This window comes from Shewanella sp. SW1 (assembly GCF_025653545.1).
Taxonomy (GTDB): Bacteria; Pseudomonadota; Gammaproteobacteria; order Enterobacterales; family Shewanellaceae; genus Shewanella; species Shewanella oncorhynchi.
Genome location: NZ_JAKKSG010000023.1, coordinates 57,672 through 112,093, shown reverse-complemented (window position 1 = coordinate 112,093; position 54,422 = coordinate 57,672). Strand labels below are relative to the sequence as shown.

The window sequence follows — 54,422 nt, the reverse complement described above, 5'->3', positions numbered from 1 at the left end:
GCCGCTCGACTTGCATGTGTTAGGCCTGCCGCCAGCGTTCAATCTGAGCCATGATCAAACTCTTCAATTAAAGTTTTTTGCTTCCGTCTTGCGACTTCAGCGGCTCAATGAATTCTGATTTTTTTGTTCCCACTTAAAAGCAGAAACAAACTGTACATATTACTATGAACACTCATCACTTTCGTGATACAGAAAATATTGATTTAAATTTTTGACTGCCAACCCGAAGGCTAAGCAGTTTCGATTAACYCAACACCTGTGAGTGTCCACACAGATTTCTTGTTTTATCTTGTTAAAGAGCAACTCAATATTCATAAGAGAACTTGAGTACCACACTGAGCGTCGAACGCTTCCAGTTGGCTAGGGCTGCGTATTCTACGCATTTCCCGTTTCGCGTCAAGGAGTTTTTACAAACTTTCTTAACACTCATCAATCACTAAACTCATCGATGAACTGTCACACCAGCCTGCTTAACGCTGTCTGCCGTGTCAGTGGATGCGCATTATAGGGAGATTAAGAAAGTCCGCAACCCCTATTTTAAGGAAATTTGCAGTTAATTCTAATTATCTAATCTAGTCACATCATACCCACCACTTACCCCCAAAGTTATCCACAACTCAGTCAAGGCTGCGCCTCTGTTTCGCATTATGTATAGCCAAAAGCCATCAGATGATTTGTTGATAGTTATGAAAATAGAAGACTTTCGTCATTTAAAAAGAAGATTAAACGGGGCTAAGCGTGAGATTGACCTACGGATCGGCTTAATTGGATTTTTAATGACGACAACGCATGACCATTAGTAAGTAGCGAGTTTGTGATGTAAGGCCTAAAGCATGACTATGATAGGGTTCATTGGTGCATATAGATGTAGAAATAAAACAAACCCACAAAAAAGCCAGCTTACGCTGGCTTTTTACATCAAGTTACCTTAACGGCAATCGATTACACGGCAGTCTGGAAGATCACTTCCGATGCTTTTTTTGTGTAAGACTCGATTTGGTCGAAGTTCAAATAACGGTAAGTGTCAGCCGCAGTTGCGTCTAACTCTTTAGCGTATTCTTGATATTCTTCAGGTGACGGCAGACGACCTAACAGTGCAGCAACCGCAGCCAGCTCAGCAGAGGCTAAGTAAACGTTAGCACCTGTACCTAAACGGTTAGGGAAGTTACGGGTAGAAGTCGATACCACAGTTGAACCTTCAGCTACACGTGCTTGGTTACCCATACACAGTGAACAACCTGGGATCTCGATGCGCGCGCCTACACGACCAAAAATCGCGTAATAGCCTTCTTCAGTCAGCTGATCTCTATCCATTTTAGTCGGTGGTGCAATCCACAGACGTGTTGGCAGGGTTTTAGCAAACTTGTCTAGCATCTTACCGGTTGCGCGGAAGTGACCGATGTTGGTCATACAAGAACCTACGAACACTTCGTCAATCTTAGTTTGTGCAACAGATGACAGTAAAACGGCATCATCAGGATCGTTTGGCGCACACAGGATTGGCTCTTTGATGTCATTTAAGTCGATTTCGATTACTGCAGCGTACTCAGCATCTTTATCAGCACTCATCAGTTCAGGATTGGCTAACCACTCTTGCATGCCTTTGATGCGACGTTCAATCGTACGACGATCGCCATAACCTTCAGCGATCATCCACTTGAGCATGATGATGTTTGAGTTCAGGTATTCAATGATAGGTTCTTTGTCTAACTTGATGGTACAACCGGCAGCAGAGCGCTCAGCTGAAGCATCTGACAGTTCGAAAGCTTGTTCAACTTTCAAGGTTTCAAGACCTTCGATTTCCAGTACGCGACCAGAGAAGATGTTTACTTTACCTTTCTTCTCAACGGTCAGCATGCCCAGTTCAATGGCTTTTAATGGGATAGCATGAACCAGATCACGCAGTGTGATACCCGGTTGCATTTTGCCCTTGAAGCGCACTAATACTGATTCAGGCATGTCGAGTGGCATAACGCCAGTCGCAGCAGCAAACGCTACTAAGCCTGAACCCGCTGGGAATGAAATACCGATTGGGAAACGCGTATGTGAGTCACCACCCGTACCAACGGTATCTGGTAGCAGCATACGGTTTAACCACGAGTGGATAACACCGTCACCTGGACGCAGTGATACACCGCCGCGGTTCATGATGAAATCAGGCAGAGTATGATGTGTGTTCACATCCACTGGCTTTGGATAAGCCGCAGTGTGACAGAATGACTGCATAGTCAAATCAGCACTGAAACCTAAACAAGCTAAATCTTTCAGCTCATCACGGGTCATAGGACCTGTCGTGTCTTGTGAACCGACAGACGTCATCTTAGGTTCGCAGTATTGACCAGGACGCACACCCGCTACGCCACAAGCTTTGCCGACCATCTTCTGCGCAAGTGTATAACCTTTGCCAGTATCAGCGACATCTTGAGAACGTACAAAGACGTCAGATAACCCTAAGCCTAATACGTCACGGGCTTTGTCAGTTAAACCACGACCGATGATCAATGGAATACGACCACCAGCACGAACTTCGTCTAACAAGACTTCCGTTTTTAAGCTAAATTCTGAAATTACTTCGTCGCTATCGTGACGCTTAACCACACCGGCGTATGGGTAGATGTCAATCACATCGCCCATTTCCATCTTGTTCACATCAAGCTCGATTGGCAGTGCGCCCGCATCTTCCATAGTGTTGAAGAAAATCGGTGCAATTTTACCGCCAAGGCAGAAACCGCCAGCGCGCTTGTTAGGTACGAATGGAATATCATCGCCCATAAACCACAGTACTGAGTTAGTCGCAGATTTACGTGATGAACCCGTACCCACAACGTCACCCACATATACTAATGGATGACCTTGTGCTTTTAATGCTTCAATTTTTTTCACTGGGCCAACGGCACCAGCAACATCAGGCTCGATACCATCACGGGCGTTTTTCAGCATAGCTAACGCATGCAATGGGATATCAGGACGTGACCATGCATCTGGTGCAGGTGACAAGTCATCGGTGTTGGTTTCACCAGAAACTTTAAATACTGTCAGAGTGACTTTGTCGGCCAGTTTTGGACGGCTTAAATACCAATCTGCATTCGCCCACGCTTCAACCACTTGCTTCGCAAACTCATTGCCCGCTTCCATCTTCTCAACCACATCGTGGAAAGAATCAAACATCAGCAGAGTGTGAGATAGCGCTTTAACGGCTAAAGGTGCTAACGCTGGGTTATCCAGCTGCGCGATCAGAGGTTCGATGTTGTAGCCGCCTTGCATTGTGCCTAATAACTCAGTAGCACGCTCAGCAGACAGAATCGGTGATTTTTCAGTGCCTTTGGCAACCGCATCTAAAAAAGCAGCCTTAACATAAGCGGCTTCATCAACACCTGGGGGAATTCGATTTTCAAGCAGGTCGAGAACGAAAGCCTCTTCACCTGCGGGTGGATTTTGAACTAACTTAACCAGTTCAGCCACTTGATGTGCATCTAATGGCTTAGGGACTACGCCCTCTGCAGCACGTTCTGCGACGTGTTTACGATATGCTTCTAGCACGGCAACATTCCTCTTTGTTTGGCGCTCTAACAACGAAACTGCACGTCTTCTTAATTGAAGCTGACAGTCCGACATGATCGACCCGTATTTCCGGCCTGCAGTATACTACAGCTTTGCAAAAGTATGAATCAGGTCACACTCGGCAAAAAGCGAAATAAGGACTAAATCCGGCGGCGAATGCCAACTTACGGGAAGATTAAAACAAGTGAAATTAGACAATAGTTTGAAAACAGACAAAAAACCATACACTACAAATAGTTAACAATGTTTCATTAATTTTAAATCGAACAAGCAATTTTCCGTGTCAGAGAGCAAATAGGTATAAATTTTTCTCATCTTGCTGCATTTTGGCTTTTAAGATGCAGTGCGAGAACTTACACTCAGGCTTAATTTACTGCATATCTCAGTTATTTCCTTAGTCCATCGGAGTACCAATGACATCCCTTAGCATTCAAGCCGTTATTTTTGATATGGATGGCGTTTTAATCGATTCAGAACCCCTATGGCAGCGAGTCGAGTATGAAGTGTTATCCGCACTCGGCGTGCCAGTGACGATAGAGACGATTCAACAAACCACGGGCTTACGCATCGATCAATGCGTCGATTATTGGTACCACAAGGCACCTTGGCCACACTATGATAATGCCAAGGTCAGCCAAACGATTGTTGATAAAGTTGCAAATGAAATTCTGGTTAGCGGCGAAGCTATGCTGGGCGTCCACGAAGCGATTGCTCACTGCCAAGCGCTTGGCCTTAAAATCGGCTTAGCGACCTCGTCGTTCTACACTATTATTGAGGCAGTTCTTTCTAAGCTAGGACTCAGTGATAAATTTATGGCAGTACAATCGGCCGAGGGACTCACCTATGGCAAACCCCACCCAGAAGTTTATTTGAATTGCGCTAAGGTGTTAGATGTTGATCCCCGTTGTTGTCTTGCCATCGAAGATTCCTTTAACGGCTTAATTGCCGCCAGAGCAGCCAACATGCAAACGGTCGCGATCCCTGCACCAGAACAAAGAGGCGATGCTAAGTGGATTATCGCCCACCATCAGGCCGAGAGTTTGTTGGCATTAACAACAATTTTGGCAAAATAACATCACAACACACCGAGTTTCTGCAGGGCGGATAAGCTTAGTCTTTGCCCTACGGATAAATGACAGAATGGTGTATGCACCAGAAGGAATTCAATGTGAAGTACCTATCCTTAATACTGCCCATGGGTTTAATACTCATGTCCACCTGTTTACCCGCTAGCGCAGGTGAGACCATGCACTGTAAACAACAAGTGATCAATACGGGCGATACTTTAACGACTGTGCAGGATAAATGCGGCTCGCCCAGTGATATTCGAGAATACAGTCTGCCCGCGACTTATCTCAACGCTAACGGAGACAGGGTGATCGATCCCAGCAAGTTGCCGACTGAGTATCAAGAATGGACCTATGACTTTGGACCAACACGCTTAATGCGCCGCCTGTATGCCACTGATAATAAAGTCACAAAAATTGAATCCTTAGGTTACGGACATTAATCGGCAGCATCATTGATTATTGTCATCAATAAAAAAGCCAGACATTGTCTGGCTTTCTTGTTTCAATCAACTGAATGTATTACCAAATTTTTACACGTTCATCTGGTGTTAAATACATTTTATCGCCTTCTTTCATATCGAAGGCCTTATAAAAGGCTTCCACGTTACGTGGCGTACCCATGGCACGATAATGGCTCGGTGAATGCGGATCTGTCAGCAAACGACGGCTCAGCTCTTCATCACGGTAATTACGGCGCCATACTTGCGACCAACCCACAAAGAAGCGTTGCTCGCCCGTTAAACCATCAAGCACAGGCGCTGGTTTGCCGTTAAGGCTCATCAAATACGAACGTGCCGCTACGGTTAAACCACCTAAGTCGCCGATGTTTTCCCCTAAGGTCAAATCACCGTTAACAAACTTGCCGGGCATTGCCTCATAACCTGAGTATTGGGCAGACAACTGCTTACCACGTTTTTGGAACTCTTCTCTGTCTTTATCTGACCACCAATCACGCAGGTTGCCATCACCATCGTATTTAGCGCCTTGGTCATCAAAACCATGGCTAATTTCATGGCCGATCACTGCACCTATACCACCGTAGTTAACGGCATCATCGGCATCCATATTAAAGAATGGCGGTTGCAGAATCGCAGCAGGGAACACAATTTCGTTTTTCACTGGACTGTAATAAGCATTCACCGTTTGTGGTGTCATGCCCCATTCCGTACGATCAATTGGCTTGCCTAGCTTGTTAATCATGTCTTGATATTCAAACTGAGCGTAACGCATGTAGTTACCGACTAACTCGTCAGCCTTGATATCTAAACCTGAGTAATCTTTCCATTTATCTGGATAGCCAATTTTGTAGGTAAATTTAGCCAGTTTTTCTTGGGCGGCGATTTTGGTTTCTGGCGTCATCCACTCAAGTTCATTAATGCTGACTTCAAAACCTTTGATCAAGTTTTTGATCATGGTTTCCATGCGTGCTTTAGCTTCTGGCTTGAAGTATTGCTTAACGTACTCTTCACCCACTAACTCACCAATCACTTGGTCGGCGCCATCAACTGCTTTTTTCCAGCGTGGCTGCTGCTCTTCGATACCCATTAAGGTTTTGCTCTTAAAGGCAAAGTTCAAATCAACAAAGTTTCTACTCAGTAACTCGGCGTAGCTATCCACTAAGTGGAACGCAAGATAATCCTGCCAAGCCGATACTGGGAATGTCTCGAAACTGGCGCCGAGTTTTTCAAAATAAGAGGGCTGACGCACGATCACTTCAGTCACTTTATCGCCTAAGCCCGCACTCGCAGCAAAGGCATTAAAATCGAATTGACCGGTTAACTTTTGCAGTTCAGCACGATCTAACTTGTTGTATGCCTTGTTGGCATCGCGGGATTCGACTCGGCTCCACTGACTTTTAGCGATCATCATTTCGATATCAGCGACGTTTTTAGCCGCACGTTTAGCGTCCTTGTAACCCGCTTCGGTCAGTATGTCTGTCACATACTTGGCCATGGCTTGGCGATTAGCGGCAAACTTAGGATCATCTTTTAGGTAATAATCGCGGTCAGGCAACGTAAGGCCCGACTGGCTTAAATACACCGCATACTGAGTTGAGTTTTTAGCGTCATTATTGACGTAAAAACCAAAAGGAATACCAGAACCCGTCGTCAGTAATTTGCCCATAACAGCGGGTAAGTCAGCGTGCGTTTTTGCGCCAGCGATATCGGCCAGCAATGGCTTAAGCGGAGTAACACCTAATGTTTCAAGTAAATCGGTATTCATGAAACTGGCATTGAAATCCCCGATTTTCTGCTCATTCGAGCCTGCAGCAGGATTCTTTTTAGCGGCCGCTTCGTCGATAATTTTCTTTAATGCATCTTGGCTTTGGTCGTACAACACAGAAAACGCGCCATAGTTAGATTTGTCAGCTGGAATAGGCGTATTTGCCAACCATTTTCCATTAACGCTGTAATAGAAATCATCTTGATGGCGAACTGAGGCATCAAAGTTTTGCAATTCAATGCCAGACACCGCGACGGCTTCAGTTTTAGGCTCAGTACTACAAGCCGCTAAACCTAAACTCAAGGCGATACTCAGTGCCAGTGTGCTTATCTTCTTCATTGTTTTCCCCAGCTTCCGTTGAGAGTTATTATTTTTCCCGCAAAACCTTAGCATCTTGACACGCCTCACAGTAGTAAGATTTTGTAAAAGGATATGACACTTTAGCGACACTCTTAGCTATTTCGGCAAGATAATTTCCATAGGGATGACGCTTATAGTTTTTCCATCGACCAAAAAGTAAGGGCACAACCTCAGTCATGCCCTTAAGTTCTTTACACAAATCTCAAACTAGAAGTTTTTACCCACAAATAAATAGAAAGACTTATCGCCAAGATCTGTGATCCCAAAACCAAGTGCTGCGGGTCCCATGGAAGTATCTGTACCGATATAAAGACTCGATGCATAAATCAGATCGGTCAGGGTGACGTCAGTGCGCTCGTCCCAGACATTTCCCGCCTCTAAGCTCCAACCTAGGTATAGAGGATAATCTGTCATACCTAGCGCATCACGCCCGAGATCATATTGATAAATAAAGGCCCCAAACACTTTATGTGCGCCCATAATTGAGTCTTTATGGTAACCAGATAGGTTTAAGAATCCTCCCAATTCGGATAAATGCAGCGTATTGACACCATCATTATTGTTGGTAGCAATCGATGCCTTACCAACAAAAGCGTGGTTACCGACACTCAAGGCACCTTTCCAGTCGGCCTCTATTTGCACGCTAAATTGGTTTTGATTATCGTCGAGACTGTCATTGAAATCTTCATTGCGCACGTAGACGTTTAAGGTTACACGATTACCCGATGTCGGGAAGCTAATACTATCCAAGCTATCGTAACCGAACCTAAAGTAAGCACCATAGGAACTAAAATCTAAGTCCTGCGTTAGCCAAACATCATTGACTATCGACCCCTTCTCTGCGACTAAGCCTAACTCAATCATCCCTTGTAAGGTGTAGTTATAACCTATGCCTAATTCAATAGTATGGGTTTTCTTGTCGAAGGTTAAGATACGACTGTTATTATCGTATAAGTCCCAATCACGGGTATCGTATTGATAGCGGGCACGGCTAAAGAACTGTTGGTCCCTGTCTAAAGGCTGATAAAACTCAGTTGCAAACAACTTTTCAATGCCGAGTTTGACCTCATTGCGCCACTCTCCACCATTAAAGGTCAAATCGGTCATGGTATAAGCCATGTCAAAACTGATGGCAGATTCTGAATTAAAGTCATCCTCCCAATTAAAGCCCAGTTGGAAATAATTCGGCCCCCAAGACTTAGCCTTAGTAGTGACAGTGAGTATGCGGCCATCCTCACCTTCTACAAATTCAGCATCGACACGTTCAAATTTATTGAGGGAGTAAATACGCTTTAACGCCTCATTAAGCTCGTCTTTAGATACAGCTTGCCCAGGTTTAATATCCAAGGTTTCCGTCAAGAGATTCAAACTCACCTTAGATTGGTTATCAAATACGATTTCATTAATGGGATGACGTACATCCGCCATTAATAATTTACCTTTGGCTTTTTTAGCCTCGACGTAAGCGGCATATTCCTCAGGGCTCACGCTCATACTGCTCAACTTATAAAGCTGACCATTAGCGGCTTCTTTTCCAAGGGTTAATGCCAGCGGCATAATAGTGAAATCAGTGGTGCTTAAAGCATCAATCGCGGGGCGGATCAATACATCTTTATCTGTCAGTAATTGTTTTTGTTTTTCAGTGCTGGCATTGGTCAAAAAATTAGAGAGCTGATCGAGCACTGCGATAGTACTGTCTAATTTATCTTTTTTAACCAGAGGCGAGCCAATATCGACGGCGATAATAATATCGGCTCCCATGGCCTTAACCACATCGACGGGCATGTTATTGGCAATACCACCATCGACCAATAACTTGCCTTCAATTTGTGCGGGCTGAAGTGCACCAGGTACAGTTGCAGACGCTTGCATAGCTTTAACCATACTGCCGTGACTAATCACCACAGGTAAGCTAGTTTCTAAGTCGGTTGCAACCGCTCGGTAGGGAATGGCTAAATCATCAAAATGACCAAATTGCTGTACCAGATCTGTCGACTGACGTAAAAGTTGCGACATAGTCTGTCCACGTAGCAGACCACTTGGCGCCCTCACTTGGCCTTCGTTATAGCCAATGTTTAACGGAATATTGTAACGGTCGCGTAACTGTTTATCCCTGTAACTCAAAATATTGCGCGGTATGGTGTCCGAGTAGCCACTGTCCCAGTTGACCCCCATCATGATAGCTTCCACTTCACTCGCACTGTAACCCAGTGAATACATGCCAGCGACATAGGCACCTATGCTGGTGCCCGCGATATAATCGACTGGGATGTTATGTTCTTCTAATATTTTGAGCACGCCCACGTGAGCAGCGCCTTTAGCACCACCACCACTGAGTACGACACCAATTTTAAGGCGCTCTGCAGCCAAAGACGGGGTAACACACAAACACAAAATAATAGAAGCGAGTAGTTGACGCATCATGTGAGGCTACTTTTTATGGGATAAAAATCCGAGTTATATTAACAAACTTATCGATTTAACCGTCAGTCATATTTTATCTGGACCGACTAGTGATAAGTTTGTGTACTCTTTATACAAACAGATGAAGTTTAATTGAATAAACTGCTAAACAAAATATCCATCATCACTGAAGACGATAACGTTTACATATCAAGCTCACTGGCTTATATCGTGCAGACGATTGCCCATCAGCTGTACAAATATTAAGTATTCGCGAGCCAATAATAGACTATGTTTCTAGCTTAATGATCAATAGAGACGATTTTGTTATCTGTCTCTAAATAGCGCTCAAAATCATCAACGCACATAGGTTTAGCAAAATAATACCCTTGAATAATATAACAGCCACGGCTAAAGACTTGCTCTAACTGCTCAACCGTCTCAATCCCTTCAGCAACCACATTTAATTTAAGGTTACGGGCTAATTCAATAATACTGCTCACAATCGCCTGATCTGCGGTATTAGTGGCGATATCAATCAAAAATGAGCGATCAATTTTTAGAGTATTGACCTCAAAATTACGCAAATAAGCCAGTGAAGAATACCCAGTACCAAAGTCATCGATGGCAACCTCGATCCCCAAAGATTTCAATCGAGTCAGATGGTCTTTAGCGACATGCAACTCCTTCATCAATACGCCTTCGGTGATTTCTAATCCTAAAGATGCTGTTGGCATTTGGGTTTCTTGCAAAATTCTTTGGATATCTTCAATAAAATCTGGCTGCCTAAAATGCACCGCCGAAATATTAACCGACAACTTAAAGCCCGAGCCATAGCGCTTAGTCCAATTGGCCCCCTGCACACAGGCTTGTCTTAATACCCAGCGGTCAATATCAACAATTAAACCGCAAGCCTCAGCAACTTTAATGAAAATATCGGGGCGAATAAAGCCGTCTTGCGGATGTTTCCAGCGAATTAATGCCTCCATTCCTATGAGCTTATCATTACGCAAAATATCAATTTGCGGCTGGTAATAAAGCTCGAACTCTTGCCGCTCTATAGCTTTGCGTAAATCGGCTTCAAGCCGTAAATGATAGAGGGCTTGAGCATTACGCTCCGAGGAATAATATTGAAAATTGCCTCGCCCTTCTTCTTTGGCATGGTACATAGCAAGATCGGCATTCTTGATAAAAGCCTCAGGCTGCACCGCATCGTCGGGCCAAATACTGATGCCTATACTGGTAGAAATATAAAATTCCCGACCATACAACTTAAAAGGCGCGACAATTTGCTCCAACAGGCGCTCGGCGACATGGTTAATATCGTCAATGCTGTTTGCATTGCGGAGTAAAATCACAAATTCATCGCCACCAAAACGACAGAGTAAATGCTCACTGGAAATACAAGATTGCAGTCGGCTTGATGCTTCGACCAGCAGAGCATCGCCCATGCTATGACCATAGGAATCATTAACATGCTTAAATCTATCGAGATCTAAAAACAGTAGCGCCAGTTTCTCACCTGTTTGCTGCGCAGCTTGAATCGACTGTAATAGACGGCTAGAAAATAAGGAGCGATTTGGCAAACCAGTAAGCACATCGTAATTAGCCAAACGGCGTAAATCGGCTTCAGTACGTTTACGCTCCGTGATATCAGAAAATACCACCACATAGTGGGTTACTTTCCCGTTAATGCTTTGCATCACCGACACGTTTAGCCACACAGGACAGAGTTGCTGATTGGCACGGATTAACTCCCGCTCTCCGGTCCAAGACTGACTATCACGGAGAAGTTGCTTAATCTCCGATGCTAATCCGTCATTCATCTGTACGAATTGTGCAAATGGTTGCCCAACTAAGTCGTCAGAATCTATACCAATAATTTGTTGCGCAGCGTAATTCGCAACGCGAATACCGCCTTCGACATCTAAAATCAACACACCTTCAGAGGTATTGCCAAACGCTTTCGCCAATAAATTAATTTCATCTTCTAGCTGGCGTTGCACAGTAATATCGCTATAAATACCCGCGACCCGTTCAATTTCATTTGAGTGCTTATTGCGAGCAACTGGCCGCCCTCTAACCCTCAGCCATCCCCAATTACCGTCCTTACGCTGATAGCGATATTCGGCCTCGAATCGGTCAATCTCACCCGCCATCATGTTATCCCACTGAGCGAGAGCTTTCTCCCTATCCTGCGGATGCACAGGCAAATCCTCTAAGCTCACCACAATCTCATTGGCATGCGTACCCAGCACCGAACCGCGATTATCAAGGTGAAATGCCTGAGTATTTTTATGCCACTCCCAGAGATCTGAGTCACTGCCGCGCAAAGACTGCCTTAACCTGTCCTCACTCTCCGTTAATGCCAGATTCATCTGCTTAAAGGTATTGATCTGTCGTTGTCGATACCAAGCAAGACTTAAAGCAATAATTGAAAATAACAGCAGCAAAATACCTTTAAAACCTTGGGATAACCACCAATGCTGCTCAACATAAAAAGGATAAGAGAACGGCTTATCTGACCATATCCCATTAACTTGACTCAAAATATCTAACACATAGCCACCCGCCGCTAATCCTGCGAGGTTGATCTGAGATTCCCCCTGCAACAAGACGTAATGGCTATCTTCATCCTGATAACGTAATCGGTATTTAAATTGAATTGGCGAATCATCGAGATAATCTAAGTTAGTGATTTGAAAACTCACCATATTCGCATCGGGTTTGATGGTCATCAGGTTACGCGGCAACAAAGATACTTCTGTCGTGTTGTTATAGTACACAGAGACAGATTCAAGCATCACATGGTCATCGGTTATACGGTTGACCAGTCTATTGACATCGAGTCGCATCACACCTTCAGGTGTTCCTAAGTAAAAGCCTGTTTTTGGTGAATAAAAATAAGCGCCCTCGTTCATTTCATCGGAAATCAAACCATCGAGTTGATTAAACATAGCGATATTGCCTGTTTGAATATCCTGACGAATCAAAGAATCAGCACAACCCACAAGATTTGACTTAGGGGTCTTTTGAATAAAAAATACTGAACTACAATTTAATTGCCATTCGGAAGTCAGTGAAACTAACGATTCCGTCTGCTGCTGATATTCAAACAAACCTTTTTCATAGGAACCAAACCAGATAATTCCCGGGGACATTTCTTCAATATGGCTAATCGTTGGTTGTGCCGCAAAAGCATTAAATAAGTGCCGTTGATCATGAAACTCGTTTTGACTGTCTATGTAACCAAAGACTTTTTTACCGCCAACCCAAAGACGACCGTCAGAGGTACGATAAATCGTGCGGATCACTGGCCGCTTGGGGCCATCAAATTCGTTCGATGACTTATCAATATCAAATGGCTGGGGCTCATAGAGTCCCATTTCCCAAAAATAGAGTCCCGTGGTAGTCGCAATCCAGACGCGTCCTTTCAGTTTGGGATCCCGATAAGTTTTATATATGAGCTTATTTTTAAAGTCATCCTTACCGTGAGTCCATTTAGAAAAACTGCTACCTTGCAAGGTCTCTTTATCAATAACAAAAAGACCACTGGTTGTTGAGATCAGTAAATAATGGTCCTCAAACTCACTAATATCATAAATACTTTCGTGGGGATTAAACCCCTCAATCGGAATGTTAACCGCTTTTTTACTGCCCTTAGCAACAAAATCTACACTGGAAGAACCGAGCCAAACCCCTTCATCACTGGCATGTACAGACCAAGTCATGGCATCGCTCAGCTGATAGGGTTCATCTGCCGAATAAGTATCAAGAATGAAATCAGGCGGTGACGCTAACAATGCCAATCCATCACCAGAGCCTCCAACCCACATCAAGCCTGCATCATCAAACAACATGGCTTTCAGCGTTTCCATGTTGGCCTCAGCCTTCAACTCTTGCTGATAATTCTCAATCAACCGCGTCTCAGGCGACCATTTTAACAAGCCAATACGACTGGCAAACCACAAATACCCTTTAGCATCTTCAATGATCGCTGTGCTCCAATCGGGTAATTCTGGCACAGGTGTAATTTGATGAGCAATTTGATCTAATTGATAAACACCACGCCCTGTCGCAATCCAGATCCTATGTTGAGTATCCTCCAACATATCGAGAATACTGCCCATAGATTCGGTCCAAGGGTATTGGAACAGCCGTTCGCCCTTGTTATCGAGAAGTTCTAGCTGCAACTGCCCCGCAACCAACATGTGTCCATTGGGCATAAGTAATAACTTGCGCCAAGGAAGGTCGCGATTAACAGCTAATTGGGTGATAAGGCGCAGTTCAGACTTTGAAGGAGAAAACTCATAGATCTGACCATTATCAATTAATAATCGCCATGTTTTGCTATTCTTGCGGGCTGCCGATATCAGCGCACCACCTGGAAACTGCGGGAATAGATAGGGAGAACCAAACGCGGTAAATTGATTTTGTACTATATCGTAAAGGTAAATCGCGGCATTGGTACTGACCAATAACTTGTCTCGGTCGATGTTCACCACTGTCGTTAAAAAGTCATCCGCAAGCCGTGATTCCGTGCCAATTTTATCAATGCGCCGCACCTTAGAATTACTGACCCGATACAAGCCCTGCTCAGTCGCTGCCCATACAAAACCGTAGTCATCTAAGGCTAAACCTCGGATGCTGGTGACAGCTAAACCGTCTCTATCGGTAAAAACACGCTGCACGAAGCCGCCCGCCCAAGCCGAATGGACGCTAATCAGTGAAAGGATGAAACATGTCAGAATTGTTCTAATTATTTTTGTTTGCATGTGACAACTTACCGCATACCATAGTTGTACTGTAGCAGCTCAATCCCTTCAATTCACCCGCTTGTTTACATAAAAGTTACAAAAAAATACAGGCAATAAAAAAGCGCTCAAGTGAGCGCTTTTTTAATCGACAGCTAAATTACTTTTTCTTTGCCTTTGGGTTTGGCAAATCAGTAATAGAACCTTCGTACATTTCAGCCGCTAAGCCTACTGATTCGTGCAGTGTTGGGTGAGCGTGAATGGTTAATGCTAAATCTTCAGCATCACAACCCATTTCAATCGCTAGACCGATTTCGCCTAACAGCTCGCCGCCGTTAACACCCACAATAGCACCACCGATCACGCGGTGAGTGTCTTTGTCGAAAATCAGCTTAGTCATACCTTCAGAACAATCTGACGCAATCGCACGACCACTTGCAGCCCATGGGAAAGTTGCGGTTTCGTAAGCAATACCTTGCTCTTTCGCTTCTTTCTCAGTCAGACCAACCCAAGCGACTTCAGGGTCAGTGTAAGCAATAGATGGGATGACTTTTGGATCGAAATAGTGCTTCATGCCAGCGATAACTTCAGCCGCTACATGGCCTTCGTGCACGCCTTTGTGAGCCAACATTGGTTGACCAACGATGTCACCAATTGCATAGATGTGCGGTACGTTAGTACGCAGTTGCTTATCAACCTTGATAAAGCCACGCTCATCAACGTTAACACCTGCTTTTTCAGCATCTAACGACTTGCCATTAGGTGCGCGGCCAATTGCTACCAATACGGCATCGTAACGGACTGCTTCAGTTGGTGCGCTCTTACCTTCCATAGAAACATAGATACCGTCTTCACGGGCTTCTACCGCTGTGACTTTAGTTTCAAGGATCAGGTTGAATTTCTTCTTGATTTGCTTAGTGAATACGCGAACAACGTCTTTATCAGCCGCAGGGATCACTTGGTCGAACATTTCAACCACGTCGATTTCACTGCCTAAAGAAGCGTACACAGTACCCATTTCTAGGCCGATAATACCGCCGCCCATCACTAACAACTTGCCTGGAACTTCTTTCAGTTCTAATGCGTCAGTCGAATCCCAAATACGTGGATCTTCATGCGGAATAAATGGCAGTTTGATTGGGCGAGAACCCGCAGCAATGATCGCTTGCTCGAAAGTCACTTTAGTCACAGTGCCATCTTCAGCAGTCACTTCTAGCGTGTTAGGGCCAGTGAATTTACCAAAACCGTTAACCACGTTAACTTTACGCATTTTGGACATGCCGCCCAATCCGCCAGTTAATTGGCCAATGACTTTTTCTTTAAAGCCACGTAACTTATCTAAATCGATAGTTGGCTCGCCGAAGACCACACCGTGAGCGGCAACCGCTTTGGCTTCTTCGATAACTTTAGCAACGTGCAGTAAGGCTTTAGATGGGATACAACCCACGTTAAGACACACGCCACCTAAAGTGCTAAAACGTTCAACTATGATGGTTTCCAGACCTAAGTCAGCAGCACGGAAAGCCGCAGAATAACCTGCAGGACCTGCACCTAATACCACTACCTGAGTTTTGATTTCGTTACTCATGTTTTCCTCTAATTCTCATTCAATCCGTTGGAGGAGCTATCCTGCCAACCGAAAATGCGCCAGCGCGTAAGGTGGGCGCATTTTAACCTGTGTTTGATACTGATCACAATAAACAAAAGGCTGCTCAAGATGAGCAGCCTTATATGCTTACAGAACCAAAGTACGAATATCGGACAGAATTCCTGACAGCGTCACACTAAAACGTGCAGCCATGGCACCATCGATCACGCGGTGATCGTATGACAGTGACAGCGGCAACATCAATTTAGGTTCGAACTCTTTACCATTCCACTTAGGCTTAATTTCAGATTTAGACACACCTAAAATCGCCACGTCTGGGTAGTTCACGATAGGCGTAAACGCCGTACCGCCAATACCACCTAAACTTGAAATGGTGAAACAGCTACCTTGCATATCAGCAGATTTCAGCTTGCCATCACGGGCACGGATAGAGATATCAGCCAGTTCACGAGATAACTCGATAATGCCTTTCTTATCCACGTCACGCACGACTGGCACAACCAAACCGTTTGGCGTATCAACCGCCACACCGATGTGGAAATACTTCTTCTGGATCAGTGATTCGCCATCAGAGCTTAAGCTCGAGTTGAACACAGGGAACTGTTGCAACGTTTTAGCCACAGCTTTCAGCATAAACACTAAAGGCGTGATCTTGTAATCGGCTTTTTTCTTCGCCGCTACATCGTTTTGCTGCTTGCGGAACTCTTCCATTTCAGTGATATCAGCTTCATCGAACTGAGTCACGTGAGGGATAGTCACCCAGTTGCGGTGTAAGTTAGGGCCAGAAATCTTCTGGATACGGCTTAATGGAATCTCTTCCACTTCACCAAACTTACTGAAATCAACTTTAGGTGCTGCAATCACTTGCAGACCGCCGCCATTACCTGAACCAACAGAAGTTGCCGCAGTCGCTTTCGGACGCGACAGTTCATATTTAACATACGCCTGTACGTCTTCTTTCATGATGCGACCTTTACGGCCAGAACCTGTCACTTGGGTCAAGTCGACACCAAACTCACGGGCTAAACGACGTACAGCAGGAGACGCATGTACCGCACCAGTAGACACAGGTGTACCTGCGCTTGGGTGATGAGGTACTGGTGGACGGCTTGCAGGTGCAGCAACGGGCGCCGCGCTCACTGGAGCAGGAGCCGCCGCTTGTGCAGCAGGTGCTGGAGCACTTGCTGTTGCAACAGAAGTCGTCTCAATCGTCGCAATGACGCTACCTTGAGAAACCTTGTCACCCACTTTAACAGTCAAAGACAGCAGTTTACCGGCGAATGGCGCAGGCACTTCCATGGTGGCTTTGTCAGTTTCAAGCGTAATCAAACCTTGGTCGGCAGTGATTTCATCACCGACAGACACGAGCACTTCGATCACATCGACATTGCTGGCATCGCCAATATCCGGCACTTGAATTTCTTTTACCGCAACCACACTTGCCGCTGGTGCAGCAGGTGCTGCGGCCACTGGCGCTACCGTAGCGGCAGGAGCAGCTTGGGCAGCAACAGTTGGCGCGGCTGCAGGTGCAGCGCCGCCCACTTCAAGCATGATGACTAAAGAGCCTTGCGACACTTTATCGCCAACCGCAACTTTAACGTCTTTAACCACACCCGCGAAAGGTGATGGCACGTCCATCGTCGCTTTGTCTGTTTCTAGGGTAATTAGACCGCTATCAACTTCAATCTTGTCACCGACAGCAACCAGGACTTCGATAACCGATACATCAGTGTCGCCACCGATATCTGGTACTGTCACTTCAACCACTTTGGTTGCGCCCGTCGCAGGAGCAGCAGCCACAGGGGCAGGAGCCGCTTGAACTGGTGCAGATGCTGGTGCCGCCTGAGCGGCTGCTGCAACTGGAGCCGGAGCGGCTGCTGCAACTGGAGCCGGAGCGGCTGCTGCCGCGCCCGCCGCTTGCATCATAGCAATCAAAGTACCTTCAGATACTTTATCGCCCACAGCCACTTTCAATTCGGCTAAAACACCGGCGAAAGGCGCTGGAATATCCATAGTCGCCTTGTCGCTTTCGACGGTAAGAATCGATTCTTCTGCAGCTAAGGTATCACCCACAGCCACACAAATTTCGATCACTTGCACTTCATCGCCGCCGATATCAGGAACAAAAACTTCTTTTAATTCAGCCATTTTTATTGCCTCTTACGCGTACTGTGGATTGATCTTGTCAGCGTCGATACCATATTCTTTAATGGCTTTTGCTAACACATCGACAGGCAGCTCTTTGCGATCAACCAGTGATTTCAGTGCCGCAATAACGATGAACTTAGCATCCACTTCGAAGTGGTGACGCAGATTCTCGCGGCTGTCTGAACGACCGAAACCGTCAGTACCTAACACTTTGTAATCGGTAGGAATATAAGCACGTAACTGTTCGCCGTAAATCTTCATATAGTCAGTCGCGACGATTGCAGGTGCATCACTTGAAATCACTTGGCTGATATAGGCTTGTTTTGGCGTTTCGGTTGGGTGCAGCATGTTCCAACGCTCAGCGGCTTGACCATCGCGAGTCAATTCGTTGAAGCTAGTTACGCTAAATACGTCGGCAGTAATACCGAAGTCTTTCGCCAGTGCTTGCGCCGCTTTACGAGTTTGTTCAAGGATAGTGCCACAGCTCATTAACTGAACTTTGCCTTTACCTGAACCCGCAACCGTTTCTAACTTGTAGATACCTTTCACTATGCCCACTTCCGCGCCTTCTGGCATGGCTGGTTGCTCATAGTTTTCGTTCATTGTGGTCAAGTAGTAGAAGATATCTTCTTGATTTTCGCCGTACATACGACGGATACCATCTTGTACCACAACGGCGATTTCGTAGCCGTAGGTTGGATCGTAAGTAATACAGTTAGGGATAGTGTTCGCCAATACGTGGCTATGACCATCTTGATGCTGTAAACCTTCGCCGTTAAGCGTTGTACGACCTGAAGTGCCACCGACTAAGAAACCACGAGCACGCATATCACCCGCAGCCCAAGCCATGTCGCCAATACGTTGGAAACCGAACATTGAGTAGTAGATGTAGAACGGGATCATAGGTGTATCGTTGACTGAGTAGCTCGTCGCTGCTGATACCCATGAAGACATAGCGCCGAGTTCGTTAATCCCTTCTTGCAATACTTGACCGGTTTTGTCTTCACGGTAGTAAGCAACTTGGTCAGAATCCTGCGGAATATATTTTTGGCCTTCGTGAGCATAAATACCCACTTGACGGAACAAACCTTCCATACCGAAAGTACGAGCTTCGTCAGGAATAATTGGCACAATATTTTTGCCAATTTTCTTGTCTTTCAGCAGAGCTGTCAGAACACGAACGAATGCCATAGTCGATGAAATTTCACGGCCGTTAGAGCCCTGTAAAATCGAATCGAAAATTTTCAGTGACGGCACTTCCATCTCTTCGGTGAACTTTTGACGACGTTGTGGCACGCTACCATGCAGCGCTTCACGACGGCTCATCATGTACTTCACTTCTTCAGAATCTGGACCTGGATGATAGAAAGGCAGATCTTCTAACTGGTCATCTGGGATCGGAATATTGAAACGATCGCGGAAGTAACGGATAGACTCGATACCCATTTTCTTCACGTTGTGAGCGATGTTTTTACCTTCACCCGCATCACCTAAACCGTAACCTTTTACAGTCTTGGCTAAAATCACCGTTGGGCGACCTTTGGTTTTTTGTGCGTGGTCTAAGGCAGCGTACACTTTCACCGGATCGTGACCGCCACGGTTTAAGCGCCAAATGTCATCATCTGACATGTTAGCCACCATTTCGGCCGTTTCAGGATACTTACCAAAGAAGTGTTCGCGAGTATAAGCGCCACCTTTGGCTTTACAGTTTTGATATTCACCGTCAACGGTTTCTTCCATTAACTGCAGTAACTTACCGCTCGTATCACGGGCTAATAATGGATCCCAGTAACGACCCCAAATCACTTTAACGACTTCCCAGCCTGCGCCGCGGAATTCGCCTTCAAGTTCTTGGATGATCTTACCGTTACCACGTACAGGGCCATCAAGACGCTGTAAGTTACAGTTAACGATGAAGACTAAGTTATCTAATTCTTCACGGGCCGCTAAACCAATCGCACCTAAGGCTTCTGGCTCGTCACACTCACCGTCACCTAAGAAACAGTAAACGGTTTGTGCTGAACAATCTTTCAGACCACGGTCAGTCAGATATTTCAAGAAACGCGCCTGATAAATCGCTTGGATAGGACCTAAGCCCATAGAAACTGTTGGGAATTGCCAGTAATCCGGCATCAGTTTTGGATGTGGGTATGAAGACAGACCCTTGCCATCCACTTCTTGACGGAAATTAGCCAGTTGGTCTTCGCTTAAGCGACCTTCTAAGAATGAACGCGCATAAATACCAGGGGCGATATGGCCTTGGAAATACACTAAATCGCCACCGTCTTTTTCATTGGGTGCGCGGAAGAAGTGGTTAAAACATACGTCATAAATAGTCGCACTTGAGGCGAAACTTGAAATATGGCCGCCTAATTCTAAATCTTTCTTAGAACCACGAAGCACCATAGCTAAAGCGTTCCAACGGATGATGGCGCGAATGCGACGTTCCATCTCTTGGTTGCCAGGCATGTGCGGCTCTTGACCCGCAGGGATAGTGTTCAGGTAAGCCGTTGTGGCGTTATAAGGCAAGTGAGTGCCATTACGACGCGCTTTATCGATCAGCTTTTCTAGTAAAAAATGCGCGCGCTCTGGGCCTTCCTGTTCCAACACGGCTTGCAGGGCATCAACCCATTCCTGAGTCTCTAACGGATCTACGTCTTGTAGCATATCTTCAGACATGACACTGTCCTTCTCTATATACATGATAATGAATGGTGTTTGCGGCATATTCCGATTTAGCTGGCAGCTAAATCACAGAACTTAAGCGCCACTCTTTAAACGGCGCAAGCTTCGCTGCAACCGGCTGTCTTCTTCCCGCACAGATAACATCACCTCTTCGATGTAACTTAAGTGTTCATTCGAGGCTTCTCTGGCGGCGTCGGGATCACGACGAACGATGGCAGCGAGCAAGGCCCGTCTGTGATCGTTAGCCATAGTAGAAGCTTCTTCGCGGCGGCTTAAAAGCTCCAGGTTTTGCGCCACATTTTGATGCAGCACAGGGGTTAAACTAAGAACGAGGTGTAACATAGCCACGTTATGTGACGCTTCCGCCACAGCACGATAAAAACGCACAATCGCAGCAGCTTTTTGTTCGATATCGGTGGCGGCTTCCACCTCGAGAATCATACGCTTGATATTTTGCATATCGGCGTCGGTACCACGCAGGGCCGCAAAATAGGCCATCATGCCTTCGGTGGCATGGCGGAACTCCAGTAAGTCGTACTGACTCTCTGGATCTGAATTCATCAGTTCAACAATAGGATCGGCAAGGGTCTGCCAGAGTTGTTCTTTGACATAAGTACCACCGCCTTGGCGGCGCATTAACAGTCCTTTTGCCTCAAGCTTTTGAATAGCTTCACGCAAAGAAGGTCGAGACACTTCAAACTGGATCGCCAGTTCGCGTTCAGGCGGTAACTTCTGACCGGGCTGTAAACTACCCTCTAAGATCATTTGCTCTAATTGCGCCATGATCACGTCAGAAATTTTTGGCTGATTAATTTTACTATAGGCCATCAGGCGCTCAGCTCCGTTGTAAATTGGTCTTACCAATTTTTTTGAGTGAGCGCACTTTATCAAATCAGCGTTTTGATGTCCAGATTGAAGATCACTCCTTAAAAGCGATCTCGATCAAAAGCACTCACGAAGAGAGAGCATAGCGGAAAAAAATGTTTATGGGGTCAGACCATTTGACAAAAGCACGGGCTTCGCCCTACTAGGCGCTGCAAAAAGCGCAGCGGATAGATTCTAGGCTCTAGATTCTAGACTAGAAGGAGCACTACGACGCCCTAGCAGCGAAGCGTTCTCGATTCTAACAGCGAAGCATCCTTCTTTTAGCTCACCAATCCAAAAATGGTCAGTAATGAAAGTATTGCAACAATAAGTGTAAAGTTACGTTTACTGAGCACTAATAATGCTAAGGTTGATTGTACACATATAGGCGCACTTGCGACCTCTGGTAAAGGTTGTGCCGCTAATGCCGTTTCAGCCACCACAGTACGAGCACTCACATTTAAGGTCAATCCATTACGGCGCCACGCCGCTAAACCTTCACTAAATTGACCACTTAAGGCATAACCAAAGGCGAAAATCCGGCTCGGTAACCAATCCAGTATCGTAATCACTTCGTTGACTAAGGGTAGCTCTAGAGATTTACGGGCATTCTCTTCGGCATAAAAACGTACCGTGCAATACAGTACAGCACCGACTGGACCTAAAAAAATGAAAAACAGCGCCACGGCACCATAATAACGATAGTTAATCCAAGCAACACTTTGACCTACTTTGGCACCAAGGTCTTTCTCGGATACAGCATCTAAACACTCGCTACAATCGAGTTCGGCGGCATAATGGTAACAAGCTTGGACATCTGAGCGACAAGCGGCTTGCATATATTTTTTGAAAATATCACGCTGTTTCTGATGGTTAAAACAAACCACGGCCACAACAATCCATAGGGCTAAACTTAATAAGCCCCAAAACATTCCCGCCACTAACCAAGATAAAACATATACCAACAAGGCTGGTAGCACTAACGCCAACGCCATCATCACGCTTGTCAGTGACGCTTTATCACCGAAAAATGTTGTCTGATAGGATTGCAGTAAACGATCAAATTGCCATGATGAAGGAAGAAATTTAAGTCGCTCCACTAAAATGGCGACCAAGAGTGAAAATAATGCCATCTGTCATACTCCTTGTAAAAATGGTTACGGATAACGGAACTCTGCGCTTACCGATTAAAGTTTACCGATAACGGAACGTTCGCTGGCTCACTCACAGAACGCTGCGCTTACCGTAAGGGCGAAGCCCGTTCCGTCATCCGTAAGTCGCGCAGCGTTTCTAAATACCTTGTCCAATCAAAACTTTGCCCGGGGTCCGTTTTCCGCATTGGCGCAATATCACAATGACCCACAATCCGTTCAATACTCAGCAATGGATATTCTACCAGTAGGGCTTGTGTTAACTCGATGAGTGACTGATATTGCTCAGGAGTGTAAGGCTCAGTATCTGTGCCTTCCAGTTCAATACCAATGGAAAAATCATTACAATTCTCTCTCTCACCATAACGAGACACCCCAGCATGCCAAGCCCTGTCATTACAGCTTACATATTGGACACGCTCGCCATTGCGGCGGATCAAAAAGTGCGCCGACACTTGCAAGCCCTTGAGCGGTGCAAAGCTGGAATCGGCATTAGTATCTAAACACCCTTGAAATAATTGATCAATGTAAGGTAATCCAAAGCAACCTGCTGGCAGGCTAATATTGTGGATCACTAACAAACTCACTTCATTCAAGGGACGTTGATTAAAATGTGGCGACTCACAACGCCTCGCACTATCACACCAACCCGAATCAAACCGCATGATGAGCTTATCCTCTATGCCACATATACTGGCTTACTCTAACAGTATTCCTCCAAGCAAAGAAGAAACCCTGCGCACGGAACTGACTGAGCTATCTTTTAACATTGAGATCATGGAGCAAACCATCCACTCTCAATTTAAATAAGGCTGCAGCTTACTCCTTTTGCTCAATCTGCCAACCTGTTCCGTGAGACCTAAGGCCGTGGTAATCTTAACCTAAAATGCAAGTAGGCCGTAATGCAAGGACTCCGCTTATGTTAGAAAACGATATCCGCCAATCAGTAAAATCAGCCCTCAGTGAAGACTTAGGTGGCACCGAAATCAACGATCAAACCAAAGCCATCGCTTATGGCGACATCACAGCAATGTTGATCCCCGCCGATAAGTACGCTGAAGCCACTTTAATCACCCGTGAAGAAGGCGTTTTTTGTGGTAAAGCATGGGCAGAGCAGGTTTTTAACCAACTCGGTGGTGAAGTCGCACTACATTGGCATGTGGATGATGGCGATCTAGTATTACCCAACCAGCTATTATGTGAATTATCAGGTCCTGCGCGCGCTATTCTCACAGGCGAACGCACGGCAATGAACTTTATCCAAACACTTTCTGGCGTAGCTACCTTAACCAAACATTATGTCGATAAACTGGCGGGGACTCACACTCGCTTGTTAGATACTCGCAAGACAATTCCAGGCCTACGCACGGCACAAAAATATGCCGTCACCTGCGGTGGCGGAAAAAACCATCGTATTGGTTTATATGATGCTTTTTTGATTAAAGAAAACCACATTATGGCCTGTGGCGGTATTCGCCAAGCCGTAGATACCGCCCGCAGCTTGTACCCGAATAAACCCGTTGAAGTCGAAGTGGAGTCACTCAAAGAGCTCGCCTTAGCACTCGACTCTGGCACAGATATCATAATGTTAGATAACTTCGACATCACTAAGATGGTCGAAGCCGTAGAGATGAATAACCAGTACCTAGCTAAAGGCGCCGGCGCTAAGCTTGAAGTCTCTGGCAATGTAACCTTAGATACCTTAGCCGAATTTGCCAAAACAGGGGTGGACTATATCTCAGTTGGCGCACTCACTAAGCATGTTCGCGCCTTAGATTTATCACTCAGATTAAAAGCTTAAAACCGCTAGATGTTAAATGGCAGTGGAATGTTCTCGCAAAGTACCGTAAGCACATTCCACTCATAAAATATTAAGGCGAAGTGCATTTGTTTTGTAGGGCTCCTGCAAACCAAATGCAAAATCACGCCTGCACTATCATACTCAGCATTCACCCTACGAAGCACCCAACCCGCCACCATTTCATGTCACCAATTTGACGACATAGAGAGACACGCCAGCTAAACTGATATTGTCAAAAAGTTGTTATAACCTAACCTGTCGATAAGTTAGCCTTTTATACAAAAACAACACTTTATTAGTACTTTATACTTAATTTTTGTTTCCTTTTACCTAACTTTGTACTAACTTTTACCAAGGCGAGATGGCCGTTTGGTCAACCTCACCTAAGGTCAGCACTGGGATTCTTTTTAAAATTGCCTAGTTCACGTTTTTTGAGAGGCATATTTTTGAAAACGTTAGCCTAAGGTGCGGTTGCCGAAACAATTTATTCAAACAAGTGCTAACCCAGCATGAACTTAGTGCTAATTTAGCGCTAAGTTAGTAAAGCTGGCTTGGATAAATCAGCATGAGTCATTACACATGGGTCATTCAAGATCATCGGTGTACTGTTAATGTTACATAGATCATATAAATGATTTTATTGACATAAATGAGTAATAAAGTTTGATGAGATAACACAATTTATAGAGTAAAACAGCGGTTAGGTTAAACACTCTATTCAACCACAGTAAGTCACTAAATAGTTAGCTGGAGAGAAAAATGAAGGCCATGAATTTAAACAAAGCATTAAATAAAAAAGCTCAGGGTTTTACTCTGATCGAACTGATGATCGTAGTCGCCATTATCGGTATTTTGGCTGCGATCGCATTACCAGCTTATAAAGATTATGTTGGTTCTGCTCACGGCGGTGCAGCTATGAAAGGTGTATCTGCCTTTACCACAAAATCTGTTACCTGTGTTCAGTCAGGCATTGCTTGTACCTCTGTAAATGCTGAAATACCAACAGGAACAAACGCGACTAAAGGTATCGCAAAAGTTAAAGATATGGCACAAGGTACAGGTACTAAAGTATCTTTTAGTGATGGTACTTGTTATGTTGAAGCTGATATCGCCGATACTGGAACAGTAACTTTCACTTCTGGATTAGCAACTGGTGCAACTGGCGCTACAGCTGCACTGTGTAAAGAAGGTGCGGGTATTTAATTAGTACATTTTTAATACTCGAATATTTAGCTTAACAAAATTAATACTCGCCGAAGTTGGTCTAACTCTGGCGAGTATCTTTTTACATTGAAATGAGAGAGCTTAATGCCTACTACAGGCTTGCATTTAGGTTTATCCACCCTATTTATCCGAAAAGGTCTGCTAAATGAAGAGCAGATGGCGAATGCCATCACAAAATCCCGTCAAAATAAGCAAGCATTAGTCAGCACTTTAGTTCAAAGTAAACTCATTTCAGCCCGTGCCATTGCCGAGCTTTGCTATGAGGAATATGGCACACCACTACTCGATCTCAATGAATTTGATCTTGCTTCGATTCCTGATGACTTCCTCAATAAAAAACTGATTGAAAAGCACCGCTGCTTACCGCTATTTAAACGGGGAAATCGCCTCTATATAGGCACATCCGACCCGACCAATATTGCCGCCCTCGAAGATTTCCAATTTAGTGCAGGCCTGCACGCCGAAGCGATTCTAGTTGAAGAAGATAAATTGGCTAAAGCGCTAGAAAAAATCCTCGAAGAAGACATCAGCGGCCTAGATTTAGGCGGCATGGATGAAGCGGCACTGGCGAGCATTGAAATTACCGACACTGACAGACGTAATGAAGAGTCCGCAGGCGAGGCCAGCGATGATGCACCTATTGTTATCTATATCAATAAAATTCTAACCGATGCCATTCGTAAAGGAGCCTCGGATTTACACTTTGAACCCTATGAGAAGCGCTACCGCATTCGTTTTCGCATCGACGGTATTTTACACGAAGTCTCTGAACCCCCTATAAGCCTTGCAGGTCGTTTATCAGCGCGCCTAAAAGTAATGTCGAAACTTGATATTGCCGAACGCCGCGTGCCGCAAGACGGCCGAATCAAGATGAAACTTTCCCGCACTAAGTCCATCGACTTTCGGGTAAGTACCCTGCCGACCCTGTGGGGTGAAAAAATTGTAATGCGGATCTTGGATTCATCCTCCGCACAACTGGGCATTGAAAAGCTCGGCTACGAGCCTGACCAAGAAAAACTTTACCTTGAGATGTTGGCAAAACCCCAAGGGATGATTTTAGTTACCGGCCCTACAGGCTCAGGTAAAACCGTCTCCCTCTATACAGGATTAAATATTCTCAATACTGAAGAGCGTAATATTTCTACTGCCGAAGATCCGGTAGAAATAAACCTTGAGGGCGTAAACCAAGTTCACATTAACTTAAAAGCCGGTCTCACTTTCGCCTCTGCTTTACGCTCATTCCTGCGCCAAGACCCCGATGTGGTGATGGTGGGCGAAATTCGCGATCTTGAAACCGCCGAGATAGCCATTAAAGCGGCACAAACAGGCCACTTAGTATTATCGACCTTACACACGAACTCGGCCGCAGAAACCTTGACTCGTTTAATTAATATGGGCGTGCCTGGTTATAACATCGCCAGCTCAGTTAACCTGATTATTGCACAGCGTTTAGCGCGTCGACTTTGCCCCGAATGTAAGCAGGCTGAAATCATCCCCGAGCACGAACTATTACGTTTAGGTTTTGCCCAAGCACAAATTACACAAGGTTTTACCACCTTTAAACCTGTGGGCTGCGAGCATTGCTCCGGCGGCTACAAAGGCCGGGTTGGTATTTACGAAGTGATGAAGATGTCCGATGAGATAGCGCGTACTATCATGGAAGGCGGTAACTCCTTACAAATCGCCTCCCAAGCTAAAGCGCAAGGGATGCGTGATTTACGTCAGTCAGGATTATTAAAAGTAATTCATGGTGTTACTAGCATCGCAGAAGTCAATCGCGTAACGAGTTTTTAAGCGTAGAGTGCTGCAAAAAGCGCCCCGCTTTTACAACCTAACAGAGATTATTTATGGCTACGGCAACAACAGTAAGAAAGTCTCGCGGCAAAAAAAACGAGCAAAAAAGCCAGCCCAAAATCTATACCTTCGAATGGAAAGGCGTAAATCGCGACGGTAAAAAAACGGCAGGGGAGCTTAGAGGTGCAACCGCAGCCGAAATTCGTAGCCAGTTAAAATCCCAAGGTGTTACCCCTAAGAGCGTTCGTAAGCAGTCATCTCCACTATTTAAATTAGGTGAAGCCAACATCACCCCTATGGATATTGCTATGATGACACGTCAAGTCGCGACTATGTTGGCGGCAGGCGTTCCTTTGGTAACGACATTTGAACTACTCGGCCGTGGCCATGAAAAAGCTAAAATGCGGGAATTACTGGGTACTATTTTAACCGAAATTCAATCGGGTATTCCCTTATCCGATGCTATGCGCCCCCATAGACGTTACTTCGACGAATTATATGTTGACTTAGTCGCCGCGGGTGAGCACTCAGGTTCACTCGATTTGGTTTTCGATCGCGTCGCCACCTATAGAGAAAAAACGGAAGCGCTAAAATCAAAAATTAAAAAAGCCATGTTCTATCCTGCAGCTGTCGTCATAGTCGCGCTTTTAGTCACGACATTGTTATTACTCTTTGTCGTACCTCAATTCGAGGAAATTTTTAAGGGCTTTGGTGCAGAACTGCCCGCCTTTACACAACTGGTACTGCATATTTCCCGCGGCTTACAATCCTCTTGGTATATCTTTTTAGCCGCTATTGTCGGCGGCGTATTTTTGTTTGTACGCGCGCACCGAAACTCGCAAATGGTGCGAGATAGAGTCGATGAAGCCGTGCTAAAAATCCCAGCCATTGGACCGATTTTACACAAAGGTGCCATGGCTCGTTTCGCCCGCACCTTAGCTACCACATTTGCAGCAGGTGTGCCGTTAATTGATGGCTTAGAATCCGCCGCTGGCGCATCGGGTAATGCCGTTTATCGCAAAGCCATATTGAATATTCGCCAAGAGGTCATGGCGGGAATGCAGATGAATGTCGCGATGCAAACCACAGGGCTTTTTCCCGATATGTTAGTGCAGATGGTGATGATAGGCGAAGAATCCGGCTCGCTGGATAACATGCTCAACAAAGTCTCAACCATCTATGAAATGCAGGTCGACGATGCGGTTGATGGTTTATCAAGCCTAATTGAACCTATTATGATGGTAGTCATAGGTACTGTGGTCGGCGGGTTAATTGTCGCTATGTATCTTCCTATCTTCCAAATGGGTAAAATCGTCAGTTAATTCATTCGATTCAAATAAAATAAGAAAACTAAATGTCAGAATTTATCTCTCTTTTGGGCCACTCTTTTGATCAGAGTCCTTGGCTCTTTATTACGCTAAGCTTTATTTTTGCCGCCACCATAGGCAGTTTTTTAAACGTAGTGATCCACAGATTTCCTGTGATGATGAAACGAGAATGGCAGCAAGAATGTAATCAGTATTTACAGGAATACCACGAAGATATAGTCAAAAAAATAGGCATAGACCAACTCAATACACCTATAGATAGCTTCCCCGAAAAATATAATCTTGTGGTGCCAGGCTCTGCTTGCCCTATGTGCAAAACGGCGATTAAACCTTGGCATAATTTACCTGTATTCGGTTGGTTAATACTCAAAGGAAAATGCGCCGCTTGTCACGCCCCTATTTCAGCCCGCTACCCCATAATTGAATTCATCACAGGGCTGCTTATTGCGACTTTAGCGTGGCACTTTGGTCCAAGCTGGCAATTTGTCTTTGCGAGCATACTGACATTTGTACTTATTGCCCTTACTGGTATCGATCTTGATGAGATGCTGCTGCCAGATCAAATGACGTTACCGTTACTTTGGCTCGGCTTGATCATCAATCTAAATCATACCTTTGCGAGCCCAACCGATGCCATTATCGGTGCGGCAGCAGGCTATTTAAGCTTGTGGTCCATTTTTTGGCTATTTAAGATCCTCACAGGCAAGGAAGGCATGGGCTATGGCGACTTTAAACTGCTCGCCGTTTTCGGTGCTTGGCTTGGCTGGCAAATGCTGCCGCTGGTGATTTTACTTTCGTCCTTAGTCGGAGCACTGGTCGGCATCACTATGATTGTCAGTAAACGCCTCAAGCAAGGTAATCCCATCCCATTTGGGCCCTATATTGCTGCCGCAGGCTGGATAGCCCTAATATGGGGTCAACCTATAGTGGATTGGTACTTAAGTACGTTATAGAACAGGCTTCACTTAAGGATAACGGAACGTTCGCAAGCTCACTCACTGAACGCTTCGCTTACCGTAAGGGCGAAGCCCGTTCCGTAGACTGTAAGGACGAAGTCCGTCCTAGCAGCGTAGCGTACTTCATAGCTTTTAAGAGAGTTTTATGTCCAAATTTATTGTTGGTTTAACGGGTGGGATTGGTAGCGGTAAAACGACTGTTGCCAATTTATTCGCCGCAGAAGGCATTACCTTAGTCGACGCCGATATCGTTGCCCGCGACGTTGTCGCTCAGGGTTCAAAAGGGCTTGAGGCCATCGTTAGCCATTTTGGCATTGAGATGTTAACGCCAGAAGGTGAACTCGATCGCGCCAAACTGCGGCAACGGATATTTAGCCACCCTGAAGAACGTGAATGGTTAAACCAGCTATTGCACCCCATGATCCGCAAAGAAATGTTAGCGCAGGTAGAAAAAGCAACCTCGGCCTATGTAATTATGGTCGTGCCCTTGCTATTTGAGAACGGGTTAGATAGGTTAGTCAATCGGACTTTAGTGGTGGATATTTCGCCTGAGTTACAAATCAGCCGCACCGTGAAAAGGGACAATGTTGATGTATCTCAAGTAAATAACATCATTAACAGCCAATTGAGCCGCAGCGAAAAACTCGCCCGAGCCGACGACATTATTGATAATCAGGGAGAGATATCAACCTTAAAACGAGAGGTGCTAGCATTGCACCAACGCTATTTACAACTATCTGGTACTCATAACGCCCATGACTGAATTAGTTTACGAACAGCCCCTAAACGAGAAAATTCGCAGCTACTTGCGGCTCGAATACCTCGATAAACAGCTGCAAAGTAACCTAAGCAATGACCACCAACATAGATGTTTTTATCCGCTGTTTTCCCTCTGTGAATTGTCCGAACGCTGCGATTATCGCAATGAAGTATTAAAAGATATTGAGCGGCACTTGCTGCAACTGAACAAATGGCAAGAATTAGATCACGTCGACCACCAGCAAATCAATATCTATATCAACGCCCTCACCCAAGCCCGCGAACAGTTACAAAAGCCTGAACGCTTCGGCAGCCAATTAAAACAAGACAAATTTATTTCCGCGCTACGACAACGCTTCGGCATGCCAGGTGCTTGCTGTAACTTCGACCTACCGCAACTGCATTATTGGCTATCTAAACCTTGGGAAGAAAAACAGCACGATTATCGCTCTTGGATAGCGCATTTCGAACCTTTGCTCACCCCCATCACACTATTACTCCAACTCACCCGCAGTACAGCCCATTACGACAATGCCGTTGCCCACGCTGGCTTTTATCAAGGCGACAGTGCCCAAGCACTTGCTTTGGTAAGGGTTAAAGTCGATGCTTCCCACGGGTGTTATCCTACGATTAGCGGCCATAAAAACCGTTTCGCTATCCATTTTGTGCAGTTTGAACAACAACGCCACTCCGACCGTTCAATTGATTTCTTACTGGCTACCTGTGCATGAAGCCTTTACACTAATGGCCTGAAAGACATTAGTATTGGCGGCCGCTTTATCGCCGTTAACCAAGAGAACAATTATGCCATTGACCGTTAACTGCCCTATTTGCAAAGCCCCTGTCGAGTGGGTGCCACAATCTGCATTTAAACCTTTTTGCAGCGAGCGCTGTAAGTTGATCGACCTCGGCGATTGGGCGTCAGAAAAACACGTCATCCCAGTCAAAGCCGAGTTTGATCCAGAAGCATTTGATGAATTTGATCTCGATGAAGGCGATTTTTTTAAAGAGTAATTTGTGGGGTTGCACACGAATAACTCAGCTCAAGCCTTTAATGCACTTACTTTTACCCACTCATTAATCGATAAATATTATGACTAAACGCATCCATGTTGCCGTCGGCATTATTACTAACTCGGCCGGTGAAATTCTGTTGGCAAAACGCCCAGATCATTTACATCAAGGTGGGAAATGGGAATTTCCTGGTGGTAAAGTTGAGACAGGCGAAACTGTCACTCAGGCATTGATCCGTGAACTCAAAGAGGAAGTCGCGCTCAATGTCACTGATAGTCAGCCATTTATGGCGTTGAGTTTCGACTATCCCGATAAACAAGTGCTACTCGATATCCATTCAGTCACAGAATTTAACGGCACAGCTCAAGGCCTCGAAGGTCAGCTTATCGCTTGGGTCACTAAAGCCGATTTAATTAATTATGACTTCCCCGAGGCTAACAAGCCTATTTTAGAAAAAATTCTGGCTCAGTAATCCAGCAATTTACCTTATCCTCTCAATGTGTTCTATCCCCAAATCGCGATTCGGGGATGAACTTTTTCAATGCCTTAACTCCGAAAAGCATGTAATTATGTGATCGTTAAGCTTATAGATATTAGCAATGCGTGATCTTGCTTGCAGCAAATCAATTAATCGCTTTAATCGTATCCAGAATAATGTTTGAATCGAATTTCATTCTTTCTCTTCGATTTCGAGGGCGCATCATGCACAATAACGTTAAGGCATTCCTAGCCACTACTGCCTTATTTTTTAGTTGTCAGGTACTAGCCAATGGTGGCTGTGGATTTGAAGAACAACAACAGGGTTTAATTGCGACCTGCAGTGAGGAGAAACAAGAAGTGATTTTAACTGGCATAGTAGAAGCACAACATTTAGTCACAGATCTCAATGAGTTTGCTGAAGGGTATAAAACCTATCAAGTCGATACCACTGCAATCACCCCGCTTAAAAGCATCGCTGAACCTACAGAAATTGTAGTGATCATTGGTACTTGGTGCCCAGATTGTCACCGGGAAACGCCGCGCTTTATCCGTATTATGGAAGAAGTCACTAATCCCAATATTAAAGTGACCTATATTGGTGTCGACCGAACGAAAAAAGATCCCGAAGGCTTAGCCGCAAAATACGACTTTACCCGCATTCCAACCTTTATTGTACTGCAGCAAGGTAAAGAAGTTGGCCGCATCGTAGAACGCCCAACGGTTTCCTTAGAAAAAGATCTCGCCGACTTATTGAAATAATCGGCACAGTACAAACATTAAAGGCCGCATCGCGGCCTTTAGTTTTTATCATGTTTTAATAAAACATTAGCTGACTTCGTCAATAATTCGCTGAGCTAACATCACTAAAACACCTTCACGTAATGCGCCGCCAGATAAGGCTAAATGCTCGATCCCCAGCAACTCAAACAAAGCCAATAAAATAGCGACACCCGCAGCAAAAGTCGGTGCTCGCTCACTGCAAAGCCCAACAATCCCCATTAAGCTAATATCTTCTTGAGCCAGGATCTCAGCCTTCAACTGAGTAAGCACATCGAGTGTGATAGTTTCAGATAACCCTCGGTGTAGTAACACTTCTACCACGGACTGTACAGCCCCGGAGGCACCAACGACACAATGCCAACCAAGATCACGTAGGGTTTGTCTATGCTCAGCTAATGCGGTTAGCACTTGCTGCTTAGCATCATCAAAATCTAACTGCTGCAGCGGCAAACTGCTGAAAAATTGGCGATTATAAGTCACACTACCAAAGGGCAAACTGGTTTTGAACAACACTTGATGCCCATCGCCGATGATAAACTCTGTACTCGCCCCACCGATATCAATAACTAAGCGACGGCCTTGACCACAAGTGGTCGCCACCATACCTTGATAGATAAGCTCTGCTTCACGCATACCAGAGATAATTTCGATCGGATGACCTAAGAGTGGCAATGCACGCTGATTAAACTCATCAGCATTGCTAATACTGCGAAGAGTTGCAGTTGCAATCACAGCAACATGGTTTGCTTCAATCTTATGTTGTACCAACATCTGGGCAAACATACTCAAACAGTCGAGGCCGCGCTGCATGACATCGGGGCTTAATTTGCCATCGTTGCCTATGCCTTCGGCGAGCCTCACCTTGCGTTTATATTTCGCAATAATATGCGGCTGACCACCACGCGTTTTGGCGATCAGCATATTAAAACTATTTGAGCCTAATGTTATAGCGGCATAAGCGGGTGTTGGCATTTACGAATGTCTACGTGTCCTATCATGACGAGGAGGGCGAGCACCACTGCGTTGAGCTCCTGGGCGGCTTGCCCCTGAACGATCACGCAAGTTTCGAGTGCCGCTAGGGTGTTTACGGTGGATCTTCGCTGGCGTAGGAATATCGGCCAGTAAAGCTTCACTGTCGTAGTTACTTACTGGAATCGAATGATTGATGTAGCTTTCGATTGCAGGCAAGTTCAATGCGTACTCTTCACAGGCAAAGCTTATCGACATGCCTTTGTTGCCCGCACGACCCGTACGACCGATTCGGTGAACATAGTCTTCGCAATCATCAGGTAAATCATAGTTATACACGTGTGAAACGTCAGAAATATGTAGACCACGAGCCGCAACATCAGTAGCAACCAATATATCTAGCTGGCCACTGGTAAATTGCTCAAGGATACGAATACGCTTTTTCTGTGGCACATCACCCGTTAATAAACCCACACGATGTCCGTCACCTTCAAGCCAAGACCAAAGCGTTTCACAACTGTGCTTAGTGTTGGAGAAAACGATGGCTTTTTCTGGCCAATCTTCTTCAATCAAGGTCAACAGCAAACGCATCTTCTCTTCTTGGGAAGGATAGAAGATTTCTTCTTTGATGTTTTTGGAGGTTTTTTCTTCGGGGGCGATTTCGACTTTAACGGGCTCATTCATATGATCATAAGCCAGCTCTTGTACTTTCATGGACAAGGTTGCCGAAAATAGCATATTAAGACGTTGATTTGCCTCAGGCATACGTCTAAATAAGAAGCGGATATCTTTAATAAAACCAAGATCAAACATACGATCGGCTTCATCAAGTACTACTGCCTGAATTGAATTCAAGCCAATAATACCTTGGCGAACGTAGTCGATAATTCGACCCGTTGTACCAATCAAGATATCAACACCTTGATCTAATACTTTACGCTGCACATCGTAACTTTCACCGCCATAAACAATACCCACCTTTAAGTGTGTGTGCTTGGCGAGTAAAATCGCATCTTTGGCAATCTGAATCGCCAGTTCGCGAGTCGGGGCCATAATGATGGCGCGGGGCTGATTAATCAGTCGACCTTCAGGTATGGGAGTCGATAATAAATGATTAAACGTGGCGACCAAAAAGGCCATTGTCTTACCAGTGCCCGTTTGTGCTTGGCCTGCGATATCTTTTGATTGGAGTAATACAGGCAGTGATAACGCCTGGATCGGCGTACAAAATTCGAAGCCGTTCTCGGCAAGGGCCTGTTTAACCTCAGGATGTAGAGGTAGGTCGGCAAACCTTTGGGTAGATAGATGTGTTTCGCTCATAGCGCAAGCTTACCTGTTGAGGTTGCAATAAGATACTCGATCGTTTGAAATAGCCACATTGTAAAAAGGTAACTTGAAAAGCTATTTTTCAGCCCCAATATACATGGTAAGCCATTAACAAACCAGCAATGGCACCCAAACTGGAGAACATCATGAGCGATAAAATTATATACCTGAGTGACGACAGCTTCGAAAACGACGTATTAAAGTCTGATTTGCCAGTATTGGTAGACTTCTGGGCCGAGTGGTGTGGTCCTTGTAAAATGATCGCTCCAATTTTAGACGATGTGTCTGAAGAATATGCAGGTCGCTTGACTATCGCTAAATTAAACGTTGACCAAAACAATGTTTCTCCAGCGAAATATGGCGTTCGTGGCATCCCAACTTTACTGCTATTCAAGAACGGCGAATTAGCCGCGACTAAAGTTGGCGCACTCTCAAAAACGCAATTGAAAGAGTTTATCGACGCTCAAATCTAATTTGACGTCGTAATGAGTGACCTCCGGCACAAGCTATAAATTAATTGTGCCGGAATTTCCCTAAATTTCTGGACGCCCCGCTTTGTTAGTGCTACTTTAATAACCAGATTCTTTCTAATAACCTCTTCTCGCTCGTCAATCACTATCCTGAATTACATCCTTACTGATTGATCGCGGTAAGCTTTGTCGCGTAACACAAGACCCCCAAAATGAACTTAACTGAATTAAAAGACACGCCGATTTCTGACCTAGTCTCGCTAGCTGAAAATATGAAGCTCGAAAATATGGCCCGCGCTCGCAAGCAGGACATTATTTTCTCAATCCTTAAAGCCCACGCAAAAAGTGGAGAAGACATTTTCGGTGGTGGGGTATTAGAAATACTCCAAGACGGTTTCGGCTTCTTACGCAGCTCAGACGGTTCTTATTTAGCTGGTCCAGATGACATCTATGTCTCACCAAGCCAAATTCGCCGCTTCAACATGCGAACGGGTGATACCATTTTTGGTAAAATTCGCCCACCAAAAGAAGGCGAGCGTTATTTTGCTCTATTGAAAGTCAACGAAGTTAACTTCGATAAACCAGAAAACTCCCGTAATAAAATCCTCTTTGAAAACTTAACCCCACTCCACGCAGAAGAACGTATGCGTATGGAGCGCGGCAACGGCTCAACTGAAGATATTACCGCGCGTATTCTGGATTTATGCTCACCGATTGGTAAAGGTCAACGTGGTTTGATCGTTGCACCACCAAAAGCCGGTAAAACGCTATTACTTCAAGGTATTGCTCAAAGCATCAGCTACAACAACCCAGAAGTGGTGTTGATGGTATTGCTTATCGACGAACGCCCAGAAGAAGTAACAGAGATGCAGCGCCTCGTTAAAGGCGAAGTTATCGCATCAACCTTCGATGAGCCAGCCAGCCGTCACGTTCAAGTTGCCGAAATGGTGATTGAAAAAGCAAAACGTTTGGTTGAGCACAAGAAAGACGTCGTTATCTTACTCGATTCGATTACCCGTTTAGCCCGTGCCTATAACACTGTTATCCCGTCATCGGGCAAAGTGTTAACTGGTGGTGTGGATGCAAACGCTCTACACCGTCCAAAACGCTTCTTCGGTGCGGCACGTAACATCGAACACGGCGGCAGCTTGACCATTATCGCCACAGCCTTGGTTGATACGGGTTCTAAGATGGACGAAGTAATCTACGAAGAATTTAAAGGTACAGGTAACCAAGAGCTACATTTGTCACGTAAAGCGGCAGAAAAGCGTGTGTTCCCAGCCATTGACTTCAACCGCAGCGGTACCCGTCGTGAAGAAAAACTCACGACTCAAGAAGAACTGCAAAAAATGTGGATCCTGCGTAAGATCCTCAATCCTATGGATGAAGTCAGCGCAATGGAATTCTTAATCGATAAATTGGCGATGACCAAGACTAACGAAGAGTTCTTTACCGCCATGAAACGCACTAAGTCTTAAATCTCAGTGAGTCTCTAAACTAAAAGCCGCATTATGCGGCTTTTTTGTTATCTAAGATTTTTTCACTACTAATATTTTACTCAAGTTTTTACTCAGAGCCTGTGTTCGCTGCCGGAGCATTTCCCGCAGTAAGAGCACGACAGGCGTGACATGTTCACGTCCTGGGCACACTAAGTACAAATCGACGGGCTCCCCCTGATACTCAGGCAACAAACGTACTAATCGCCCTGAGATTAAGTCATCGGCCAGATCTAGACTCGACTTAAATACCAACCCTTTGCCAGCCACAGCCCAACGGCGGGCAATCTCGGCATCATTAGCACTACGATTGCCCGTGACTCGCACTTTGAATTCTTGACCATCACGCCTAAATAGCCATTGATCGTGGGTGCGATCATCTAACTTATAAAACAAGCAATTATGCTCAACTAATTGCTCTAATGAATCAAGCGCACCAAACTTGGCGAGATATTCAGGTGAGGCGCACAAGACACGATCAACACTGCAGATAGGAAAAGCCACTTGGTTAGAATCCTGCGGTTTTCCATAGCGCACGGCGACATCAATTTTATCGTGATAAAAGCTGCTGATATTGTCGCCAAGGTGCAAGCGCACTTGCAGTTGAGGAAAATCGAGCAAAAAATCGTCGAGCCAAGGCACAAACAAATTACGACCAAAGTCTGAAGAAACCGAAAGGCTTAAGGTGCCAGATATTTTACCTTTATCACTGGCGATAGCCTGTTCGCCAAGCGCTAAATCGCTTAGCGCACGTCGGCAATGAATAAGATAACGTTCACCTTGCACAGTCAAACGTAAGCTGCGTGTCGTGCGGATAAATAAACTAGTATCGAGCTGTTTCTCAAGCCGTTTTATTGCTGCACTGGCAGAAGCAGCCGAGATATCCATCTCGGCTGCTGCGGCAGATATATTGCCGCAATCAGCGACTCGCACGAACAAAGCTAAATCATTAATCAGCATGATTATCAAAAATCCTTTGAAAAAATTACAAACTTTATCCTGTTTATCTCTTGGCTAATATTCCACACAATGGCTACACGATACAAGTACACTCAAACAAGTAAACTCCAGCAAGTACACCCAGAGGAATAAACATGAAAGCCATTGGTTACCAGACAGCAGGTGCAATCACAGCGCCCAATGCATTAGAAAACATCACGCTAGCCGAGCCAACTGCGACAGGTTTTGACCTTTTAGTGGAAATCAAAGCCATTTCTGTCAATCCGGTTGATACAAAAATCCGTGCATCTAGCTCAGCGTCTGCAAGCGAATACAAAATTATCGGCTGGGATGCGGTCGGTGTCGTCAAAGCCGTTGGTGAGAAAGCCAGTCTTTTCAACGTTGGCGATGAAGTGTGGTATGCGGGCGATATCAGTCGCAGCGGAAGTTACGCAGAATATCAATTGGTTGATGAGCGAATTGTCGGCCATAAACCTAAAAGTTTAACCTATACCCAAGCCGCGGCATTACCTTTAACGGGGATTACGGCATGGGAGATTTTATTCGACCGTTTAGCTTTACCCCAAGATGGTTCGGCAACTGACGCCCGTATTTTAATTATCGGTGCGGCCGGCGGTGTGGGTTCAATCATCACTCAGCTTGCAGTAAAACTCACTGGTGCAGAAGTCATAGGCACTGCATCTCGTCCTGAATCCGCCGCTTGGGTGCATAAGCTTGGTGCCGATGCTGTTATCGACCACACCAAGCCACTTTCACAGGAACTTGCCAATATTGGCATTACTAATGTGACCCATGTGATTAGCTTAACCCAAACCGATCAGCATTTTGATGAAATAGTACAAGTGCTTAAGCCACAAGGAAAACTAGCATTAATCGATGATCCCAAGGGGCCATTAGATGTGATGAAACTTAAGCGTAAAAGCTTATCCTTACACTGGGAACTGATGTTTACCCGCAGCCTATATCAGACCGAGGATATGATTGCGCAACATCACTTACTCAACCGCTTAAGCGCCCTTATCGATACAGGCGAGTTACAGAGTACGTTCGGTGAGCACTACGGCACCATTAATGCCCAAAACTTAATCAAAGCTCACGCTCAGATAGAGTCTGGCAAAGCGATCGGTAAAATTGTTTTAGAAGGTTTTAACCAATGAAAATAACAGTATTTGCTCAAATCATAGCGAATCAAGGCCAAAGCGATACGCTATTTAAGATACTCAAGCAACTCGTGACAGACACTCATACCGAGGCTGGCTGTATCGAATACAAACTGCATCACTCATTAGATGATGAAAATATCTTCTGGATGTACGAAATTTGGCAATCCCAAGCCGCACTGGATGAACATATGGCGAGTACGCACTTTCAAGCATTCGTCGCTCAAACCGCAGACATAATCAATCGAGCTGACATTCACAAAAGCTACGCCTGCTAATCAACAAAAAAGCGCCAAACACGTTGGCGCTTTTCATCATTTATCACTCATCAAATCAAAGTCATGGCCATCTTACGGCGTAAATACGCAATTTGCTGCATGTGTGGCAAATCCTTAGGACAGTTGTCTTGGCAGCCGAGTAAAGTCATACAACCAAATACGCCATCCTGATTGCCAATCACATGGTAAAAATCCTCGGCAGTACGAGCGTCACGGCTGTCCATCTCAAAACGAGCTATTTTCATCATGCCCACAGCGCCGACAAAAGTTTCACGCATTTGTTTAGTCGCACAGGCAGAAACACACACGCCACATTCAACGCAGCGCTCTAACTCATACAAACGCGCTGCTTCATCTGGATCCATAGGATCTTCAAGCCGATGCACGCTTATATCATTGGCCTTAGGGTGTAACCACAGCTTTAAGCGTTCGGCCAGTTCCCGCATAAACTTACCAGTGTTAACCGAGAGATCACCAATCAACTCAAAACCTGGCAGCGGCATTAAGGTGATTTCGCCCTTAGGATATTTGGCCGTTAAGGTGCGGCAAGCTAGCGTCGGGAAACCGTTGATCACCATAGCGCAGCTACCACAGATACCAGCACGACAGACAAAGTCGAACTGCAATGAAGTGTCTTGTTCTTCCCTGAGTTTATTAAGGGCGATAAATACCGTCATCCCCGGCGTTTCGGTAAGCTGATAACGCACCATTTTCGGCTTATCGTTTGGCTCCTGCGGATCATAACGAAAGATATTAAAGGTTAACTGACGACCTTGGCTCATTATGATTTTTCTCCTAATGCATTGGCAGATGGACTTTTTAAAGTATCACTTAAACGTTCATTATTGGGTTGTAAGCTCTCGGGTAATTCAAAGGGCATAAGAGCCCGCTGCCTTTGATAACGGTCAGCATCATCACCTAGCTCAGCTAAAATCTCGGCAATTTGCTGTTCACGCTTTTCGGTATTGGGATGCACTATGGCGTTGTTGATGCCATAACCACGATAACCCGGCGGGAGTTCCATCTTCATCACATCGAGTGCTTCGTAGTTAAGCTCAGGTTCGAGTGCATCGGGAACCGGCCAGCTGGCCAAGGTGCGATTCAGCCAGTCTCGATCATTTCGCTGCGGATAATCCTCGCGAGCATGGGCACCACGACTCTCTGTTCGCGCCGCTGCGCCGCAGGCTACGGTTAGCGCCACTTTTAGCATACGCTTGACCCGCAGGGCTTCAACTAACTCAGGATTAGCGTGACGCTTTTTACACTTAAGTCCGAGTTTACGCGAACGCTCGAGCAACACTTTTAGCTCGGCAACCGCTTTTTCAAGCTCGGGGCCATTACGGAAAATCCCCACATAATCCATCATGATGCGCTGCATTTCGCGCTTGAGCTCAAAGGCGCTCTCGTGACCATCACCCTCGACTAGCACATCGATTTCACTCTGCACCTGCTGCATAAACCGTTCAGCAAGCTGAGTGTCGATCTCAAGGCTATTGTTCTCACAAAAATCGGCGACATATTTACCAATAATCATGCCGCCAACCACGGTTTCGGCCAACGAATTACCGCCTAAACGGTTAAAGCCGTGCATGTCCCAACAAGCCGCCTCACCTACGCTAAATAAGCCTTTAAGCTGCGGACTTTCACCTGTGGCATTAGTCCGAATACCGCCCATAGAATAATGCTGAGTTGGGCGTACAGGGATCCAATCCTTAGCGGGATCGATGCCAAGGAAATTCTCACAAATTTCCTGCACTTCCCTAAGATTCGTTTCAATATGCTTGCGACCTAAAAGGGTAATATCTAGCCACAAATGCGGGCCATAAGGGCTATCAACGCCCTTACCTTTACGTATATGTTCGGTCATGCGACGCGATACTACATCCCGCGATGCCAACTCCTTTTTATCGGGCTCATAATCAGGCATAAAGCGATAACCGTCTTTATCGCGCAATAAGCCGCCATCACCACGGCACCCTTCCGTTGTTAAAATGCCCACGGGAACAATGGCAGTGGGATGGAATTGTACCGCCTCCATATTGCCAAGCCTTGCCACGCCCGTTTCCAATGCCAACGCTTGGCCAATACCTTCGCAGATGATCGCATTGGTCGACACTTCATAAATTCGGCCATAACCACCAGTGGCTATCGTAGTGGACTTAGCCACATAGGCTCTAAGTTCACCCGTAATCAAACAACGAGCAATCACGCCATGGCAACGCTTACCATCGTGAATAAGTGCCAAGGCTTCGATACGTTCATGGACGGGAATATCCATGGAAATCGCTTTGTTATCCATAGCGTATAACAGCGAATGACCTGTACCGTCGGCGGTATAACAAGTGCGCCATTTTTTAGTCCCGCCAAAATCACGGGCGTTAATAAGACCATGGGCTTCTTGGGCCTCATGTAGCGTGACTTTTTGCGCATTGACTATCACTTCTCTCGGGCCAGCAGTCACCCGAGACCAAGGCACGCCCCAATTGGCCAGCTCACGTACTGCCTTAGGTGCACAATGGGCAAACATCCGTGCGACATCTTGATCGCAGCCCCAGTCGGAACCTTTTACCGTATCTTGAAAATGCACATCCTCATCATCGCCCATCCCCTTAACGGCATTGCCTAAACTCGCCTGCATCCCCCCTTGAGCGGCAGCAGAGTGGGAACGTTTTGCAGGAATGAGAGACAGAACTAAAGTGTCAAGCCCACGCTCTTTCGAAGCGATAGCGACCCTTAAGCCCGCGAGCCCAGCTCCTACCACCAATGAATCGGTATAAATCAGTTTCACGCCTGCTCCTTAATGGGGTCTATTGTTTTGTGCTGTTTTTTTATGTTCGACATTCTATTCACTGATTAACTTAATCATTGATTAAAAGCGGAATTAACTCGCGTAGGGTAAAAATGCCAGAAGTGAGGCGACACCAACAGTGACAAATAGCACGCTCACTATGGTCTTGATCTTACGTAATCGACTGCGGTTGTTGAGATCCCGCGCCGCCCCCCATTTCAAAGCCACACGGTAAATGCCAATTGCTGCATGTAACTCCACAGTGAGCAGCAAAGGCAGATAAACCATCCAGACACCTTGATTCCAAATACGATCGGCGCTTCCCTGAGGGCCAATGGTTTCGGGAGCCGAGCCAATAAGCCACAAATGCACAGGCAACAGCAGTAAAATCACGACACCGGTAATGGCTTGCCAACGCCACAAGCGAGTATCGCTGTGGTTGATCACTTGCATTTGTTGGCGTAGAGCCCTTTGCTGACGCAGACTCATGGGTAATTTTTGCAATGCCACTAACACGTGCACTAACGTCAAAATGGCAATACCAATAGCAATACAAGTCACTACCCAAGGATAACCGTGTCCGTCAGCTGACAGAAAACTCAGCTCCATAGTGCGAGCCACCCAACTCATGGCATCCGCACCCAATAAAATCGATGACACTAACACTAAGTGGGTCCACAAAAAGACTGCGAGTATTACCCCAGACAAACTCTGGCTTAAATCCAGCCAAGCACTCCATTTTTTAATATTTAATTTGATCGCCATCCTATCGCCTCACGCCGTTGACCTTATCGAGCCAATCTCATTAAGTCTTATCGCAAACTAATATCGCTCACACATCCACACGAAAACGTGAGCCAGATCAATTGAGTGCTGAATAATTAACCTAATGCTTAATAATAGCAGTGAAACAAAATCCTGCTGCTGGCTTAAAGCCTACTCAGGTACGAAGGGCTGCACAGGAATATCGAGCTCGCTACCGATAAATAGATATGAAACAAGGCTCGCAGTACCAAGGCATAGCAGATATATAATCAACACCTTAGCGACTTTTCGTAGACCTGAACGTTTAGTGGTTATGCCCCACTTTACCGCCACGCGATAGAGACCAATCATGGCGTGTACCACTACAGCGGGAAGTAACAGCGCATACAGCAACCAAGCATTATCGTGATAAACCCGCTCAGCCGATAGATGCGGGCCAATTTCGGGATTCAAAATCATAGTGAAGAGGTGAACAGGAACGAGGAAAAATAAGATAAAGCCAGTGATCAGTTGCCAAAACCACGCATGGGTATCCTTATGCTTGATATTCCCCATGTGCGAACGCAGGGCTCGCCATTGCCCTAGCTGCGCCGGAAAACGCCGTAGCGCCACCGCGGCATGTACTATCACCACCAATAGCATAAACACTGAAAACACTTTAGTGACTATAGGAAAACCATGTCCTGTGCTGCTAAACATTCCACCTTCAAGCAACTGAACGACCCGATAAAAAGCCTCTTTACCCAGCAAAATACTCGATTCAAAATGCATGTGTAATAGTAAAAAGCTGCCAAGCATAATCCCTGTCGCACTCTGCAGCCTATCAGCCTTAGCCGACCAAGGATGACCTAGCGGTGTACTCACCCTATTGTGAACTCGAGTTATGCTTGTCATCTTGAATTAACCTATGTCGTTTATCGTTGGCACCTCTTGGCAAACTACACCATAGCAGCAACTCAAATCAGGCTTCAGTGTCACAGATTTAAAGCGTGAGCCAACTCACCTGACGGAGTTAAACTCTTAGAAGATGATCACAAAAAACGTATCAAAACCAAACAAAGGTAAAACCAATTAACCAATACTTTTCATAGCGTTATATCAGATAATAAAACTGACAATTCGCTTTTTAACACCAATCCATACCCGCCAGCTAACGCCTTGTCTGTATAGACAAAAGCGTAATACCAGGATAGCCAGTCGTCGAACCTAAAGCCTAGTGATAACCAAACGACCTTACCTAAAGCGCTTTAAATTCCCGCTACATCCTGCATTTTGGGATAGTTTGGGTATACAATACCGCGATATTTTGAACCCTTAGTTTATGAACACTCAGTCACAGGATGCCCCCATGCCTTGGATCCAACTCCGTATAAACACCAATAGCGATGACGCTGAAACCATCAGCGACTTGCTCATGGAAGAAGGTTCAGTCTCTATCACCTTCGAAGACGGTAAAGACACCCCTATTTTTGAACCTAAATTGGGCGAAACTCCACTGTGGCGCGATACCGTGGTAGTGGCCTTATTCGATGCAGAAACCGATCTGACACCGACCATCGCCATGCTGAAAACCTTGCCTTTCCTCGGTGAGAACTTCAGCCATAAAGTAGAACAAATTGAAGATAAAGACTGGGTACGCGAATGGATGGATAACTTCCACCCCATCCAATTTGGCACACGCTTATGGATCTGCCCAAGCTGGCGCGAAATCCCTGATCCAACCGCAGTCAATGTGATCTTAGATCCGGGTCTTGCCTTCGGTACTGGCACTCATCCCACGACAGCACTGTGTTTAGAGTGGCTAGACAGCTTAGATTTAAGCGATGAAGAAGTGATCGATTTTGGCTGTGGTTCAGGCATCTTAGCCGTAGCAGCACTGAAACTGGGCGCGAAAAAAGTCACAGGTATCGATATCGACTATCAAGCCATCGACGCCTCGCGTGCCAACGCCGAGCGCAATGATGTCGCTGACAAGCTGGCGTTGTACTTACCAGAAGACCAACCCGCCGAGCTCAAAGCCGACGTACTGGTCGCTAACATTCTTGCAGGCCCTCTGCGAGAATTAGCGCCTTTGATCGCAGAACGCGTAAAAACCGGTGGCAAACTTGCCCTTTCCGGTCTCCTCAAAGAACAAGCCCAAGAAATCTCTGACTTTTATAGCCAATGGTTCGATATGGACGCAGCGGCTCACAAAGAAGATTGGAGTCGCTTGACAGGTAAGCGTAAATAGCGCTAAAGGGTGGCGCAACATGCGCCACCGCTGGCTTCCAACAATTTGGCCTCTGACTTCTCGTCAATTAAAAGTCAAGAAAAAAAATTACCTCTAGGTCATTTATTGACCTTTTCACGGCCAACAAAAAGGGCTACTATAGCGCCCCTTTGAAGAGCTAAGGTGAAACATAAAATGCAGATTGGACCCTATCAACTGAACAATCAGCTGATCGTGGCACCAATGGCAGGTGTCACCGATCAAGCCTTCCGCAATCTTTGTCTTCGTTATGGCGCAGCCTTAGCGGTTTCCGAGATGCTTTCATCCAATCCTGAAGTTTGGGATACAGATAAAAGCCGCCAGCGCATGACGCATTCTGGCGAGGAAGGCATCCGCTCAGTGCAAATTGCAGGGGCTGATCCTGATTTAATGGCGCAAGCCGCCTTGTTCAATGTAGAACAAGGTGCTCACATCATTGATATCAACATGGGTTGCCCGGCGAAAAAAGTGAATAAAAAGCTGGCAGGCTCGGCGCTAATGCAAAATCCAACGCTGGTAAAAGAGATTTTACAAGCCGTGGTCGCCGCAGTGAACGTGCCTGTCACGTTAAAGATTCGCACCGGCTGGGAGCCAGAGCACAAGAATGGTGTTCAAATCGCCCAGATTGCAGAGGATTGTGGCATAGCCTCGCTCGCCGTTCACGGCCGCACGAGACAATGTATGTACAGAGGCAACGCCGAGTACGACACGATCAAAGCAATCAAACAGAATGTCTCGATTCCTGTTGTCGCCAATGGGGACATCGACAGTCCGGAGAAAGCCCGCTTTGTGCTGGAATACACCGGTGCCGATGCCTTGATGATAGGACGGGGTGCTCAAGGACGGCCTTGGATTTTCAGAGAAATCCAGCACTACTTGGAAACGGGTAATAAGCTAGCGCCCATTGAGGTTGCCGAACAGCGTCAAGTGATGCTGGAACACCTCACCAAACTGTATGACTTATATGGAGAATACAAGGGTATCCGCTTCGCCAGAAAACATATGGGATGGTACCTAGACCAAGAAGCTCAGCGCCAATTTAGGGCTGACTTTAATCGGCTGGAAACCGCTGCAGAACAGTATTCCCTCGTGGAATGTTATTTTGATGAATTAGTACAGAATTAATAAAGAGCAGAATAGAATGTTTGATCAGACAACTAACACAGAAGTTCACCAGCTTACCGTTGGCAAAATCGAAACAGCAAACGGCACTATCAAGCCCCAGTTATTACGTGACGCCGTCAAGCGTGCCGTAACTAACTTCTTCGCACAGTTGGACGGTCAGGAAGCACAAGAAGTTTATGAAATGGTGCTAAGCGAAGTTGAAGCGCCTCTGCTTGACATCATCATGCAACACACTCGTGGCAACCAAACCCGCGCAGCAAACATGCTAGGTATCAACCGTGGTACTCTGCGTAAAAAATTGAAAAAATACGGCATGAATTAATCCGCAAGGATTAAGCTGTTGTATTGAAAAAAGAAAAGGCCTGAAGAGATTCAGGCTTTTTTGCTTTCTGATACACGCCTTTCTAATACATAGTTACACACAGTCAAAATCATGCTTGGTTTATCATTCATCTCACTTCAAACTAAGACCTAGTTAACGAATACCTAAGTTTTGCTCCATCTAGAGACCAAAATCAATAAATAATCCATACAGCCCATAGCACAACCTTGACACGAGCCATCGTGTTTTAAGTTATAATGCATTTAAAAATCAGTCTGTTAATTCTAAAACTTTTTAGCCGTAGGTTTTACATTGTCATTGAATCACTCTGAACAAGATATCAAACACAGTTGGTTTGGCCGTTTCTTTATTGGCAAAGCTGATGCGGTAAAACTCACCACGAGTGGTATTAGCATTAATCGCACTAAAGGCGGCTTTTTTGCTCACTCTCGCAGCGCTAACAAAGTAGAAGCTGACGAATGTTTTACCTGGCAACAGCTCGATTCCCCACCATTTTTTACCTTAAGTCCACTAGGTTATCTACTCGGTTTCACAGTATTAGGCAAAGCCTATCAACTGCCGTTTCTCAGCTATTTTGCACAGCATCAATTTAGCAATCAAATCGCACAGTATTGGGCAAATGCCAATGGGCCGCGCGTTGCTGAGTTAATGGCGAAAGTGGATAAGACACTGACACACACTTATTTACGTGAATCACGTTTAGAAATGATACAAGCCAGAGTCGCGCGCGAATACCAGCGCTGGTTCCCTTGGTGTGAAAACCTGCCATTAGCGAGAAATCTACACACAGGGTTAGCGAGGCTTAAGCAAATCCACCGCTGGACTCGCGCCGATATAAAGCAGTTGCGTGAAGATTATATTCTGTCGCAGCTCATTAAATTTGCTGACTATTTTGAGCATGTAGAATCTAACCCCTTAACCGAAAAACAGCGCCGAGCTTGTATTATCGATGATAACAATAACTTGTTATTGGCAGGCGCAGGCACGGGAAAGACCAGTGTGATGGTTGGTCGAGCAGGATATTTGCTTGAGAGTGGTCAAGCAAAAGCCGATGAAATATTGCTATTAGCCTATGGCCGTAAAGCGGCTGACGAGATGGATGAGCGGATTAAAAACAGGCTCGGTACGGATGATATCAAGGCGAGCACCTTCCACAGTTTAGGCTCAAAAATTATCGCCGACGTTGAGCGAGCAAAACCGAGTTTGTCCCCTTTAGCGGAGGATGACAAAGCCAAAGAGCTGTGGGTGCACAATACCCTTGAGACTTTGATTGAAGATGAGGCTTACCGTAAACAACTTTTCGAATATTTCAGCCGTTTCTATTATGTTGAAAAAAGCCCGTTCGAGTTCGATATGGAAGGCGAGTATTTTCAATACTTGAATGATAACGATATTCGCAGTCTTAAAGGTGAGCGAGTCAAAAGCTTTGGTGAGCTCTACATTGCCAACTGGCTATTTAGCAATGGCATCGAATATGTCTATGAAGCTAAGTACGAGCATGATGTGCGCAGTATTGATTTTCGTCAGTATCAACCCGATTTCTATCTACCCGAATACCAAATTTATCTTGAATACTATGGTATTGATGAACACCAGCATACCGCTCCTTATATCGATAACCAGAAATACTTGGAATCGATGGTATGGAAACGCCAGCTACATCAACAGCATGGCACTAAGTGTGTTGAGCTATTTTATTACCAACATAAAAAAGGTTTGTTAATCAGTAAGCTTGAGCAAGCTTTACAGGTCTTTAAAGTACAATATGCGCCCTTACCCGATGAAGCCATACTAGCAACCCTACATGAACTTGGCCGCGTGACCGAATTGGCAAAAATGTTTAGTCAGCTGATAGGGCTGTATAAAGCGGCTTGCCTTGATGAACATGGACTTGAGGGGGTATTTGCTCGCGCCGCCGATGCTCGGCAGACCCGCAAGGCATTCGAACTGCTTGAGCCCATAATCACGCGCTATGAGCAACATTTAGCAATAAATGGCGACATTGATTTTGAGGACATGATTGGCAAAGCGCTGACGTATCTGCAACGCGGGCAATTTATTAGCCCGTGGCGTTTCATTATGGTGGATGAGTTCCAAGATATTTCAGAACCACGTGCCCGCTTAGTACGTGCCTTGAGGGATTCCTGTGCGCCCCATTCTAAAGCGTTGGCGTCTTTATTTTGTGTCGGGGATGACTGGCAGGCAATTTATCGTTTTAGCGGTGCAGATGTAAGTTTAACCACGCAATTTAGCCAATATTTTGGCCCAACAGCCCAAAGCTACTTGGATCTGACTTTTAGGTTTAACAGTAGTATTGGGCAAGTTGCCACTCAGTTTGTCACCCAGAATCCCACGCAATTGAGGAAGGACATTCGCTCCCTCATGCAGGTCGCCTACCCTGCAGTCTCAATATTACGCCGCGGAGAAAACGAGCAGTCAAACCTAAATGAACCAAGCCCAAATGCACTGGAACAATCATTAATGGCCATTAGTGCAAGGATAAGCGCTAGAAGTGACAAACTTAACAGCGTGGCAAGCGTCTATTTACTGGCACGTTTTTGGTTTCAGCTACCCGATAAAACCCAAGTAAACCAACTCGAGGCTAAGTACCCTAACTTGAAAATCGAGTGCCAATCTTTTCATGCTTCGAAAGGGAAAGAAGCCGATTATGTGGTGATCATGGGGATGAAGACGGGAATGCATGGCTTCCCTTCAATGAAAGTCACTCCTCCGATACTAGATGCATTTTTACCAAAAACGGAAGCGTTTGAATTTGCAGAAGAACGTCGACTGTTTTATGTCGCGTTAACGCGGGCAAAACACCGCGCCTATGTGATTGCCGATATGACAGACGTGAGCCCATTCGTCACCGAACTGCTTACAAAAGGCTACGCAATTGAACAAGATGAGTTCAGCACCTCTTTAGTACAAAGGTTATTTGAAGACATAAAATGCGTGCGTTGTAGCACGGGAACGCTTAAGCCTAGAACGGGAAAATTTAAATCGTTTTATTCCTGCTCACATTTTCCCCTTTGCGATCACAAGGAAGAAGGTTGTGAGCTCTGTGCTAGCCCAATGACCCGCACACGCTTTGCTGGCTTTAAGGTATGTTTGAATGAGAACTGTGGTCATATAGCACCACTTTGTAGCCTCTGTGGTGGCGATATGCTGTTAAAGGATGGTCGATTCGGCCCCTTTTGGGCTTGTCGCAATTACCGCGGGCAAAACCTACCCAGCTGCATGAATATTCTAAACAAGGCCAAGTTGTCGCTCCCATGTGAGCGACCCACAAAGCATGTGATCTAGATGCAAGAATGCTCAACAAAAGCCTATAACAATGAGTCGCAACTCATTTTTATAGGCAGGAATTTAGAGTAAAAAGAAGAAATAAACAACGAGGAAAAAGGAGCTGAGTGCGCCAATAACCACTGGGTAAATGAGATAAGCATCTTGCGCTCTGGCAGCACGAATAAAACATAAATGAGCCAGAAAATAATTATAGATAAAAATCATAATTGAAATCATCACACCATGGCTAAAGCGTAATGTATTCATATTGAGTGCAACAATAATAAGCAATAGCCAATTCAGCAGAATAAGATACAGAAAGACCTTCTGTAATTTATCCGAGCCGTTTCGATGAAAAGATGCAGCCATTGCATATCCTATATTTTCGCCCTTAGTCTAATTGCATCAATCAAGTTCTGGACTTCAGCCTTGTCACGATAAATCCAGCGAGCGCCTAAGAACTTCAATCGACCTTTAATCGTGTGTTCTCGAGTTACCTCACATAAGACTCGTGTTTGCTCAAGTTCAATATAGAATCTCCTCCCAACTGACAGTGGTTCATTGCACAAAATCCCAACACCACCAATGCTAATATCTTTTATATTTGCAGTTCCAATCGGCGTAATAACAAACCAGCGAGTTGTTGATAAATTTACTGTCAGGCCATCGCATGCAAATGCGAGTGGCGCTCTTTTATTTCGTCTCAGGCTAAATCTTTGATGAGTTCGACGATTATCAAATTCAATAATCTGATACTCAGGGGTCGCTTCAACTTCATCCTCAGAATGTACAAACTCTTCATACAGATTCATAGTCATCCCTAACAAATGAGAGCGGGTATTAACACTAGCGAGTGTTTGCTTGGCGCTTAATTTCGTTGATTGTAACGCCACTTGGGACTGTATCGATCGGAGCGCCAATCATGCCTCTTAATAACTGTTCAGCAGAGGAGGTTAAAATAAGCGCCTCAATCCGACGATTAGCTGCCGCAGCAGTATCCGAAGTGATGTAAGGAACCTGATCAGCCATACCCGTCACCTGAATAACCTGATCGCGTTTAACACCGCCACGCTCAAGCACTCTTCGTGCTAATAGTGCTCTTTCACTCGATAATTCCCAATTAGTAAATAAACTGCCCGCATAAGGCGTTGAATCCGTATGACCAGAAATAACCATGCTATTAGTTATATTTTTTAAAATAGGCCCTAAAGATAAAAGTAATTCTTCAAAATAGGGCTGCATTTGTGCACTGCCCCGCGTGAACATAAATTGATTCACATTATCGTGAATTAAGATGCGTATGCCTTGAGGCACAATAGTCACAGAAATGTTCTCAGCCATGCTCGAGCTTTGCACGACTCGATTCAATTCTCTGGCGAGCACAGTTAATTGCGCCTGAGTATCAAATTGCCCGGGGATGAGCGCACCTTCCTCTAATCCTTCTGACTCCGAACCTCTAGGCATAGAATTGGAAGGTATGATTGGAGGAGCAATAGACATATTTCCTTCTAAATCAATAATCGAAGATGACTGACTTAGCTCAAATGGATTCATTGGACCAGTGGGATTCATATCTCCACGTAAATACTGCACTATCATGGTTCGCTCTTTTTGATCAGCGATTTGCATGATCCACAGCACCATAAAGAGCGCCATCATAGCAAGCGTGAAATCGGCAAAAGCGACTTTCCACGCACCACCATGCCCATGATTACGCTTTCCTCGCTTTCGCCGCTTGATAATAATCGGCTCATTTTTATGGAGCATTAGCTTCTCTGCCCTTCCATCCAACGTTCTAACTCGATAAATGAAGGACGATTTTCACTTTGTATTTGTTTCCGTCCCGCATCAATAGCCATCATTGGTGGTTTACCTTTTGAAAAGGTCACTAAAATAGCGGCGATGCACCGAAGCTGTGCCGATTTGCGATCAACCAGATGTTCTAATGCCTTTGACATTGGATCGAAGAAACAATAACACGCGAAAATACCGATAAATGTACCGACTAATGCCGCGGCAACTTTGACACCAATCATAGTAATTGGGCCATCAATATTAGACATAGTAATGATAATACCGAGTACAGCAGCTAAAATACCAAAGCCAGGCATAGCCTCACCCACTTTACTAAAAGCTTCCGATGGTCGTAATCTGTCCTCTTCTATACGATGAATCTCTTCTTCTAGGATATGCTCTAAATCATGGGGAGATATTTTCCCAATAGACTGCACTCGTAAGTTATCAATTAAAAACTGTAAAACATTTGGGTGATTGAGCACGGCTGGGTACATTAGAAAAATAGAACTTTGCTGAGGATTTTCTAAATGCTCATCGAGTACTTTTAAGCCTTGGGATTGGATCTGAGCCATTAAAGTGCCCATCAAAGGAAATAACTGAGGATATAATTCAGGATCTTCTTTACCCTTATTAAATAATTCTTTTAACTGCTCAAGCATTTCTTTTAATACTGATTGCGGGTTAGCAATAATGAGCGCTCCAACTCCGGCGCCCATAATGATTAAAATTTCAGCAGGCTGCCACAATGCAGACAAAGCCCCACCCGCCCAAACATACCCACCAAACACAGAAGCTAAAATGATTAACAGCCCAACTAGTTTACTCATTACGATCTTCTCACTTTTAAACTTTAGCGCTGCAATATTGTTTTTAACTGTGAAATAGCTGATTTATGCAGCTGGCAAATACGCGTTTCAGTCAATCCCAATGCCATAGCTATCTCTTTTAAATTCAGCTCATGATGATAGTAAAGCGACAGAATTAGCTGTTCTCTTTCATTTAATTTTGAAATAACTTTGATCAAAGTTTGCTTCAGCATTAACCGCTCAACATCATTGCTTCTATCTACTGGATGATCACCGCCCAATAGCAACTCATCTAAGCTTTTCATCGACTCTGCTTGCGTCGAGTATAAACGTTCCCGATAATCCTCCGCGCTCAGCCCAAGCGCACTGGCCACTTCAAGATCGCTTGGTTCACGTCCCATCTCTCTACTCAAACGTCTAACAACATCATTAAGCTCATGGGCCTGCTGTCTAACAGGTCTAGGACGCCAATCCTGCCGCCTCAGCTCGTCGAGTATGGCACCGCGAATACGTTGCCCAGCGAAGGAAATAAATCCATTATCCAGCTCGCCAGGATACCGACGTGATGACTCAAGCAAGGCCATCATGCCAATTTGCTCCATATCCTCGAGTGATAACATCACGCCGCAGTGACTGCGCATCTGCGAGACTATACGTTTGATTAATGGCAAGTATTGTCGAATAATCTGTTGTTCAGATTGACGCTCTTCGACTGGATAATCACAGGTTTGTTGATATGCGAGTTGGCCCGCTGCTGTCATGATAAGGCCTCTTACTGGATCACCATGCGAGTAAAGAGTACTTCATCAATATCTGACGGCAATTGGTTATCTGACAGCACTTTAACCATCAATATCAACGCCTCTGATTGTAAACTGTCGAGCTGATCTAAGTGGTTCAACTGCTCAAATGTTTTACGTGAGAACATCTTCATCATAGCGTTTCGTATAAGTGGATCTGACTCCAGCAACACCGTTTTCATATTGGGATTACGGCTTTTTAATGACATTTCAAGCAGCATGTAATGGGGATACTTATCCCCAGGAATCGATATCACAAACTTTTCTAAGGGGTAAAACTTGGCAACTGGTACAGGTTCGACTTCAGGTTCGGAAGCAAAGAATTCTGTTAGCTTCCAATCTCCACTACTTGTCCCAATCCAAAATGCACCTGCGGTCGAACTAATGAGCACAAGTAACGCTAAAATGATCTTTACTAAACGAGATTTTAAAATTGCCATGAAACGACTCCGGCACTTAAGCCAATAAATCTAATTGGGATTTCTCTCTCGCCATCACATCGACTACATTATCCGTTGTAGTTTCAGCCGCTATCGACGAGGAGAATAATGCAGTTTCCTGTTGATGCTGTTGCGATTCTCCTTGGCCAATATCGACATCAATTTGACCGCCATGATCCATTGCCAAATCCACTCTCAAGCGTTCTAAACCATTGAGCAATGCATCTCGAATCGCAGGATTTACTGCGTGCATTTGCACCTGTAAACGATCGCCCTCTAAACGAATATTGAGCTCAATCTTGCCCAGTTCTGGCGGATCTAACCTTAATTCGGCTTTCTTAATATGTTGATCGACTTGGAAACGAAGATGCTCTCTTAAGGGAGTAAGGATCTCCTGAG

Annotated in this window: 45 protein-coding genes and 1 rRNA gene (1 of these 46 only partly in view); 21 read left to right on the top strand and 25 right to left on the bottom strand. The window is 45.3% G+C overall.

The window, feature by feature from the left end; all coding sequences use genetic code 11:
• Together L5M71_RS18950 and acnB are read right to left on the bottom strand one after the other, a co-directional pair.
• Positions 1–70 (bottom strand): 16S ribosomal RNA (locus L5M71_RS18950); the annotation flags it as partial.
• A gap of 872 nt (positions 71–942) precedes the next feature.
• Positions 943–3,540, bottom strand: coding sequence for a bifunctional aconitate hydratase 2/2-methylisocitrate dehydratase (acnB, locus tag L5M71_RS18945; protein ID WP_105250395.1), 2,598 nt, complete (start codon positions 3,538–3,540; stop codon positions 943–945).
• Positions 3,541–3,974: 434 nt separating this feature from the next.
• On the opposite strand from acnB, the gene hxpB reads away from it, so the two are divergent.
• On the top strand, positions 3,975–4,634 hold the full coding sequence (hxpB, locus tag L5M71_RS18940) for a hexitol phosphatase HxpB (RefSeq protein ID WP_263209003.1): 660 nt from the start codon (positions 3,975–3,977) through the stop codon (positions 4,632–4,634).
• 95 nt (positions 4,635–4,729) lie between these two features.
• Positions 4,730–5,071: a DUF2845 domain-containing protein gene (locus tag L5M71_RS18935; RefSeq protein WP_028759308.1), complete on the top strand. Its 342-nt coding sequence runs from the start codon at positions 4,730–4,732 to the stop codon at positions 5,069–5,071.
• Positions 5,072–5,150: 79 nt separating this feature from the next.
• Here the strand turns inward: L5M71_RS18935 and L5M71_RS18930 are convergent, their stop codons facing one another.
• The 9 genes from L5M71_RS18930 to ampD form a co-directional block, all read right to left on the bottom strand.
• Positions 5,151–7,193, bottom strand: coding sequence for a M13 family metallopeptidase (locus L5M71_RS18930; RefSeq protein WP_263209001.1), 2,043 nt, complete (start codon positions 7,191–7,193; stop codon positions 5,151–5,153).
• A gap of 228 nt (positions 7,194–7,421) precedes the next feature.
• Complete coding sequence (locus L5M71_RS18925; RefSeq protein ID WP_263208999.1) at positions 7,422–9,638, bottom strand: patatin-like phospholipase family protein; 2,217 nt, start codon at positions 9,636–9,638, stop codon at positions 7,422–7,424.
• Positions 9,639–9,919: 281 nt separating this feature from the next.
• Positions 9,920–14,392, bottom strand: a complete 4,473-nt coding sequence (locus L5M71_RS18920; RefSeq protein ID WP_263208996.1) for an EAL domain-containing protein — start codon at positions 14,390–14,392, stop codon at positions 9,920–9,922.
• Between the two features lie 139 nt (positions 14,393–14,531).
• Positions 14,532–15,959, bottom strand: a complete 1,428-nt coding sequence (lpdA, locus tag L5M71_RS18915) for a dihydrolipoyl dehydrogenase (RefSeq protein WP_263186429.1) — start codon at positions 15,957–15,959, stop codon at positions 14,532–14,534.
• Positions 15,960–16,106: 147 nt separating this feature from the next.
• A complete protein-coding gene (aceF, locus tag L5M71_RS18910; RefSeq protein ID WP_263208994.1) occupies positions 16,107–18,128 on the bottom strand; it encodes a dihydrolipoyllysine-residue acetyltransferase in 2,022 nt (673 codons plus the stop codon).
• Between the two features lie 12 nt (positions 18,129–18,140).
• Entirely contained in the window at positions 18,141–20,807 is a 2,667-nt protein-coding gene (gene aceE / locus L5M71_RS18905; protein ID WP_105250400.1) for a pyruvate dehydrogenase (acetyl-transferring), homodimeric type, read from the bottom strand.
• An 81-nt stretch (positions 20,808–20,888) separates the two neighbouring features.
• On the bottom strand, positions 20,889–21,641 hold the full coding sequence (gene pdhR / locus L5M71_RS18900) for a pyruvate dehydrogenase complex transcriptional repressor PdhR (RefSeq protein ID WP_105250401.1): 753 nt from the start codon (positions 21,639–21,641) through the stop codon (positions 20,889–20,891).
• A gap of 317 nt (positions 21,642–21,958) precedes the next feature.
• On the bottom strand, positions 21,959–22,810 hold the full coding sequence (ampE, locus tag L5M71_RS18895) for a beta-lactamase regulator AmpE (protein ID WP_173496212.1): 852 nt from the start codon (positions 22,808–22,810) through the stop codon (positions 21,959–21,961).
• Positions 22,811–22,917: 107 nt separating this feature from the next.
• Positions 22,918–23,493, bottom strand: coding sequence for a 1,6-anhydro-N-acetylmuramyl-L-alanine amidase AmpD (gene ampD / locus L5M71_RS18890; RefSeq protein ID WP_263208992.1), 576 nt, complete (start codon positions 23,491–23,493; stop codon positions 22,918–22,920).
• 16 nt (positions 23,494–23,509) lie between these two features.
• Here ampD and L5M71_RS18885 point away from each other — a divergent pair, with 16 nt between their 5' ends.
• From L5M71_RS18885 to L5M71_RS18835, 11 genes are all read left to right on the top strand, one after another.
• Positions 23,510–23,638, top strand: a complete 129-nt coding sequence (locus L5M71_RS18885) for a hypothetical protein (protein ID WP_263208990.1) — start codon at positions 23,510–23,512, stop codon at positions 23,636–23,638.
• 109 nt (positions 23,639–23,747) lie between these two features.
• Positions 23,748–24,629, top strand: coding sequence for a carboxylating nicotinate-nucleotide diphosphorylase (gene nadC, locus L5M71_RS18880; protein WP_263208988.1), 882 nt, complete (start codon positions 23,748–23,750; stop codon positions 24,627–24,629).
• A gap of 759 nt (positions 24,630–25,388) precedes the next feature.
• Complete coding sequence (locus L5M71_RS18875) at positions 25,389–25,832, top strand: prepilin-type N-terminal cleavage/methylation domain-containing protein (protein WP_317630052.1); 444 nt, start codon at positions 25,389–25,391, stop codon at positions 25,830–25,832.
• 105 nt (positions 25,833–25,937) lie between these two features.
• Complete coding sequence (gene pilB, locus L5M71_RS18870; protein WP_263208986.1) at positions 25,938–27,647, top strand: type IV-A pilus assembly ATPase PilB; 1,710 nt, start codon at positions 25,938–25,940, stop codon at positions 27,645–27,647.
• Between the two features lie 53 nt (positions 27,648–27,700).
• The gene (locus tag L5M71_RS18865) at positions 27,701–28,969 is read left to right on the top strand and encodes a type II secretion system F family protein (RefSeq protein ID WP_263208984.1); all 1,269 of its coding nucleotides are present in this window, start codon (positions 27,701–27,703) and stop codon (positions 28,967–28,969) included.
• A gap of 32 nt (positions 28,970–29,001) precedes the next feature.
• Positions 29,002–29,928: a prepilin peptidase gene (locus L5M71_RS18860; RefSeq protein WP_263208981.1), complete on the top strand. Its 927-nt coding sequence runs from the start codon at positions 29,002–29,004 to the stop codon at positions 29,926–29,928.
• 148 nt (positions 29,929–30,076) lie between these two features.
• Positions 30,077–30,694 carry a dephospho-CoA kinase gene (gene coaE / locus L5M71_RS18855; protein ID WP_263208979.1) on the top strand — a complete coding sequence of 206 codons (618 nt, stop codon included), beginning with the start codon at positions 30,077–30,079 and terminating at the stop codon, positions 30,692–30,694.
• Positions 30,687–31,421 (top strand): cell division protein ZapD, encoded by a 735-nt coding sequence (gene zapD / locus L5M71_RS18850; protein WP_263164587.1) that lies wholly within the window; start codon positions 30,687–30,689, stop codon positions 31,419–31,421. The genes coaE and zapD overlap by 8 nt, the downstream gene beginning before the upstream one ends.
• A 73-nt stretch (positions 31,422–31,494) precedes the next feature.
• On the top strand, positions 31,495–31,704 hold the full coding sequence (yacG, locus tag L5M71_RS18845) for a DNA gyrase inhibitor YacG (protein WP_006083355.1): 210 nt from the start codon (positions 31,495–31,497) through the stop codon (positions 31,702–31,704).
• Positions 31,705–31,783: 79 nt separating this feature from the next.
• The gene (gene mutT / locus L5M71_RS18840) at positions 31,784–32,176 is read left to right on the top strand and encodes an 8-oxo-dGTP diphosphatase MutT (RefSeq protein WP_063884696.1); all 393 of its coding nucleotides are present in this window, start codon (positions 31,784–31,786) and stop codon (positions 32,174–32,176) included.
• Between the two features lie 230 nt (positions 32,177–32,406).
• Complete coding sequence (locus tag L5M71_RS18835; protein WP_263192984.1) at positions 32,407–32,943, top strand: thioredoxin family protein; 537 nt, start codon at positions 32,407–32,409, stop codon at positions 32,941–32,943.
• A gap of 66 nt (positions 32,944–33,009) precedes the next feature.
• On the opposite strand, the gene L5M71_RS18830 is transcribed toward L5M71_RS18835, so the two are convergent.
• Together L5M71_RS18830 and rhlB are read right to left on the bottom strand one after the other, a co-directional pair.
• Positions 33,010–33,936 carry an exopolyphosphatase gene (locus L5M71_RS18830; RefSeq protein WP_219255455.1) on the bottom strand — a complete coding sequence of 309 codons (927 nt, stop codon included), beginning with the start codon at positions 33,934–33,936 and terminating at the stop codon, positions 33,010–33,012.
• Entirely contained in the window at positions 33,937–35,253 is a 1,317-nt protein-coding gene (gene rhlB, locus L5M71_RS18825; protein ID WP_063884693.1) for an ATP-dependent RNA helicase RhlB, read from the bottom strand. It lies immediately after the preceding gene.
• A 152-nt stretch (positions 35,254–35,405) separates the two neighbouring features.
• On the opposite strand from rhlB, the gene trxA reads away from it, so the two are divergent.
• Together trxA and rho are read left to right on the top strand one after the other, a co-directional pair.
• Positions 35,406–35,732 (top strand): thioredoxin TrxA, encoded by a 327-nt coding sequence (gene trxA, locus L5M71_RS18820; protein ID WP_105250415.1) that lies wholly within the window; start codon positions 35,406–35,408, stop codon positions 35,730–35,732.
• A gap of 209 nt (positions 35,733–35,941) precedes the next feature.
• Entirely contained in the window at positions 35,942–37,207 is a 1,266-nt protein-coding gene (rho, locus tag L5M71_RS18815; protein ID WP_011787892.1) for a transcription termination factor Rho, read from the top strand.
• A gap of 51 nt (positions 37,208–37,258) precedes the next feature.
• On the opposite strand, the gene L5M71_RS18810 is transcribed toward rho, so the two are convergent.
• A complete protein-coding gene (locus L5M71_RS18810; RefSeq protein WP_263208977.1) occupies positions 37,259–38,185 on the bottom strand; it encodes a LysR family transcriptional regulator in 927 nt (308 codons plus the stop codon).
• 134 nt (positions 38,186–38,319) lie between these two features.
• On the opposite strand from L5M71_RS18810, the gene L5M71_RS18805 reads away from it, so the two are divergent.
• Positions 38,320–39,342: a zinc-binding alcohol dehydrogenase family protein gene (locus L5M71_RS18805; RefSeq protein WP_263208974.1), complete on the top strand. Its 1,023-nt coding sequence runs from the start codon at positions 38,320–38,322 to the stop codon at positions 39,340–39,342.
• Positions 39,339–39,623, top strand: a complete 285-nt coding sequence (locus L5M71_RS18800) for a putative quinol monooxygenase (RefSeq protein ID WP_168825853.1) — start codon at positions 39,339–39,341, stop codon at positions 39,621–39,623. The genes L5M71_RS18805 and L5M71_RS18800 overlap by 4 nt, the downstream gene beginning before the upstream one ends.
• Positions 39,624–39,673: 50 nt before the next feature.
• Here the strand turns inward: L5M71_RS18800 and L5M71_RS18795 are convergent, their stop codons facing one another.
• The 4 genes from L5M71_RS18795 to L5M71_RS18780 form a co-directional block, all read right to left on the bottom strand.
• Positions 39,674–40,405, bottom strand: a complete 732-nt coding sequence (locus L5M71_RS18795) for a fumarate reductase iron-sulfur subunit (RefSeq protein WP_113940800.1) — start codon at positions 40,403–40,405, stop codon at positions 39,674–39,676.
• On the bottom strand, positions 40,405–42,411 hold the full coding sequence (locus tag L5M71_RS18790; RefSeq protein WP_263208972.1) for a fumarate reductase flavoprotein subunit: 2,007 nt from the start codon (positions 42,409–42,411) through the stop codon (positions 40,405–40,407). The genes L5M71_RS18795 and L5M71_RS18790 overlap by 1 nt, the downstream gene beginning before the upstream one ends.
• A 93-nt stretch (positions 42,412–42,504) precedes the next feature.
• Positions 42,505–43,176, bottom strand: coding sequence for a fumarate reductase cytochrome b subunit (locus L5M71_RS18785; RefSeq protein ID WP_263198005.1), 672 nt, complete (start codon positions 43,174–43,176; stop codon positions 42,505–42,507).
• A gap of 171 nt (positions 43,177–43,347) precedes the next feature.
• A complete protein-coding gene (locus L5M71_RS18780; RefSeq protein WP_131523403.1) occupies positions 43,348–44,070 on the bottom strand; it encodes a fumarate reductase cytochrome b subunit in 723 nt (240 codons plus the stop codon).
• A gap of 454 nt (positions 44,071–44,524) precedes the next feature.
• Here L5M71_RS18780 and prmA point away from each other — a divergent pair, with 454 nt between their 5' ends.
• From prmA to L5M71_RS18760, 4 genes are all read left to right on the top strand, one after another.
• Positions 44,525–45,406, top strand: a complete 882-nt coding sequence (gene prmA / locus L5M71_RS18775) for a 50S ribosomal protein L11 methyltransferase (protein ID WP_263201733.1) — start codon at positions 44,525–44,527, stop codon at positions 45,404–45,406.
• A 174-nt stretch (positions 45,407–45,580) separates the two neighbouring features.
• Complete coding sequence (gene dusB, locus L5M71_RS18770) at positions 45,581–46,549, top strand: tRNA dihydrouridine synthase DusB (protein WP_173497867.1); 969 nt, start codon at positions 45,581–45,583, stop codon at positions 46,547–46,549.
• A gap of 16 nt (positions 46,550–46,565) precedes the next feature.
• On the top strand, positions 46,566–46,871 hold the full coding sequence (fis, locus tag L5M71_RS18765; RefSeq protein WP_006083371.1) for a DNA-binding transcriptional regulator Fis: 306 nt from the start codon (positions 46,566–46,568) through the stop codon (positions 46,869–46,871).
• Positions 46,872–47,183: 312 nt separating this feature from the next.
• Positions 47,184–50,198: a UvrD-helicase domain-containing protein gene (locus L5M71_RS18760; protein ID WP_263208966.1), complete on the top strand. Its 3,015-nt coding sequence runs from the start codon at positions 47,184–47,186 to the stop codon at positions 50,196–50,198.
• Between the two features lie 63 nt (positions 50,199–50,261).
• On the opposite strand, the gene L5M71_RS18755 is transcribed toward L5M71_RS18760, so the two are convergent.
• The 7 genes in view from L5M71_RS18755 to L5M71_RS18725 are tightly spaced (at most 34 nt apart) and all read right to left on the bottom strand, a layout consistent with a single transcriptional unit that may run on beyond the window.
• Entirely contained in the window at positions 50,262–50,549 is a 288-nt protein-coding gene (locus L5M71_RS18755) for a hypothetical protein (protein ID WP_113940804.1), read from the bottom strand.
• 8 nt (positions 50,550–50,557) lie between these two features.
• Positions 50,558–50,992 carry a pilus assembly protein PilZ gene (locus L5M71_RS18750; RefSeq protein WP_219251928.1) on the bottom strand — a complete coding sequence of 145 codons (435 nt, stop codon included), beginning with the start codon at positions 50,990–50,992 and terminating at the stop codon, positions 50,558–50,560.
• 34 nt (positions 50,993–51,026) lie between these two features.
• Entirely contained in the window at positions 51,027–51,947 is a 921-nt protein-coding gene (locus L5M71_RS18745; protein ID WP_263174165.1) for a flagellar motor protein MotB, read from the bottom strand.
• Complete coding sequence (gene motA / locus L5M71_RS18740; protein WP_263208964.1) at positions 51,947–52,804, bottom strand: flagellar motor stator protein MotA; 858 nt, start codon at positions 52,802–52,804, stop codon at positions 51,947–51,949. The genes L5M71_RS18745 and motA overlap by 1 nt, the downstream gene beginning before the upstream one ends.
• A gap of 23 nt (positions 52,805–52,827) precedes the next feature.
• Positions 52,828–53,544, bottom strand: coding sequence for an RNA polymerase sigma factor FliA (locus tag L5M71_RS18735; protein ID WP_113940808.1), 717 nt, complete (start codon positions 53,542–53,544; stop codon positions 52,828–52,830).
• 11 nt (positions 53,545–53,555) lie between these two features.
• On the bottom strand, positions 53,556–54,023 hold the full coding sequence (gene fliL / locus L5M71_RS18730; protein ID WP_263208961.1) for a flagellar basal body-associated protein FliL: 468 nt from the start codon (positions 54,021–54,023) through the stop codon (positions 53,556–53,558).
• A 16-nt stretch (positions 54,024–54,039) separates the two neighbouring features.
• Positions 54,040–54,422, bottom strand: the final stretch of a protein-coding gene (locus L5M71_RS18725; protein ID WP_263208959.1) for a flagellar hook-length control protein FliK. The gene runs 826 nt beyond the window's last position; the window shows 383 of its 1,209 coding nt (coding positions 827–1,209); the start codon falls outside the window, past its right edge; its stop codon occupies positions 54,040–54,042.

Coding starts and splice junctions, on each gene's coding strand:
- hxpB (WP_263209003.1), top strand. CDS start 3,975: ATGACATCCCTTAGCATTCAAGCCGTTATTTTTGATATGGATGGCGTT.
- L5M71_RS18930 (WP_263209001.1), bottom strand. CDS start 7,193: ATGAAGAAGATAAGCACACTGGCACTGAGTATCGCCTTGAGTTTAGGT.
- L5M71_RS18925 (WP_263208999.1), bottom strand. CDS start 9,638: ATGATGCGTCAACTACTCGCTTCTATTATTTTGTGTTTGTGTGTTACC.
- L5M71_RS18920 (WP_263208996.1), bottom strand. CDS start 14,392: ATGCAAACAAAAATAATTAGAACAATTCTGACATGTTTCATCCTTTCA.
- lpdA (WP_263186429.1), bottom strand. CDS start 15,959: ATGAGTAACGAAATCAAAACTCAGGTAGTGGTATTAGGTGCAGGTCCT.
- aceF (WP_263208994.1), bottom strand. CDS start 18,128: ATGGCTGAATTAAAAGAAGTTTTTGTTCCTGATATCGGCGGCGATGAA.
- aceE (WP_105250400.1), bottom strand. CDS start 20,807: ATGTCTGAAGATATGCTACAAGACGTAGATCCGTTAGAGACTCAGGAA.
- pdhR (WP_105250401.1), bottom strand. CDS start 21,641: ATGGCCTATAGTAAAATTAATCAGCCAAAAATTTCTGACGTGATCATG.
- ampE (WP_173496212.1), bottom strand. CDS start 22,810: ATGGCATTATTTTCACTCTTGGTCGCCATTTTAGTGGAGCGACTTAAA.
- ampD (WP_263208992.1), bottom strand. CDS start 23,493: ATGCGGTTTGATTCGGGTTGGTGTGATAGTGCGAGGCGTTGTGAGTCG.
- L5M71_RS18885 (WP_263208990.1), top strand. CDS start 23,510: ATGCCACATATACTGGCTTACTCTAACAGTATTCCTCCAAGCAAAGAA.
- nadC (WP_263208988.1), top strand. CDS start 23,748: ATGTTAGAAAACGATATCCGCCAATCAGTAAAATCAGCCCTCAGTGAA.
- L5M71_RS18875 (WP_317630052.1), top strand. CDS start 25,389: ATGAAGGCCATGAATTTAAACAAAGCATTAAATAAAAAAGCTCAGGGT.
- pilB (WP_263208986.1), top strand. CDS start 25,938: ATGCCTACTACAGGCTTGCATTTAGGTTTATCCACCCTATTTATCCGA.
- L5M71_RS18865 (WP_263208984.1), top strand. CDS start 27,701: ATGGCTACGGCAACAACAGTAAGAAAGTCTCGCGGCAAAAAAAACGAG.
- L5M71_RS18860 (WP_263208981.1), top strand. CDS start 29,002: ATGTCAGAATTTATCTCTCTTTTGGGCCACTCTTTTGATCAGAGTCCT.
- coaE (WP_263208979.1), top strand. CDS start 30,077: ATGTCCAAATTTATTGTTGGTTTAACGGGTGGGATTGGTAGCGGTAAA.
- zapD (WP_263164587.1), top strand. CDS start 30,687: ATGACTGAATTAGTTTACGAACAGCCCCTAAACGAGAAAATTCGCAGC.
- yacG (WP_006083355.1), top strand. CDS start 31,495: ATGCCATTGACCGTTAACTGCCCTATTTGCAAAGCCCCTGTCGAGTGG.
- mutT (WP_063884696.1), top strand. CDS start 31,784: ATGACTAAACGCATCCATGTTGCCGTCGGCATTATTACTAACTCGGCC.
- L5M71_RS18835 (WP_263192984.1), top strand. CDS start 32,407: ATGCACAATAACGTTAAGGCATTCCTAGCCACTACTGCCTTATTTTTT.
- L5M71_RS18830 (WP_219255455.1), bottom strand. CDS start 33,936: ATGCCAACACCCGCTTATGCCGCTATAACATTAGGCTCAAATAGTTTT.
- rhlB (WP_063884693.1), bottom strand. CDS start 35,253: ATGAGCGAAACACATCTATCTACCCAAAGGTTTGCCGACCTACCTCTA.
- trxA (WP_105250415.1), top strand. CDS start 35,406: ATGAGCGATAAAATTATATACCTGAGTGACGACAGCTTCGAAAACGAC.
- rho (WP_011787892.1), top strand. CDS start 35,942: ATGAACTTAACTGAATTAAAAGACACGCCGATTTCTGACCTAGTCTCG.
- L5M71_RS18810 (WP_263208977.1), bottom strand. CDS start 38,185: ATGCTGATTAATGATTTAGCTTTGTTCGTGCGAGTCGCTGATTGCGGC.
- L5M71_RS18805 (WP_263208974.1), top strand. CDS start 38,320: ATGAAAGCCATTGGTTACCAGACAGCAGGTGCAATCACAGCGCCCAAT.
- L5M71_RS18800 (WP_168825853.1), top strand. CDS start 39,339: ATGAAAATAACAGTATTTGCTCAAATCATAGCGAATCAAGGCCAAAGC.
- L5M71_RS18795 (WP_113940800.1), bottom strand. CDS start 40,405: ATGAGCCAAGGTCGTCAGTTAACCTTTAATATCTTTCGTTATGATCCG.
- L5M71_RS18785 (WP_263198005.1), bottom strand. CDS start 43,176: ATGGCGATCAAATTAAATATTAAAAAATGGAGTGCTTGGCTGGATTTA.
- L5M71_RS18780 (WP_131523403.1), bottom strand. CDS start 44,070: ATGACAAGCATAACTCGAGTTCACAATAGGGTGAGTACACCGCTAGGT.
- prmA (WP_263201733.1), top strand. CDS start 44,525: ATGCCTTGGATCCAACTCCGTATAAACACCAATAGCGATGACGCTGAA.
- dusB (WP_173497867.1), top strand. CDS start 45,581: ATGCAGATTGGACCCTATCAACTGAACAATCAGCTGATCGTGGCACCA.
- fis (WP_006083371.1), top strand. CDS start 46,566: ATGTTTGATCAGACAACTAACACAGAAGTTCACCAGCTTACCGTTGGC.
- L5M71_RS18755 (WP_113940804.1), bottom strand. CDS start 50,549: ATGGCTGCATCTTTTCATCGAAACGGCTCGGATAAATTACAGAAGGTC.
- L5M71_RS18750 (WP_219251928.1), bottom strand. CDS start 50,992: ATGAATCTGTATGAAGAGTTTGTACATTCTGAGGATGAAGTTGAAGCG.
- L5M71_RS18745 (WP_263174165.1), bottom strand. CDS start 51,947: ATGCTCCATAAAAATGAGCCGATTATTATCAAGCGGCGAAAGCGAGGA.
- motA (WP_263208964.1), bottom strand. CDS start 52,804: ATGAGTAAACTAGTTGGGCTGTTAATCATTTTAGCTTCTGTGTTTGGT.
- L5M71_RS18735 (WP_113940808.1), bottom strand. CDS start 53,544: ATGACAGCAGCGGGCCAACTCGCATATCAACAAACCTGTGATTATCCA.
- fliL (WP_263208961.1), bottom strand. CDS start 54,023: ATGGCAATTTTAAAATCTCGTTTAGTAAAGATCATTTTAGCGTTACTT.